The sequence below is a fragment of the Pseudomonas sp. 57B-090624 genome (assembly GCF_003234055.1).
Lineage (GTDB): Bacteria > Pseudomonadota > Gammaproteobacteria > Pseudomonadales > Pseudomonadaceae > Metapseudomonas > Metapseudomonas tohonis.
This window is the reverse complement of the sequence record NZ_QKRU01000027.1, coordinates 1-54,813: the sequence shown is the minus strand read 5'-3', so window position 1 is coordinate 54,813 and position 54,813 is coordinate 1. Positions and strand designations below refer to the sequence as shown.

The 54,813-nt window shown below is 66.5% G+C and carries 54 protein-coding genes and 1 tRNA gene (1 of these 55 only partly in view); 25 read left to right on the top strand and 30 right to left on the bottom strand.

What is annotated here, in order from left to right; all coding sequences use genetic code 11:
• A protein-coding gene (recX, locus tag DMX10_RS14630) for a recombination regulator RecX (protein ID WP_111261758.1) crosses the window boundary here: on the top strand, positions 1-127 show its 3' portion. It extends 341 nt beyond the left edge of the window; 127 of the gene's 468 nt are visible here — the last part of the coding sequence; its start codon lies beyond the left edge, outside the window; its stop codon occupies positions 125-127.
• 52 nt (positions 128-179) lie between these two features.
• Here recX and DMX10_RS14625 read toward each other — a convergent pair whose 3' ends face one another.
• Positions 180-1,259 carry a TIGR00730 family Rossman fold protein gene (locus DMX10_RS14625; protein WP_111261757.1) on the bottom strand — a complete coding sequence of 360 codons (1,080 nt, stop codon included), beginning with the start codon at positions 1,257-1,259 and terminating at the stop codon, positions 180-182.
• A 364-nt stretch (positions 1,260-1,623) separates the two neighbouring features.
• Between DMX10_RS14625 and DMX10_RS14620 the strand changes: the two genes are divergently transcribed.
• Positions 1,624-1,818 carry a hypothetical protein gene (locus DMX10_RS14620; RefSeq protein WP_111261756.1) on the top strand — a complete coding sequence of 65 codons (195 nt, stop codon included), beginning with the start codon at positions 1,624-1,626 and terminating at the stop codon, positions 1,816-1,818.
• 11 nt (positions 1,819-1,829) lie between these two features.
• Here the strand turns inward: DMX10_RS14620 and DMX10_RS14615 are convergent, their stop codons facing one another.
• On the bottom strand, positions 1,830-2,246 hold the full coding sequence (locus DMX10_RS14615; protein ID WP_111261755.1) for a quorum-sensing-regulated virulence factor family protein: 417 nt from the start codon (positions 2,244-2,246) through the stop codon (positions 1,830-1,832).
• A 712-nt stretch (positions 2,247-2,958) separates the two neighbouring features.
• Between DMX10_RS14615 and DMX10_RS14610 the strand changes: the two genes are divergently transcribed.
• The 3 genes from DMX10_RS14610 to DMX10_RS14600 all read left to right on the top strand — a co-directional run bounded on the left by DMX10_RS14610 (position 2,959) and on the right by DMX10_RS14600 (position 6,342).
• Positions 2,959-4,626, top strand: a complete 1,668-nt coding sequence (locus DMX10_RS14610; protein ID WP_111261754.1) for an OmpP1/FadL family transporter — start codon at positions 2,959-2,961, stop codon at positions 4,624-4,626.
• A gap of 94 nt (positions 4,627-4,720) precedes the next feature.
• Positions 4,721-5,632, top strand: coding sequence for a carbon-nitrogen hydrolase family protein (locus tag DMX10_RS14605; protein ID WP_158545605.1), 912 nt, complete (start codon positions 4,721-4,723; stop codon positions 5,630-5,632).
• A complete protein-coding gene (locus tag DMX10_RS14600) occupies positions 5,629-6,342 on the top strand; it encodes a tRNA-uridine aminocarboxypropyltransferase (protein WP_111261752.1) in 714 nt (237 codons plus the stop codon). Before DMX10_RS14605 ends, DMX10_RS14600 begins: the two co-directional genes overlap by 4 nt.
• On the opposite strand, the gene DMX10_RS14595 is transcribed toward DMX10_RS14600, so the two are convergent.
• Positions 6,333-7,319, bottom strand: coding sequence for a DMT family transporter (locus DMX10_RS14595; protein ID WP_371921695.1), 987 nt, complete (start codon positions 7,317-7,319; stop codon positions 6,333-6,335). The two genes, DMX10_RS14600 and DMX10_RS14595, sit on opposite strands and share 10 nt — an antisense overlap.
• A gap of 127 nt (positions 7,320-7,446) precedes the next feature.
• Here DMX10_RS14595 and erdR point away from each other — a divergent pair, with 127 nt between their 5' ends.
• Together erdR and DMX10_RS14585 are read left to right on the top strand one after the other, a co-directional pair.
• On the top strand, positions 7,447-8,097 hold the full coding sequence (erdR, locus tag DMX10_RS14590; protein ID WP_111261750.1) for a response regulator transcription factor ErdR: 651 nt from the start codon (positions 7,447-7,449) through the stop codon (positions 8,095-8,097).
• A 73-nt stretch (positions 8,098-8,170) separates the two neighbouring features.
• Positions 8,171-8,539: a diacylglycerol kinase gene (locus DMX10_RS14585; RefSeq protein WP_021222523.1), complete on the top strand. Its 369-nt coding sequence runs from the start codon at positions 8,171-8,173 to the stop codon at positions 8,537-8,539.
• Here DMX10_RS14585 and DMX10_RS14580 read toward each other — a convergent pair whose 3' ends face one another.
• A complete protein-coding gene (locus DMX10_RS14580; RefSeq protein WP_111261749.1) occupies positions 8,540-9,466 on the bottom strand; it encodes a LysR family transcriptional regulator in 927 nt (308 codons plus the stop codon).
• A 123-nt stretch (positions 9,467-9,589) separates the two neighbouring features.
• On the opposite strand from DMX10_RS14580, the gene fpr reads away from it, so the two are divergent.
• Complete coding sequence (fpr, locus tag DMX10_RS14575; RefSeq protein WP_111261748.1) at positions 9,590-10,369, top strand: ferredoxin-NADP reductase; 780 nt, start codon at positions 9,590-9,592, stop codon at positions 10,367-10,369.
• 105 nt (positions 10,370-10,474) lie between these two features.
• On the opposite strand, the gene DMX10_RS14570 is transcribed toward fpr, so the two are convergent.
• Entirely contained in the window at positions 10,475-10,888 is a 414-nt protein-coding gene (locus DMX10_RS14570) for a VOC family protein (RefSeq protein ID WP_111261747.1), read from the bottom strand.
• 59 nt (positions 10,889-10,947) lie between these two features.
• Between DMX10_RS14570 and DMX10_RS14565 the strand changes: the two genes are divergently transcribed.
• The gene (locus DMX10_RS14565) at positions 10,948-11,250 is read left to right on the top strand and encodes a putative quinol monooxygenase (RefSeq protein WP_111261746.1); all 303 of its coding nucleotides are present in this window, start codon (positions 10,948-10,950) and stop codon (positions 11,248-11,250) included.
• A gap of 7 nt (positions 11,251-11,257) precedes the next feature.
• Here the strand turns inward: DMX10_RS14565 and tsaA are convergent, their stop codons facing one another.
• From tsaA to rimO, 6 genes are all read right to left on the bottom strand, one after another.
• Positions 11,258-11,953 (bottom strand): tRNA (N6-threonylcarbamoyladenosine(37)-N6)-methyltransferase TrmO, encoded by a 696-nt coding sequence (gene tsaA / locus DMX10_RS14560; protein ID WP_111261745.1) that lies wholly within the window; start codon positions 11,951-11,953, stop codon positions 11,258-11,260.
• 10 nt (positions 11,954-11,963) lie between these two features.
• On the bottom strand, positions 11,964-12,170 hold the full coding sequence (locus tag DMX10_RS14555; RefSeq protein ID WP_111261744.1) for a hypothetical protein: 207 nt from the start codon (positions 12,168-12,170) through the stop codon (positions 11,964-11,966).
• Between the two features lie 92 nt (positions 12,171-12,262).
• Positions 12,263-13,033 carry an SDR family oxidoreductase gene (locus DMX10_RS14550; RefSeq protein WP_111261743.1) on the bottom strand — a complete coding sequence of 257 codons (771 nt, stop codon included), beginning with the start codon at positions 13,031-13,033 and terminating at the stop codon, positions 12,263-12,265.
• Positions 13,034-13,138: 105 nt separating this feature from the next.
• A complete protein-coding gene (locus DMX10_RS14545; protein ID WP_111261742.1) occupies positions 13,139-13,768 on the bottom strand; it encodes a glutathione S-transferase family protein in 630 nt (209 codons plus the stop codon).
• Positions 13,769-13,782: 14 nt separating this feature from the next.
• The gene (locus DMX10_RS14540) at positions 13,783-14,307 is read right to left on the bottom strand and encodes a hypothetical protein (protein ID WP_111261741.1); all 525 of its coding nucleotides are present in this window, start codon (positions 14,305-14,307) and stop codon (positions 13,783-13,785) included.
• A gap of 183 nt (positions 14,308-14,490) precedes the next feature.
• Entirely contained in the window at positions 14,491-15,813 is a 1,323-nt protein-coding gene (rimO, locus tag DMX10_RS14535) for a 30S ribosomal protein S12 methylthiotransferase RimO (RefSeq protein WP_111261740.1), read from the bottom strand.
• 245 nt (positions 15,814-16,058) lie between these two features.
• On the opposite strand from rimO, the gene DMX10_RS14530 reads away from it, so the two are divergent.
• On the top strand, positions 16,059-17,963 hold the full coding sequence (locus tag DMX10_RS14530) for a potassium transporter Kup (protein ID WP_111261739.1): 1,905 nt from the start codon (positions 16,059-16,061) through the stop codon (positions 17,961-17,963).
• A gap of 102 nt (positions 17,964-18,065) precedes the next feature.
• Here DMX10_RS14530 and DMX10_RS14525 read toward each other — a convergent pair whose 3' ends face one another.
• The 4 genes from DMX10_RS14525 to DMX10_RS14510 all read right to left on the bottom strand — a co-directional run bounded on the left by DMX10_RS14525 (position 18,066) and on the right by DMX10_RS14510 (position 22,903).
• The gene (locus tag DMX10_RS14525) at positions 18,066-18,608 is read right to left on the bottom strand and encodes a cytochrome b (protein WP_111261738.1); all 543 of its coding nucleotides are present in this window, start codon (positions 18,606-18,608) and stop codon (positions 18,066-18,068) included.
• Between the two features lie 128 nt (positions 18,609-18,736).
• Positions 18,737-19,999, bottom strand: a complete 1,263-nt coding sequence (locus DMX10_RS14520; protein ID WP_111261737.1) for a virulence factor family protein — start codon at positions 19,997-19,999, stop codon at positions 18,737-18,739.
• Between the two features lie 7 nt (positions 20,000-20,006).
• Positions 20,007-22,655 (bottom strand): bifunctional lysylphosphatidylglycerol flippase/synthetase MprF, encoded by a 2,649-nt coding sequence (mprF, locus tag DMX10_RS14515; RefSeq protein WP_111261736.1) that lies wholly within the window; start codon positions 22,653-22,655, stop codon positions 20,007-20,009.
• Positions 22,656-22,826: 171 nt separating this feature from the next.
• Positions 22,827-22,903: transfer RNA gene (locus tag DMX10_RS14510), tRNA-Met, on the bottom strand.
• Between the two features lie 430 nt (positions 22,904-23,333).
• On the opposite strand from DMX10_RS14510, the gene DMX10_RS14505 reads away from it, so the two are divergent.
• Entirely contained in the window at positions 23,334-23,822 is a 489-nt protein-coding gene (locus DMX10_RS14505; RefSeq protein ID WP_111261735.1) for a hypothetical protein, read from the top strand.
• Between the two features lie 112 nt (positions 23,823-23,934).
• Complete coding sequence (dinB, locus tag DMX10_RS14500; protein ID WP_111261734.1) at positions 23,935-24,990, top strand: DNA polymerase IV; 1,056 nt, start codon at positions 23,935-23,937, stop codon at positions 24,988-24,990.
• Between the two features lie 43 nt (positions 24,991-25,033).
• Here dinB and DMX10_RS14495 read toward each other — a convergent pair whose 3' ends face one another.
• The 4 genes from DMX10_RS14495 to DMX10_RS14480 all read right to left on the bottom strand — a co-directional run bounded on the left by DMX10_RS14495 (position 25,034) and on the right by DMX10_RS14480 (position 29,717).
• Positions 25,034-25,438 carry an META domain-containing protein gene (locus tag DMX10_RS14495; protein WP_111261733.1) on the bottom strand — a complete coding sequence of 135 codons (405 nt, stop codon included), beginning with the start codon at positions 25,436-25,438 and terminating at the stop codon, positions 25,034-25,036.
• Positions 25,435-25,872, bottom strand: coding sequence for a hypothetical protein (locus DMX10_RS14490; RefSeq protein ID WP_111261732.1), 438 nt, complete (start codon positions 25,870-25,872; stop codon positions 25,435-25,437). Before DMX10_RS14490 ends, DMX10_RS14495 begins: the two co-directional genes overlap by 4 nt.
• 35 nt (positions 25,873-25,907) lie before the next feature.
• Positions 25,908-26,891: a 2-hydroxyacid dehydrogenase gene (locus DMX10_RS14485; protein WP_111261731.1), complete on the bottom strand. Its 984-nt coding sequence runs from the start codon at positions 26,889-26,891 to the stop codon at positions 25,908-25,910.
• Positions 26,892-26,957: 66 nt separating this feature from the next.
• Entirely contained in the window at positions 26,958-29,717 is a 2,760-nt protein-coding gene (locus tag DMX10_RS14480; protein WP_111261730.1) for a response regulator, read from the bottom strand.
• A gap of 160 nt (positions 29,718-29,877) precedes the next feature.
• Here DMX10_RS14480 and DMX10_RS14475 point away from each other — a divergent pair, with 160 nt between their 5' ends.
• Both DMX10_RS14475 and DMX10_RS14470 read left to right on the top strand, forming a co-directional pair.
• Entirely contained in the window at positions 29,878-30,588 is a 711-nt protein-coding gene (locus tag DMX10_RS14475) for a response regulator transcription factor (protein WP_111261729.1), read from the top strand.
• Positions 30,588-31,934, top strand: coding sequence for a cell wall metabolism sensor histidine kinase WalK (locus tag DMX10_RS14470; protein WP_111261728.1), 1,347 nt, complete (start codon positions 30,588-30,590; stop codon positions 31,932-31,934). The genes DMX10_RS14475 and DMX10_RS14470 overlap by 1 nt, the downstream gene beginning before the upstream one ends.
• Before the next feature lie 18 nt (positions 31,935-31,952).
• Here DMX10_RS14470 and DMX10_RS14465 read toward each other — a convergent pair whose 3' ends face one another.
• From DMX10_RS14465 to DMX10_RS14455, 3 genes are all read right to left on the bottom strand, one after another.
• On the bottom strand, positions 31,953-34,160 hold the full coding sequence (locus DMX10_RS14465; RefSeq protein ID WP_111261727.1) for a TonB-dependent siderophore receptor: 2,208 nt from the start codon (positions 34,158-34,160) through the stop codon (positions 31,953-31,955).
• Positions 34,161-34,251: 91 nt separating this feature from the next.
• Complete coding sequence (locus tag DMX10_RS14460) at positions 34,252-35,079, bottom strand: tetratricopeptide repeat protein (protein WP_111261726.1); 828 nt, start codon at positions 35,077-35,079, stop codon at positions 34,252-34,254.
• Position 35,080: 1 nt separating this feature from the next.
• Positions 35,081-35,761: a Fe2+-dependent dioxygenase gene (locus DMX10_RS14455; protein ID WP_111261725.1), complete on the bottom strand. Its 681-nt coding sequence runs from the start codon at positions 35,759-35,761 to the stop codon at positions 35,081-35,083.
• 206 nt (positions 35,762-35,967) lie between these two features.
• Between DMX10_RS14455 and DMX10_RS14450 the strand changes: the two genes are divergently transcribed.
• The 6 genes from DMX10_RS14450 to DMX10_RS14425 all read left to right on the top strand — a co-directional run bounded on the left by DMX10_RS14450 (position 35,968) and on the right by DMX10_RS14425 (position 44,864).
• Entirely contained in the window at positions 35,968-38,313 is a 2,346-nt protein-coding gene (locus DMX10_RS14450; protein ID WP_111261724.1) for a TonB-dependent siderophore receptor, read from the top strand.
• A 239-nt stretch (positions 38,314-38,552) separates the two neighbouring features.
• Positions 38,553-39,455 carry a cysteine synthase CysM gene (gene cysM / locus DMX10_RS14445; RefSeq protein WP_111261723.1) on the top strand — a complete coding sequence of 301 codons (903 nt, stop codon included), beginning with the start codon at positions 38,553-38,555 and terminating at the stop codon, positions 39,453-39,455.
• A 183-nt stretch (positions 39,456-39,638) separates the two neighbouring features.
• Complete coding sequence (gene rlmD / locus DMX10_RS14440; RefSeq protein ID WP_111261722.1) at positions 39,639-40,994, top strand: 23S rRNA (uracil(1939)-C(5))-methyltransferase RlmD; 1,356 nt, start codon at positions 39,639-39,641, stop codon at positions 40,992-40,994.
• An 83-nt stretch (positions 40,995-41,077) separates the two neighbouring features.
• On the top strand, positions 41,078-43,327 hold the full coding sequence (relA, locus tag DMX10_RS14435) for a GTP diphosphokinase (protein ID WP_111261721.1): 2,250 nt from the start codon (positions 41,078-41,080) through the stop codon (positions 43,325-43,327).
• Positions 43,328-43,473: 146 nt separating this feature from the next.
• Positions 43,474-44,304 carry a nucleoside triphosphate pyrophosphohydrolase gene (gene mazG, locus DMX10_RS14430; RefSeq protein WP_111261720.1) on the top strand — a complete coding sequence of 277 codons (831 nt, stop codon included), beginning with the start codon at positions 43,474-43,476 and terminating at the stop codon, positions 44,302-44,304.
• A gap of 20 nt (positions 44,305-44,324) precedes the next feature.
• A complete protein-coding gene (locus tag DMX10_RS14425) occupies positions 44,325-44,864 on the top strand; it encodes a DUF2058 domain-containing protein (protein WP_111261719.1) in 540 nt (179 codons plus the stop codon).
• Between the two features lie 120 nt (positions 44,865-44,984).
• On the opposite strand, the gene DMX10_RS14420 is transcribed toward DMX10_RS14425, so the two are convergent.
• The 4 genes from DMX10_RS14420 to purM all read right to left on the bottom strand — a co-directional run bounded on the left by DMX10_RS14420 (position 44,985) and on the right by purM (position 47,826).
• Positions 44,985-45,257: a Rho-binding antiterminator gene (locus DMX10_RS14420; protein ID WP_111261718.1), complete on the bottom strand. Its 273-nt coding sequence runs from the start codon at positions 45,255-45,257 to the stop codon at positions 44,985-44,987.
• Positions 45,258-45,391: 134 nt separating this feature from the next.
• On the bottom strand, positions 45,392-46,105 hold the full coding sequence (locus DMX10_RS14415) for a DUF3108 domain-containing protein (protein WP_111261717.1): 714 nt from the start codon (positions 46,103-46,105) through the stop codon (positions 45,392-45,394).
• 12 nt (positions 46,106-46,117) lie between these two features.
• The gene (purN, locus tag DMX10_RS14410) at positions 46,118-46,768 is read right to left on the bottom strand and encodes a phosphoribosylglycinamide formyltransferase (RefSeq protein WP_111261716.1); all 651 of its coding nucleotides are present in this window, start codon (positions 46,766-46,768) and stop codon (positions 46,118-46,120) included.
• Positions 46,768-47,826 carry a phosphoribosylformylglycinamidine cyclo-ligase gene (purM, locus tag DMX10_RS14405; RefSeq protein WP_111261715.1) on the bottom strand — a complete coding sequence of 353 codons (1,059 nt, stop codon included), beginning with the start codon at positions 47,824-47,826 and terminating at the stop codon, positions 46,768-46,770. Before purM ends, purN begins: the two co-directional genes overlap by 1 nt.
• Positions 47,827-48,067: 241 nt before the next feature.
• Between purM and DMX10_RS14395 the strand changes: the two genes are divergently transcribed.
• From DMX10_RS14395 to hda, 3 genes are read left to right on the top strand one after another with little or no spacing between them, the layout of a single operon-like run.
• Positions 48,068-49,102 (top strand): DUF2066 domain-containing protein, encoded by a 1,035-nt coding sequence (locus tag DMX10_RS14395; protein WP_111261714.1) that lies wholly within the window; start codon positions 48,068-48,070, stop codon positions 49,100-49,102.
• 44 nt (positions 49,103-49,146) lie between these two features.
• Complete coding sequence (locus tag DMX10_RS14390) at positions 49,147-50,241, top strand: AI-2E family transporter (RefSeq protein ID WP_111261713.1); 1,095 nt, start codon at positions 49,147-49,149, stop codon at positions 50,239-50,241.
• On the top strand, positions 50,238-50,942 hold the full coding sequence (gene hda / locus DMX10_RS14385) for a DnaA regulatory inactivator Hda (protein ID WP_111261712.1): 705 nt from the start codon (positions 50,238-50,240) through the stop codon (positions 50,940-50,942). The genes DMX10_RS14390 and hda overlap by 4 nt, the downstream gene beginning before the upstream one ends.
• A 40-nt stretch (positions 50,943-50,982) precedes the next feature.
• Here the strand turns inward: hda and DMX10_RS14380 are convergent, their stop codons facing one another.
• From DMX10_RS14380 to arsC, 3 genes are read right to left on the bottom strand one after another with little or no spacing between them, the layout of a single operon-like run.
• Positions 50,983-51,393, bottom strand: a complete 411-nt coding sequence (locus DMX10_RS14380) for a DUF2069 domain-containing protein (RefSeq protein ID WP_111261711.1) — start codon at positions 51,391-51,393, stop codon at positions 50,983-50,985.
• Positions 51,386-51,991: an NAD(P)H:quinone oxidoreductase gene (gene wrbA / locus DMX10_RS14375; RefSeq protein WP_111261710.1), complete on the bottom strand. Its 606-nt coding sequence runs from the start codon at positions 51,989-51,991 to the stop codon at positions 51,386-51,388. The genes DMX10_RS14380 and wrbA overlap by 8 nt, the downstream gene beginning before the upstream one ends.
• The gene (gene arsC / locus DMX10_RS14370) at positions 51,988-52,341 is read right to left on the bottom strand and encodes an arsenate reductase (glutaredoxin) (protein ID WP_111261709.1); all 354 of its coding nucleotides are present in this window, start codon (positions 52,339-52,341) and stop codon (positions 51,988-51,990) included. The genes wrbA and arsC overlap by 4 nt, the downstream gene beginning before the upstream one ends.
• A gap of 116 nt (positions 52,342-52,457) precedes the next feature.
• Here arsC and DMX10_RS14365 point away from each other — a divergent pair, with 116 nt between their 5' ends.
• Together DMX10_RS14365 and DMX10_RS33615 are read left to right on the top strand one after the other, a co-directional pair.
• Positions 52,458-53,678: a YihY family inner membrane protein gene (locus DMX10_RS14365; protein ID WP_111261708.1), complete on the top strand. Its 1,221-nt coding sequence runs from the start codon at positions 52,458-52,460 to the stop codon at positions 53,676-53,678.
• 167 nt (positions 53,679-53,845) lie between these two features.
• Entirely contained in the window at positions 53,846-54,043 is a 198-nt protein-coding gene (locus DMX10_RS33615; protein WP_111261707.1) for a hypothetical protein, read from the top strand.
• A gap of 61 nt (positions 54,044-54,104) precedes the next feature.
• Here DMX10_RS33615 and DMX10_RS14355 read toward each other — a convergent pair whose 3' ends face one another.
• Positions 54,105-54,497, bottom strand: a complete 393-nt coding sequence (locus tag DMX10_RS14355) for a hypothetical protein (protein ID WP_111261706.1) — start codon at positions 54,495-54,497, stop codon at positions 54,105-54,107.
• Between the last annotated feature and the right edge of the window lie 316 nt (positions 54,498-54,813).

Below are 54,813 nucleotides of genomic sequence, written 5' to 3'. Positions count from 1 at the left end.
CAAGTTCGGCGGGGAACGACCTGCCGACGCTCGTGAGCGTGCCAAGCAGGGCCGCTATCTCGCCTACCGTGGCTATTCCATGGACATGATCGGCCGCCTGCTGCGCGGCGCTTCCCTCGACGACTGATTGCACGCCACTCGGGCCATGCGCGTTCGCGCATGGCCGTCTGGTGGGATACTCAGGCGTGGTTTGCCCAATGCTGCGGTTCGTTGATGAAGTCGATCAGTTCGCGCAGGCGCCCGTGGTCGCGTCCGTTGAAGGTGAACGCCAGGCGGATGAGGTCGCAGAACTCCGGTTCGTCCTTCTCTGACTCGCAATGGGGCCTTTGCTCGAAGCTGCCTTGCAGGCACAGGTCCGCGAAGGTTTCTCGGATTTCCGCCAGCGCAGGTTCGGTCAGGCCGTGATTCATGCGGATCAGGAAGCTGCCCTTTAGCCAGCGGCTGGAGTGGTAGTTGCCGTAGAAGCGCGCAATTTCATCGGCGGCCTCTTCGGCGCTGTGGACCAGCCGCATCAGCTTCATGTCGGTGGGCAGGATGTAGCGGTTCTGCTCCAGCTGGCGATGGAGGAAATCCAGCGCCTCCTTCCAGTAGCTGCCGTTCGGCTCATCGAGCAGCACGATCGGCACCAGCGGGCTCTTGCCGGTCTGAACCAGGGTCATCACTTCGAGGGCCTCGTCGAGGGTGCCGAAGCCGCCCGGGCAAAGCACCAGCGCATCCGCCTCCTTGACGAAGAACAGCTTGCGCACGAAGAAGAAGTGGAACGACAGCAGGTTATCCGTGCCGTCCACCGTCGCGTTGGCGTGCTGTTCGAAGGGGAGTGTGATGTTGAGTCCGAGGCTGTTCTCCAACCCCGCACCTTCGTGTGCGGCGGCCATGATGCCGCCGCCGGCACCTGTGATCACCATCAGGTCGAGCTTGGCCAGTTCCCTGCCCAGTTGGCGCGCAAGGTCGTAGATGGGATGTTCGACCGGTGTACGTGCCGAGCCGAACACGGTGACCTTGCGGCGCCGCTTGAACTGTTCGAGGACGCTGAAGGCGTGCTCCATCTCGCGGAGCGTCTGCAGCATGATCTTGGCGTCCCAGCGGTTGCGGTCGGCCTGGGCCATGCGCACCACGGTGATCACCATTTCCCGGTACAGCGCGAGGTTGCGGCTGTCACCCGGGACCGTGAGGTTGACCAGTTCGTCGACCTTCTGGTTGAGGTCGATCCCGCTGGTCTGGAAGTGTCTCGACAGGTAGTCGTCCGGTTCGTAAGGCATAGCGTTCTCCTTGCTCATCAACTGCATCGCGACCTGCGGGCCATCATTTCTGGCGGGCGAGTCGCGTCGAGCGTCATCGACGTTACAGGCGCATCCGCGCGCCTTGCGAGCGCTCGAATACAGCTTGCTTCAGCCCCCGGTTGTTTGCCAGCGGGTGTCCGTCGATACCAGAAGCATAGGAGCGCAATTGTTTCGCCGCGGCTATCGGTCGCGCTTGTCGGAATCTGTCGGCGCCGCCCTTTGCGGCAGTGGAGATGTGCCGTGCCTCGCCTAACCTGCAGGTATCGGCAAGCCGAGGACAAGGGAGGTTCGGGCCAGCGGGTCGGTCTGGGCCGTCTAGGGATGTACGGAGGGAGGGGCAGGCATGCCCAAGTTGAGTCTGGAGATCGACCTCGAGCTGTATCGCATGTTGCAACAGGCCGCCTACACCAATGGCCTCAGTCTGGAGGAGGAATGCCAGCGACGCCTGGACGGCGGCCTGCGTCGCTCGCGCTATATGGAAGCATTGCTGGCGGAGCTGCGCGCCGATGATGAGCAGCGACGCGCCGCCGAAGACTGAGCGGTCCCGCCCTACTTGGCCGGAGCAGTGCTCAGGCCGCAATCGGAGGCGGTGAAGCGCTCGTTGCTGATCGGGCGATTGGTCTTGTACTCGCTGAACTCGTAGCGCAGTGCCGCGCCGCGCGCCAGCAGTTGGCGATAGCCATTGTTGCGGCACACGCTGTTGGCCAGTTGTGCGCGCATGGAGTCCGGATTGGCGCGCATCTGCGCCGCATGGGCCTCACGCACGCTGAGATGGTTCACCAGTTCTGCCCCCGAGACGGTGTAACCCTGGTCCAGGATGTCCTCGTTGATCGCGCGCGGCGTCCCGACGCTGCTTTCCTCGGCCACTTTTTCCAGCATTTTGGTCAGCTCGAAGTCCTTCAGCGAAGCGGCCTGGACAGTCAAGGGCAGGGCGAGTACGAGGGCGATTGCGAGGGGGCGTGACATGAAAATCTCCAACGGTTGGCAGCCTTTGACCCGAGGTCGGCGCCGGTGTTCAGCGGCGACCTGAAATCGTCCGGCGTTATCGTCGGCGCATCCTGAACAAGCGCGGCTGGCAGATCAAGAGGTAATCGATCCGCTCCCGCAGACCCCGTCCCGCCTGGTTTCCTCCTTGGTAGCGGTGTGCATCCAACCCTTGGGGCGCCCGCTGCGAAATCTACCGCTTGAATCAATTGCCGCCTGGCCGGTCTGTCCCCTCAGGGGCGGATGGCGACTGGCCAGGCCAGCGCGTTCCTTCCCGACTCTTTGCGCCGTTGCGCGTAGCGGCGAAATGCTGGCCGCCGCATCTCCGCTACGAGGAGCGAGCCCCGGCCGGCGGGATGATCGGTAACACACCTGCCGGGGCTGGCTGCATCGCACAGCCGCTTTAGCTGGGTGGATCGCGTAACTCCTTGCCGGATAAGCGAAACGGCGATTTCGGCCGGCCATTGGAGACGCGCTCCCCGGGGTGTTACCGCACCGCGCGCCCCGTCGGGTCACCACGACTAAAGGTCGGGGATAGCGTGGAAAACACGGGCTGTCACAAAACAGCGGACGTCCCCGGCGTCCAGTGAGGTTGGCCTGCCGAACCCCGGAAACACTTGCGTGCCGGCCAAAGAGGAAAGCTGCTTCAACGGTGCCGAGAGGCTCCGTCAAAAAAAGTTGGGAGTCGAGAACAATGACAATAACTCGTCCTGCCGGCTGGCTCACCGCGTTCTGCGGCGGCAGTCTGGTGTTTGCATTCACCCCCCCGGTCCTGGCGTCCGGGTATCACTTCGGTTCGCAATCCGTCTCTGCCCAGGGCACTGCCCATGCCAATGGCGCGGAAGCCGCCGATCCCTCGGTGATCTTCTACAACCCTGCCGGGCTCGCCCGCCTCAAGGGCACCCAGATGACCAGCGGACTGAGCATCCTGCTCCCCAAGGGCGAATACGAGGACAAGGGATCGACCGACGTGTTCGGCAACCCCACCGGCACGGGTGATGGCGATGCCGGTTCCTACCTGCCGGACGCCGCCGTGGCGCCGAACTTCTACTTCTCCAAGCAGATCAACGACCAGGTCACGGTCGGGCTGGGGATCTTCGTGCCCTATGGCGCCAAGCTGGATTACGAAGAGGACTGGAGCGGCCGCTACGGCATCCAGTCAGCGAGCCTGGAAACGGTCAACTTCAACCCCAGCATCGCCTACCGCTTCAACGAGCATCACAGCATCGGCTTTGGCGTCTCGGCCCAGTACATCAAGTCCATCCAGCGTGGCGCGGCGGATGTGAAGGGCGCTTCGCGGCAACTGGCTGGGCAGTTCGTCGATGCCAACTACACGGAGACCTTCCTGGCTGCAGCGCTGGGCCAACTGGACCCGCAGGGCAATCTGATCCCGACCGAGATCAGCGATTGCAGCCCGACCCTGGCCCGTGATGCGTTCGTCGACTGCGTGGCGAACAACTTCGCCGATAACGTTCAGGGTGATGGCTACTTCCGCGCCAAGGGTGACGACTGGGGCTTCGGCTGGAACATCGGCTACATGTGGGAACCCACAGAGTTCACCCGCTTCGGCATCGCCTACCGCTCTCACATCAAGCACACCTTGGAGGGTGAGTCGAAATGGAGCTTTGCCGGTGTGCAGGGTGCGGTACCTGATCCTTCCACCGACCTCGGCCTGGGCAACTTCCCGGACGGCATCATTGCCGTGCTCGATCCCGATCAGTGGATCAACCCCGGTGACTTCGCCGCCACCCGCTTGCACCCCAACTCCAACGGCAGCACCTCGATCGACACCCCCGAGTCGCTGTCCATCAACGCCTTCCACCAGCTCAACGACAAGGTCGCGCTGATGGCCGACGTGACCTGGACCCGCCACTCGCGCCTGGGCACCATCGGCGTGGGGCTCGACCAGGTCGCCGGTTACCCCTACTTCAACGGCGTCACCGAGGGCGACCTCAGCGTCAAGCAGGACTGGAACGACACCTACAAGATCTCCCTGGGGATGAACTACCAGTACAGCGACGACCTGCTGCTGCGCACCGGTGTCGCCTACGACAAGAGCCCGGTCAGTGGCTCCACCACCCGCCACCCGGGCTTCCCCGACGCGGATCGCTACTGGCTGTCCTTCGGCGCCAACTACAAGCTGTTCAAGGACACCTCGGTGGACCTCGCCTACAGCTTCGTGCAGTTCGACACCGGCAAGATGGACTACACCGACACCTGCTCCCCGGCCGGCTGGGTGCCCGGCAGCGGCGGCCTGTATGTCGACAGCGGCGTGCGCTGCACCGGCAACGGCGGCAACTACAAGGGCGAGTACAAGACCCAGATCCATTTCATCGGCCTGGCGCTCAACCACACCTTCTGAGGATAGGGGGGACGGAAGGGCGGCTGCGGCCGCCCTTTTCCGTGGTGGCGCAGGTAAACTGCGCGGCATTCCCCCCGCCCTTCAGGAGCCCGCCATGCCAGGCCCGGAAACCACCCTGCCGCTCGCCCAGCAACGTCGCCCCGTGCGTGTCGCCACCGTGCAGTGGGCGCTCGGCCAGAGCAGCGAGTTGCCGGCCCTGCTGGAGGCCCTTGAACACACGGTGGCGACCCTCGCCGGCTATGGCGTCGAGCTGGCGGTGTTCCCCGAGTTCTTCCACGTCAACCTGCTCAAGGGCGCGCGCTTCGCCCAGGGCCCGGCGCAGATGCGCAAGCTCGCCGAGTACACCGAGCCGCTGCTGGCCGCGTTCTCGCGCCTGGCCCAGCGCTACCGGGTCAACCTCTGCCCGGGCAGCCTGCCGCTGGAGGAGGGTGGGCGCCTGCTCAACATGAGCTGGCTGTGCCACCGCGATGGCAGCCAGGACCGCCAGCCCAAACTGCACATCACCCCCAACGAGCGTGAGGCCTGGGGCCTCGAAGGTGGCAACAGCCTGCAGGTGTTCGACAGCGATGTGGGCCGCGTCGGCATCCTCGTCTGCTACGACGTGGAGTTCCCCGAGCTGCCCCGGCTGCTGCGCGAGCAGGGGCTGGAGATACTCCTCGTGCCGTTCTGGACCGACACCCGCCATGGCTACCTGCGTGTGCGCCTCTGTGCCCAGGCGCGGGCGGTGGAGAACGAGTGCTATGTCGCCATCGCCGGCGGCGTCGGCCTGTTGCGCGGGGTGGAGAACGTCGACACCCAGTACAGCCAGTCGGCGATCTTCAGCCCGGCCGACCTGCCATTCCCGCCCGATGCCGTGCTGGCCCAGGCGGATGCCAATATCGAATCCTTCGCGATCGCCGACCTGGATCTCGCCCGCCTCGCGCAATTGCGCGAGGCGGGCGCCGTGCGCAACGGCCGGGACCGGCGTCGCGATCTCTATCAGTTGTCCTGGACCGCTATCCGATGAGTCACGCCGTTTCCCGCCTGCGCGCCGAGCTGCTGGCGCGCAGTACCCGCCCCTTTGTCGCCCGTGGTGCCCGCTCGCCACGCTGCCCGGGATGCCGGGTGATCGCCCCCTACTGTTTCTGTTCCCTGCGCCCGCAGGTGGATGCCCGCTCCGGCATGTGCCTGTTCATGTACTACTCGGAGCCGATGAAACCCAGCAACACCGGCTGGCTGATCGCCGACACAGTGGCCGACACCAGTGCCTTCAGTTGGTCACGCACCGAAGTCGACCCGGCGATCATCGCTTTGCTCGACGACCCGCAATGGCAGCCGTACCTGGTATTCCCGGGGGAGTACGTCGAGCCGCAATCGCGGGTGGTCAGCGACGTGCAGGTGGAGGCGGGCAAGCGCCCGCTGTTCATCCTGCTCGACGCCACCTGGAACGAAGCCCGCAAGATGTTCCGCAAGAGTCCCTACCTGGATCGCTTCCCGGTGCTCAGCCTGCAGCCGGAGCAGATCTCCCGCTACCGCCTGCGCCGCTCCAACCGCGACGAGCACCTGTGCACGGCGGAAGTGGCCGCGCTGTGCCTGGAGCTGGCCGGCGACGAGCGCGCCGCCGGGGCGCTCAATGCCTACCTGGATGTGTTCACCGAGCACTACATCGGCGCCAAGCGCGCGTTGCCGCTGGACCTCGCCAGCCCCGCGCACCAGGCGCTCGTGCCCTATCTCTGAGCGGGCGCGGTCTCTGGGCGCTCGGCCGCGACCTTCGGTTGCGGCCAGAGCTGCGCCACCAGCATGCCGACGAACATCAGCCCGCAGCCCAGGTAGCCACGGGCATGCAGCGACTCGTCCAGCAGCAGGGCGCCGGCGATGGCGGCGAAAACCGCCTCCAGGGAGAGAATGATCGCCGCGTGGGAGGCGATCGCGTGTTTCTGCGCCACCACCTGCAGGGTGTAGCCGATGGCCACGGCGATGACGCCGCCGTAGAGGATCGCCGGGCCGGCGGTGAGGATGGCGTCGAGGCGGATCTCCTCCAGCAACAGCGCCAGCACCATGCTGATCACCGCGCAGGTGATGAACTGCAGGATGGCCAGGCGGATCGGGTCGTAGCGGCTGGCGAAGAAGCCCACCAGCAGCACGTGCACGCCCCAGACGAAGGCGCCGGCCAGTTGCAGCCAGTCGCCCGAGGCGACCTGGAAGTCGTCGCCGACGCTGAGCAGGAACATTCCGGCCACCGCCATCGCGGCGCCCAGCCAGGTACCCGTGCCGGTGCGGTGCCCCAGCAGCAGCCCGAGCAGCGGCACGATGATCACGTACAGCCCGGTGATGAAGCCCGAGTTGGTCACGCTGGTGAACAGCAGGCCGACCTGCTGCAGGTTGATGCCCAGCGACAGGGCCAGGCCCATCAGCACGCCGCCCAGCAGCATGCCCCGGTTCAGCGGCGCTTTCGGTGCCGGGCGTGGCAGCAACAACAGCAGTGGCAGCAGCACCAGGGCACCGAGGGTGAAGCGCAGGCCTGTATAGAGGAAGGGCCCGACGGCATCCATGCCCAGTCGCTGGGCGACGAATGCGGCACCCCAGATGGCGGCGGTGATCAGCATCAGGATATCGGCGCGCAGGGCATGGCTTCGCATGGTGATTCTCGGCGGGCAAAGGCGCAGACTTTGCCGTAAAGATGCCTGCTTGACCACCCCGTTGCGGGTCGGCATGCTGAGCGCCGCTTTACGGCCAACCCGTAAGCATTCAGGGCTTGGCAGAGGCGGCACCTCCCCCCGTGCCGGGTGTTTCCGACAGGATCGGCAGCATCTCTGGGCCCACAAGAAAAAGGACTCGCCCATGGCCGCATACGAAATCCTCATCGCCGATGATCACCCGTTGTTCCGCAGTGCCTTGCACCAGGCCCTGACCCTCGGCCTCGGCCCGGATGTGCGCCTGGTCGAGGTGGCCAGCATCGCCGAACTCGAATCGCGCCTCGCTGAAAAGGCCGACTGGGACCTGGTCCTGCTCGACCTGAACATGCCCGGCGCCTACGGTTTCTCCGGCCTGGTGCTGTTGCGAGGCCAGTATCCGCAGATTCCCGTGGTGATGATTTCCGCCCAGGAAGAAGCGGCGGTGGTGGTCCGCTCCCGCGAATTCGGCGCCAGCGGTTTCATCCCCAAGTCCAGCCCCCTGGAAGTGATCCAGAGCGCCGTGCGCGCGGTGCTCGATGGAGATGCCTGGTGGCCGCCGCAGGTGGAGGAAAGCGTTGCCGTTTCCGCCGAGGCCAAGGCGGCCAGCGCCGGTCTCGCCAGCCTGACCCCGCAGCAGTTCCGCGTATTGACCATGGTCTGCGAGGGCTTGCTGAACAAGCAGATCGCCTTCGAGCTCAGCGTGTCCGAGGCTACCGTCAAGGCCCACGTCACCGCGATCTTCCGCAAGCTCGGCGTGCGCACCCGCACCCAGGCCGCCTTGCTGTTGCAACAGATGGAATCGATTCCCTCGGCCTGAGCCGGCGGTTTTCACGCAAATTTGATTCGTCGCGGGTTAGCCTGCGGCCTCCTTACCAAGCAGTCCCCCCTCTATGTCATCGCCATTCAAGGGCCAGACCGGCCTCAAGCGTATCCTCAATGCCGCCGGCTATTCCCTGGACGGCATGCGCGCAGCCTTCACCGGCGAAGCCGCGTTCCGCCAGCTGGTGCTGCTCAACGTCGTGCTGATCCCCATCGCCTTCTTCCTCGACGTCAGCCGTGGCGAGCGTGCACTGATGATCGCCGCCTGCCTGCTGGCGCTGATCGTCGAGCTGCTCAATTCGGCGGTGGAGGCGGCCATCGACCGTATCTCCCTGGATCGCCACCCCCTGTCGAAGAACGCCAAGGACATGGGCAGCGCCGCCCAGTTCGTCGCCCTGAGCCTGATCACCGCCGTCTGGGCCACCATCCTGCTGGGTTGATCAGGCGATCGATGGCAGCACGATCTGGTCGCTGCGTTGCACACCCGCCGTCAGTTCGCGGCACTGGTCGAGGAATTCACGCATCGCCGCGGTCTGGTACTTCTGCCGGTGCCAGATGAAGTAGAACTGCCGGCGCAGGTCGATCCCCGGCGTCTCCAGCGGCACCAGGCTGCCCCGGCGGAAGGCGTCGCGCAGCGCCAGCCGCGAGATGCAGCTGATGCCCAGGCCCGACTCCACGGCACGCTTGATCGCTTCGGTGTGTTCCAGCTCCAGGCGGATGTTCAGCGGGGTGGGGTGGTGACGCATGGCCTGGTCGAAGGTCAGGCGCGTGCCCGAGCCCTGTTCGCGGAGGATCCAGGCCTCGCGGCTGAGTTCCTCCAGCGAGGCCTGGCCGCTTTCGGCCAGGCGATGGCTGGGGGCGCAGAACACCACGAGTTCGTCCTCCACCCAAGGCAGGACCTCGATATCCGGATGCTGGCAATCGCCTTCGATTAGACCCAGATCAAGTTCGTAGTGGGCGATCTGCTGGACGATATTCATCGTGTTCTGCACATGCAGCCTCACCTGGCACTCCGGGTGCCGCTGCATGAAGCTGCCGATCAGCAGCGTCGCCAGGTAATTACCCACCGTGAGCGTGGCGCCGACCGCGAGGGAGCCGAAGCCGCTCTTGCCGTTGAGCAGCGCCTCGATCTCCCGGGCCTGGTCCAGCAGCCCCACGGCCTGGGGCAGCAACTGGTGGCCCAGGGCGTTGAGGCTGAGGCGCTTGCCGACGCGATCGAACAGCTGGCAGCCGGATTGCCGCTCCAGTTCGGTCAGCGAGGTGCTCGCCGCGGACTGCGACAGCGACAGCGATTCGGCGGCACGGGAGACGCTGCCCTGCTGGGCGACGCTGACGAATACCTGGAGTTGACGGAGTGTGAATCGCATATCGATATAACCGATAACCTATATCTTGATAATCCAGTTAACAGATATTGTGGCTATCAATACAATGTCGCGCAATTGCGCCCCGAGGCGCTGGCGACATTCCAATTTTCGGAGCCCCCGTAAATGAGCAACATGAACTCCGAGCGCGTCCTCAGCGTTCACCACTGGAACGATACGCTGTTCAGCTTCAAGTGCACCCGCGACCCGGGCCTGCGCTTCGAGAACGGCCAGTTCGTCATGATCGGCCTGCAGCAGCCCAACGGCCGCCCGCTCATGCGTGCGTATTCCATCGCCAGCCCCAACTGGGAAGAGCACCTGGAGTTCTTCAGCATCAAGGTGCCGGATGGTCCGCTGACCTCCCAGCTGCAGCACCTGAAGGAAGGCGACGAGATCATCATCAGCAAGAAGCCCACCGGCACGCTGGTGCTCGACGACCTCAACCCCGGCAAGCACCTGTACCTGCTGAGCACCGGCACCGGCCTCGCGCCCTTCATGAGCGTAATCCAGGACCCGGAAACCTACGAGCGCTTCGAGAAGGTGATCCTGGTCCACGGCGTGCGCTACGTGAACGAAGTCGCCTACCGCGAGTTCATCACCGAGCACCTGCCGCAGAACGAGTTCTTCGGCGAGGCGCTGCGTGACAAGCTGATCTACTACCCCACCGTCACCCGCGAGCCCTTCGAGAACCAGGGCCGCCTGACCGACCTGATGCGCAGCGGCAAGCTGTTCACCGACATCGGCCTGCCGCCGATCAACCCGCAGGACGACCGCGCGATGATCTGCGGCAGCCCCAGCATGCTCGACGAGACCAGCCAGGTCCTCGACAGCTTCGGCCTGAAGATCTCCCCGCGCATGCGCGAGCCCGGCGACTACCTGATCGAGCGTGCATTCGTCGAGAAGTAACCGCTGCAAGCGTCATGAGAAAGCCCGCCGATCGGCGGGCTTTTTCGTTTCCGTGATCCTGGTCCGGCCTTCATCCCCGCGAACGCGGGGACCCTCTGAATGCGTTCAGAGCGGCGAGCCGAAGCGTTGGCCGGAGATTGCCGGGTGGTAGATCGGCTGGATCTTGTTCCCCGCCGGGTCCAGTACGTGGAAGCTGTGGGCGCCGTCGCCATGGGCGAAGGGACGGTCGAGCAGGGTCACGCCGCAGGCCTTGAGGTAGTCGTACCAAGCGTGTAGCTCGTCCAGGCTATCCACCACGAAGCCATAGTGATCCACCGCCTGCATGCCGCTGCTGGGCACGTCGGAGCGGCCCAGGGAAAGGTTGTCGTTACCGCAGGTGAGGTAGACCAGGTCCTCGTGGGCGCGGTTGAGCACCTGCATGCCGAGGATGTCCACGTAGAAACGTTCGCACTCCTCGAGGTTGGGTACCACGATCGCCAGGTGGCGGAGGCCATTGAGGCGGCTCGGACGGACAGGCATGAGCGGGATTCCTTTTTTGTATACAATTTCCAGTAAATATAAAACAAAAGGAGTCAAACGTGTATTGCCTTCTGCTCAAGACCCAGCTCAAGCCCGGCAGCCTCGATGCCTTCATGGATGCCATGCGCGTCAACGCCGCCGCCTCCGTGCGCGATGAACCCGGCTGCCTGGTGTTCGACGTATTGCGTGATCGCAGCGACCCGGACCTGGTGTGGCTTTACGAGGTCTATACCGACGAGGCGGCCTTCGAGGCGCATATGGAGACACCGCACTTTCTCGCCAGCCGCCCGCTGGTGAACCCGCTGATCGTCCAGCAGGATGTCATCGAGGCGGATGTGCTGGCGCTCAACGCGGCCCGTTAGGGAGCGTTCAGGCCGAAGGGCTGATTTCCAGCACGCGGATCAGCCCCGGGCGCGGGTAGTGCCAGCGCACGTCCAGGTCCCAGAGGCGCGCGCCATAGCGGCGCTCCGGCTCCGGCTGCTGGTAGGCCGGACGCGGGTCCTGGCCCAGGCACTGCTCGACCAGCTCCACCAGCGGTTCGCCCAGGCGCAGGGCGTGCTCGCGGGCCTGGACCAGCGCCGCGTCGTCCCACTCCACCGGAATCGGCTCCGGCGCCGTCTCGGCGATGCGGTTGGTGGCGCCGTCCTGGCGGTCGACGTAGGGGACATAGGGCTTGATGTCCAGGACCGGGGTGCCGTCCAGCAGGTCGATGCCCGAGAGCCAGAGCCGCCCGGCTTCGACCTTGTCCAGCTTCACCACCGACTGGCCGATGCCGTTGGGCCTGTGGGTCGAGCGTGTGGCGAACACCCCCAGGGAACGGTTGCCGCCCAACCTGGGCGGGCGCACTTTCAGGCGCGGTTTGTCTTCCAGCGCCTGGTGGAAGAGGAACAGCAGCCAGACGTGGCTGACCTCCTCCAGCCCCTGCACCGCATCGCCGCTGTCGAAGGGCGGCAGCAGTTCCAGTATGCCGCGCGCGGCGGGCGCCAGGTGCGGCTGGCGGGGGATGGCGAATTTTTCCTTGAAGCAGGAGCGAACGATGCCCACGGGCGAGACGGAATGCGACATGACGATGGGCTCAGCGGCTGCGGATCGGAGCGTCGAGGGGAACCCGGCAACCCGCGTCGCGGTAGGGGCCGCTGTGGCGCAGCCAGCCTTCGCCAGGTTGCACCTGGGCGCAGCTGTAGCGGCCATCCTGCTTGCTCTGCCAGAGGTAGAACGGCGCCGGCGCGGCGAAGGCCGGGGCGGCGAGGGCGAGTGAAAGGAGCAGGGTGAACAGGCGCATGGTGCGGGTATCCGGGGCGGTGGCGGGGCTACCCTAGCGCCCCGGTGGCGCCTTGCGCAAGCCGCCGTCGCCCGGCGGCCTGCGCAGTGCCATCAGAGGTGGAAGCCGCCGTCGATGGGGATGATGTTGCCGGTCATGTAGGCGCCGGCGGTGCTGGCCAGGCTCAGGGCCAGGGCGGACATCTCCTCCTCGCGGCCCCAGCGTTTCATGGGGATGTGCGCGACATCGGCGGCCAGGGCCTCGCTGTCGTTGGCGATGAACTGGGTCATCTTGCTGGGGAAGCGGCCGGGCGCGATCACGTTGACGTTGATATGGTCGGCCACCAGCTCCTTGGCCAGCATGCGCGATAGCTGGTGCAGGGCCGCCTTGCTCGGGCCATAGGCGTAGGCCTGTTCGCCCAGGGAGCTGATACCGGCCACCGAGCCGATGTTGATCACCCGCGCCGGGTTCTGCGCGCTGCCGGCCTTGCGCAGCAACGGCAGCAGTTGCTGGATGCAGCTGAACACCGAGGTGACGTTGAGCTGCATGACCTTTTCCCAGCCCTTGACCGGGTAGCTTTCCAGGGGCGCACCCCAGGTGGTGCCGGCGTTGTTGACCAGAATGTCGAGGTGCTCGATGCGCCCGGCCAGCTCGCTGGCCAGGGCCTTGGCGCCTTCCTCGCTGGAGAGGTCGGCGGCCAGGCCGATGCACTCGCCGTAGACGGAAAGCTCGGCCGCGGTCTCGGCACAGGCCTCGGCGTTGCGGGCACAGATGAACACGCGGGCGCCGGCTTCGAGGAAGCCCTGGGCGATCATCCTGCCGATGCCGCGGGTGCCGCCGGTCACCAGGGCGGTGCGGCCCTGGAGGCTGAAGTAGTGATGCATGGAAACCTCGTCGCTGATCGGGTGAGGTCGATACCCTAGCCTGGCGCTGCCTCACGCGGCGGCATTATCGAGGGGCGGAATGCGCCGGCATTCCGCCGTTTCGCCTCATTCCGCCTTCTGGCTCTCGGCGAGCTCGACGTCCCTGGCCCTCGCCCGTTGCACTGCGGGGCGTGCGAGGAAGCGCTCGACGTAGGCGCGGAACACCGGCCGCTCGGGGATCAGGCCGAAGGCCATGGTCCAGTTCAGCGCGGTGCCCCAGAGCACGTCGGCGACGCTGTAGCTGTCCCCCAGCATCCAGGTCCGCTCCTGCAGGTGGTTGGCCAGGGTATCGAGCACGGTGGCGAAGTCGCCATAGGGCGAGCGGGAGGGTTCCACGGGCGCGCGTTGCAGCGCGTGATCCACCACCGCCGGTTCGAAGCAGGTGCCGGAGAACACCATCCAGCGCAGGAAAGCGCCGCGCTGCGGGCTGTCCAGCGACGGCGTGAGCCCGGCGTCGGCATACAGGTCGGCGAGATACAGGTAGACCGCGACCTGCTCGGTGATGATGGTTTCCCCATGGCGGAGGGCCGGCACCTTGCCCATCGGGTTGATCGCCAGGTAGGCGGGCTGTCGCTGCTCGCCCTTGTGCATGTTCATCAGGTGCAGCTCGTAATCGGCGCCCAGTTCCTCCAGCAGCGTGAGGACGCCGGACGAGCGGGTGTGCGGGCAGTGAAAGAGGGTGACGTGGCGGTTCATGGCATTTCTCGCGATCAATAGAGGTGGGCGTAGCCGTATTGCGGGCCGATCCCCAGGCTGGGTTTCATGCCCAGTTCGATGATGTGCACCTGCACGTCGGTGAAGGTCTGCTTGAAGGCGTTGATGCTGTGGGGCACGCAGGTGCCGCAGCAGTCGATCTCGCTGACCAGGGTCACGTCGGTGAGATGGCCGATGAAGCCCGGGCGCCCATGGATGTAGTTGATCAGCCGGGGCTCGGTGTGGAACTGGCCCATGCCGCCGCAGGCGAAGGTGCGGATATGGGTCGCCACGTCCGGTACGAATTCCACGCCCCACTCGTGCACCAGCTTGTTCAGCGCCGTCTTGCTGAAGGAGCTCATGGCCGAGAAGGAAAACAGGTTCAGCGGCGGGGCGTTGTTGAAGGTGCAGTGAGCGATGCACAGGTTGTGGGCATCGGGGTCGAAGTTCGAGAGCTTCTGGTTCTTCTCGAAGGATTCGTTGACGGTGTAGCGCAGGGTGGCGATCAGCTCGTGGGCGTCCTGGTGGTTCATCTTCGGCATGTGGGTCTTCCTTGGTCGAGAGCTTCCTGTATAGGCCAGCCTCGCTGGGGTGCAAGGTCGAGCCGACAACGGGCGCCAGCCAATGCCAACCCCATCCCACCGCAGCCCGGACTTCAGCCCGGTTTTCCGCCACCCATGAAAAAGCCCCGCATCGGCGGGGCTTTTTCATGGCTCAGCGCAGGTTCAGACGCGCTCGGCCCAGAGGTCGTACTCGTCGGCATCGACCACGCGGACCATCACCTTGTCGCCCGGCTTCAGGTCGGTGCTGTCGATGAACACGCTGCCGTCGATCTCCGGGGCATCGGCGAAGGAGCGGCCGACCGCGCCTTGCTCGTCCACTTCGTCGATCAGGACCTCGATCTCCTTGCCGATCTTCAGTTGCAGGCGCTCGGCGGAGATCGCCTGCTGGTGCGCCATGAAGCGCTCCCAGCGCTCCTGCTTGATGTCGTCGGGCACCGGCTCCAGGCCCAGGTCATTGGCCGGGGCGCCTTCGACCGGGGAGTACTGGAAGCAGCCGACGCGATCCAGCTGGGCTTCGCTCAGCCAGTCGAGCAGGTACTGGAAGTCTTCCTCGGTCTCGCCGGGGAAGCCGACGATGAAGGTGGAGCGGATGGTCAGCTCGGGGCAGATCTCGCGCCACTTCTTGATGCGCGCCAGGGTCTTGTCTTCGAAGGCGGGGCGCTTCATGGCCTTGAGCACCTTCGGGCTGGCGTGCTGGAAAGGGATGTCCAGGTAGGGCAGCAGCTTGCCGGCGGCCATCAGCGGGATCACGTCGTCGACGTTCGGGTACGGGTAGACGTAGTGCAGGCGCACCCACACGCCCATGCTCGACAGCGCCTGGCACAGCTCCAGCATGCGGGTCTTCACCGGCTGGCCGTTCCAGAAGTCGGTCTTGTACTTGACGTCGACGCCGTAGGCGCTGGTGTCCTGGGAGATCACCAGCAGCTCCTTCACGCCAGCCTTGACCAGGCGCTCGGCTTCGCTCAGCACGTCGCCCACCGGGCGGCTGACCAGCTTGCCGCGCATGGACGGGATGATGCAGAAGCTGCAGGTGTGGTTGCAGCCCTCGGAAATCTTCAGGTACGCGTAATGGCGGGGAGTCAGCTTGATGCCTTGCGGCGGCACCAGGTCGATCAGCGGGTTGTGCTCGGCTTTCGGCGGGATCACCTCGTGCACCGCGTTGACCACCTGCTCGTATTGCTGCGGGCCGGTGACGGCGAGCACGCTGGGGTGCACGTTGCGGATGCTGTCCTCGGCCACGCCCATGCAGCCGGTGACGATGACCTTGCCGTTCTCGGCGATGGCTTCACCGATCACGTCCAGGGACTCGGCCTTGGCGCTGTCGATGAAGCCGCAGGTGTTGACCACCACGACGTCGGCATCCTGGTAGGTCGGGACGATCTCGTACCCTTCCATGCGCAGCTGGGTGAGGATGCGTTCGGAGTCGACCGTGGCTTTTGGGCAACCAAGGGATACGAAACCGACTTTGGGCGTTGCGGTGGACATTGGCGGCTAACCTCGAAGGGCACCTCGCTGGGTGCCTCTGATCAAAAAGTGCGCAATTCTAGCGGCAGCCCGCGCACTTGACCAGCTTCTTTGGGACAAGCTGTCGCAGGCCGGTCAAGGCTCGCGATACCCGGTAATTGTAGGGGGCAGGCTCTATAGTCAGTCAGGACCACACCGCCCGACTCTTGCAACGACGAATGGGTCGGAGCAGGATGCGCGGAATTTTTCTTGAGGAATCTTGTTACATGTCCGATGCAAGCGCCGGCGCCGTTGAACATGAACAGCCCCATTCCAGCTCCGCGATCGGCCTGATGGTCGGCGCCGTGGGCGTCTGCTACGGCGATATCGGCACCAGCCCGCTGTACACCCTGAAGGAAGTCTTCATCGGTGGTTATGGCGTGCAGGCCAACCACGATGGCGTGCTCGGCGTGCTTTCGCTGATCTTCTGGTCGCTGATCTGGGTGGTGTCGATCAAGTACGTCATCTTCGTGCTGCGCGCCGACAACGAGGGTGAGGGCGGGGTGATGGCCCTGTCGGCGCTGGCCCGCCGTGCCGCTGCCGGGCGTCAGCGCTTGCAGGCGATGGTGGTGATCGCCGGCCTGATCGGCGCCGCGCTGTTCTACGGTGACAGCATGATCACCCCGGCGATCTCGGTGCTCTCCGCCATCGAGGGCCTGGAGATCGCCTTCGACGGGCTGGAGCACTGGGTGGTGCCCCTGTCGCTGATCGTGCTCGTCGGCCTGTTCCTGATCCAGAAGCACGGCACCACGCGCATCGGCATCCTCTTCGGGCCGGTGATGGTGGCCTGGTTCCTCGCCCTCGCGGCCCTGGGCATCTACGGCGTGTCGCAGGAGCCGGAAGTGCTCAAGGCGATGAGCCCGACCTGGGCGATCAATTTCTTCGTCTCCCACCCCGGCATAGGTGTGGCCATCCTCGGCGCCACGGTGCTGGCGCTGACCGGTGCCGAGGCGTTGTACGCCGACATGGGCCACTTCGGCCGCAAGCCCATCGCCCGCGCCTGGTTCGCCCTGGTGCTGCCGGCGCTGGTGCTGAACTACTTCGGCCAGGGCGCGACCATCCTGGTCAACCCGGAGGCTGCGCGTAACCCCTTCTACCTGACGGCCCCCGGCTGGGCCCTGCTGCCGATGGTGGCGCTGTCCACGGCGGCGACCGTCATCGCCTCCCAGGCGGTGATTTCGGGCGCTTTCTCGCTGACCCGCCAGGCGATCCAGCTCGGCTACGTGCCGCGCATGTTCATCCAGCACACCTCCAGCCAGGAGCAGGGACAGATCTACATCCCGGCGGTGAACTGGGCGCTGATGGTCGGCGTGGTACTGCTGGTGCTGGGCTTCGAGTCCTCGGCGGCGCTGGCCTCGGCCTATGGCGTGGCGGTGACCGGCACCATGCTGATCACCACCCTGCTGATGGGCGTGGTGATCTGGTTGCTGTGGAAGTGGTCGCTGTGGCTGGCCGTGCCGTTCTTCCTGCTGCTGTTGCTGGTGGATGCGCTGTTCTTCGCCGCCAACCTGCCCAAGGTCATCCAGGGCGGTGCCTTCCCGGTGATCGCCGGTCTCGCCCTGTTCATCCTCATGACCACCTGGAAGCGGGGGCGCCAGCTGCTGGTGGAGCGTCTCGACGAGGGTTCGCTGCCCCTGCCGCTGTTCATCGCCAGCATTCGCTCGCAGCCACCGCACCGCGTGCAGGGCACCGCCGTATTCCTCACCGCGCGCTCCGATGCCGTGCCTCACGCGTTGTTGCACAACCTGCTGCACAACCAGGTGCTGCACGAGCAGGTGATCCTGCTTACCGTGGTCAACGAAGACAGCCCGAGGGTTCTGCCGGAGCGACGCTTCGAGGTGGATGCCTATGGCGAGGGCTTCTTCCGCGTGGTGCTGCACTTCGGTTTCATCGAGGACCCGGACATCCCCCAGGCCCTGAAGCTGTGTCACCTCAACGAGCTGGATTTCAGCCCCATGCGCACCACCTACTTCCTCAGCCGCGAGACGGTGATCCCGTCCAAGCTGATCGGCATGGCGCGCTGGCGCGAGGCCCTGTTCGCCTTCCTGCTGAAGAACGCCAACGGCAACCTGCGCTACTTCAACCTGCCGCTCAACCGCGTGATCGAGCTCGGCACCCAGGTGGAGATCTAGCCGGCGACGGTGTTCGCCGCGACGAAAAAAGCCCGGGCATGCCCGGGCTTTTTCATGGATGGGACCAGCCAGCGGCCCGGGCACGGGCCCGGACGGCAGGACTCAATCCCGCCCCGGCAGCATGCGCCGCACGGTGTCGTCCTTGCTGATGAAGTGGTGGAACAAGGCCGCCGCCGCGTGCAGGCCGATCAGCCAGTAGCCGAGCACGGCCACGGTCTCGTGCACTTCCTTGATCTGCCCGGCGAGGTCGGGGTTCTTGTCGATCAACGGCGGCAGCTCGAAACCGAAGAAGGGGATCGGCTTGCCGGCCGCGCTGAGGATCAGCCAGCCCGCCAGCGGCAGGCCCAGCATCAGGCCGTACAGCGCCAGGTGCGCGAGCTTGGCCAGGGCGTTCTGCCAGGCCGGCGGGTTCGGTGTGATCGGCGGGGTGGGCGAGAGGAAGCGCGCGGCGATGCGCACCACTACCAGGGCGAACACCGAGAGGCCCAGCATGAAGTGCCATTGCTTGAGCAGTTCGCGGGTTTCGCTGCCCTTGGGAAAGTTGCCCTTCAGCTCGATGGTGGCGTAGACGGCGGCAATCAGCAGCAGCATCAGCCAGTGCAGCGCGATTGAGAGTGTCCCGTAGCGGGACGTTTGGGTGGTCATCACGGCTCCTTGTTGTCCCGCATCGTAGCGGCGGGCTTGTTCCCAGTTTAGCGGCCGTGGCTTAAGTGAAAATGAAGCAGATCAAGGGTCGCGCTGCCCGCTACCTGGCGGGTAGCGGGCAGGTGGCGTCATGGGGCGGGCTGGCGCTTGGCGATGGCGGCGACCAGGCGTTCCGCCAGGGCGGGGTAGTTTTCGTCGTAGTGGTGGCCGCCGGGCAGCGCCAGCACTTCGCCTGGGGCGCCGGGCTGGGTGCAGCCGCTCTCGCCGGCCTCTTCCTTGCCATAGACGCAAAGCACCTTCTCGGCCGGCAGCTTGATCAGCTCCGGGCCTGTGGGCGCTTCCTGGCCGGCCTTGCCGAGCCAGCCCTGTACCTCGATCTCGAAGCTGCCACTGCGCGCCAGCGCCAGCAGGAGGACGGCGTCCACTTGCTGCTGGTCGGCCTTGGGCAGGCGGTTATAGAAGGCCGGCAGCACGTCGGCGCCGAAGGAGTAGCCCGCCAGCACGAAGCGTTGGGCTCCCCACTTTTCGCGGTACTGCTTCATCAGGCGGCTGAGGTCGGCAGCGCCCTGCTCGGGGCTCTTGTGCTGCCAGAAATAGCGCAGCGCATCGATGCCGACCACCGAGTGGCCGCGCTTGGCCATTTCCTCGGCCACGGCGCGGTCCAGGTCACGCCAGCCGCCGTCACCCGAATAGAACAGGGTGACGGTGGAGGAGGGCTTGGCGGCGGGTACCTCGACCACCGGCATCGGCGTGCCTTCGCCTTGCAGCAGGGCGTGCAACTGCTCATCGAGCAGCTGGGGCAGGGTGGTGTCGTAGTCGCTGATGCTGGTGTCGGCGTTGGCCTGGCCCCGGGCGAAGGCGGCACTGGGGTCGTCCGGGTTGTCGTTCCAGGCGATGGTCCAGTGGCCATGGGGGGCGGCCTTGGGCAGCGGGGTCGGGCAGTCGGCGTGTTCCAGGCTGAAGTCGATGGACAGGGCGCGTGCCTCGTCCTTGTCCTGGCCGGCCAGCCAGCGCCAGGCGAAGGCGGCTCCCGGGCCTATGCCCGCCACCAGGGTGGGTTCGCCCTGGAGCAGGTCCCGCGCGTTCTGCAGCAGGTGCTGCTGGGCATCGCAATCATTGGCCGGCAGGGCGAGCTGGACGATGCGCGCCGCACCGTCGTGGGCCAGGGCCAGCAGTTCGGCTTCCTTCAGCTGCTGGTCGCTGTCCACCAGGACCAGTACCCGTGCCTTGGTTTCCGCCGGCGGGCTCGCCAGTGTCGCGGAGCTGCCATCCGCCAGGCGCTTCTGCTCGACCCTGGCCTGGGGCGCGGGGCGGCTCCAGAGCAGCAGGCCGACGCCGATGCCGAGGAGGAGGGCGACGACCAGGATGCGCTTCCAGTTGCGTTTGAGCATGGTTCCCTCAGCGTTTGACCAGTCCGGTGAAGCCGCCGGCGATGAGCGCGGCGGTATCGGCCAGCGCCACCAGCGGGTCGAGGCCTGCGGGCACCGCCATGTAGCGTGGCTCCCACTCGGGCTGGAACTTGTCCTTGAAGCGGCGCAGGCCCTGGAAGTTGTAGAACTGCTCGCCACGGCGGAACACCAGGGCCCCCAGGCGCTGGGTCAGCGGCGCGCCACGGCGCGGCTGCAGGCCGGCCAGGGGCACCATGCCGAGGCTGAAGCGCTCATGCCCGCGCTCCTTGAAGTGCAGCAGCAGGTTGAGCATGAGGAACTCCATGGTCAGCTTGGGCGCCTCGGGGTGCACGCGCATCAGGTCCAGGCTGGCCAGCTCGCTGCTGCTGGTCTCCAGCAGGTTGGCGAAGGCCATGGGTTGGCCTTCGAAGGAGACCACGGCGATGCGGAAGTGCTTGAGGTAGTCGGGGTCGAAACGGCCCAGGGAGAAACCCTTCTCGCGCACCTGCTTGCCCTGCATCCAGGCTTCGGAGATGGCCTGCAGCGCATCCAGCGGCGCCTGTCCGGCGTCGAATATCTCCATCGACAGGCCGTCGCGCTGGCCCCGGCTGAGGGTGTAGCGCAGATCTTTCATGGCCTTGTTCTTGGCTTCCAGGTCGAAGCGGCGCAGGTCGACCCGCGCCTCTTCGCCGAGCTTCAGGGCGCTGAGGCCGATATCCATGTAGTAAGGCAGGTTCTCCGCACGCACCTGGTAGAACACCGGGCGCGCGTGGTGCACGTCGCAGAGGTCGCGGAACTGCCAGATCAGCTCGGCGCGGTGGTTGGCCTTGCCGATGGGGTCGAACAGCGCCACCAGGCTGCGCCCGCGACGGGCGAACATCAGGAAGGCGTCCTCCTCGGGGTGGAACAGCAGCGCCTTGTCGCCGGTGAGCACCAGGCCACCGTCGGGCTGGCCCGATGCCTTGACGATATCGGCGGCCTTGAGCAGTTCTTCCTCGGTGGGCTCGTGGATCACCAGGGGGATCGGCCGCAGCAGCCAGATCAGCGCCAGGCCCGCCAGCAACAGGCCGCTGCCCAGGGTCGCACGCAGGGTGCGCGGGGCGTCGGCGTCCACGGCGAACTGCCAGAACAGTTCATGGCTGTAGGGCACGTCCTGGTAGGCGAAGAACATCAGCCACAGCGACGCGGCCAGCACGCAGGCGCTGGCGCCCAGGTTGACCGGCGAGAAAGGCATCTCCAGCAGGCGGCTGGGGCGATAGAAGGCATTGCGGAACATCGCCAGGAGGGTCGCGGTGAGCACCAGCAGGCTGGCCTCTTCCCAGTCGAAGCCCTTGAGCATCGACAGCCCGGCACCGGCCAGTAGCAGCACCACCGTCAGCGCCCAGGCTGCCGACAGGCGCCGGCGCAGGCCGTGGGCGAGCAGCAGGCAGAGCACGCCCACCAGGCTGGCGGCCAGGTGCGAGGCGTCGATCAGGCGATGGGGGATGAGGAAGCTCAGGTGCTCCAGGCGGGTGTCGATGGCCGGGGTGGCACCGGAGAACAGCAGCACCACGCCAGAGAGGAACACCATCAGCGACAGCACCGGCGCAGCCAGGCCGGAGGCGGCGCGCACCGCCTGGCGCCCGGCGGGCAGGAAGCGTTGCGCCTCGTTCGCCAGCAGCAGCAGGCAGGCGAGGATCAGCGGCAGGCCCACATAGATGAGGCGATAGAGCAGCAGGGCGGCGGCCAGGGGAGCGGCACCGAGTTGCCCGGCGAAGGCCGCCAGCAGCACGGCTTCGAACACGCCTACACCGCCCGGCACATGGCTGAGCACGCCGGCCGCCAGGGCCAGCAGGTAGACCAGCAGGAAAGCGCCCAGAGGCGGCGCTTCCGGCAGCAGTACATAGAGCACGGCAGCGGCGGCGCAGACATCGACCAGGGTGATCACCAGTTGCAGTGCGGACAATTGCAGGCCCGGCAGGCGCAGGGTGCGATGGCCGAGGCGGATGTTCACGCAACCCGGTGTCGGCGCCACCGGCTCGCGCAGGCGCGACAGCCAGATCACGGCGATGACGGTGGCGGCGAGCACGGCGCTGGCGATGATCGCCACCAGGTCGGTGGACAGGCGCAGCGCCTGGGCGGCGGCAGGCAGGTCACTCAGCGCGGCCACGGCGGCCAGGGGGGGCAGGGCGCTGCCCAGGGCCAGGCTGGCGAACAGCGTGATGCGGGCGATATCGCCGGTGCCGACGTTGTCGCGGCTATAGAGGCGGTAGCGCACCGAGCCCCCGGTGATCACCGACAGGCCGATGGCGTTGCCGATGCCCGTGGCGCAGAAACTGCCCAGCGCCATGCGCGGGAAGGGCAGCTTGACCCCAGCGAAGCGGCAACCGGACCACTCGTAGCCCATCAGCGCGACGAAGCCGATCGCCGTGGCGCCGATCGCAAGCAGCAGGCTGGTGCCGGGTACATCACGCACGGCCGTGCGCAGCGCATCGGGGTCGAGCTCGCGCAGCAAGTGCCAGCAGGCGACCAGGCCGATGGTGAACAGAAGAAGGGTGAAGGCCAGCCCGATGGGCTGTCGGTAGGCGCTTATGCGGTCGAGCCAGCGCAGTTGCGCAGGTTCGTCCTGCAACGTGGAATCGTCGGAGAGCGGATTTTCAACGGTGGGGTTGGCGCGCATCGAGCACCTCATGCAATGTGCGCCACAGGATGTGGGCAGCGCGGGCAAGTTCCAAGCCCTGTCATGCAATATTTTCCTTGGCGCATGGCCTGACTGAGAGAGGGGCGGCTCCAGCCTAAGAAAAGACGCCCAAACGAAAAAGGCCACTCTTTCGAGTGGCCTTTCCGTATTTGGTTGCGGGAGCTGGATTTGAACCAACGACCTTCGGGTTATGAGCCCGACGAGCTACCAGACTGCTCCATCCCGCGTCTGTGGGTCGGCATTCTAGCGATTTAATTCACCCTGTCAACGCCTGATTGAGAAAAAAGTGTTTTTTCTTCAGATGCTTAGCGTGATCCGAGTGGTCAGATAGTCCTCCAGCCCGTGCCGGGCGGGGTTCTTCAGACTTTTCGGGGGCGAGGTGCGCAGGTGCGGGAATGGACCGGATGAACCTCGGGCCCGGAACGGGGAACCGGGCCCGAGGGCGGCAGGAGGTCCATTTCCTGGCCGCTGGACGAGCGTAACGGGGAGGCGCTGTAGGAGAGTTCCAGACACCGGTAGGCTCGGGCTGATTCCGCCCCGCGTCCGTTGTAGCGATTTGGGCTCCGGCGATACTGCTCCGCTTCAACGGGGTGCCGGTGGTGCCCCATCCGCGTTGGTCGCGCCCCGTTCCACGGGGCGTTTCGTTCCGGAGTTCCCATGACGCTCGATTCCCTCAGCCGCCTCGTCATCGAGCCGGCCCTGGCCCTGCTGCCCAATGAGATGAACAGTCCCGAGGCGCAATTGATGCTGCTCGCCATCGGCCTGCAGGAAAGCGGGCTGGAGAAGCGCCCACTGGTCAAGGGCGGGCCTCACAGCTATTGGCAGTCGGAGTCGCCCGATGAAATGGTCCACTTCGTCCTGCGCTGCCCGGTGACCCGGGATGTCGCCGTCGAGGTATGCGATGCCCGCCAGGTGCCGCCGGTGGATGAGCGGGTCCGCGTTGCACTGGGGCATGACGATACGCTGGCGGCCGCTTTCGCGCGGCTGTTGCTGTGGAGCGACCCGGCGCGCCTGCCTGCGCTCGATGAGGTGGAGGCGTCCTGGGACCTCTATATAAGGACCTGGCGCACCCCCGACCCACGGCCCGAACGCTGGCCGCTGCATCACGCCCGGGCCGCCCAGGTCGTGCGCACATCCGGCCGCTGAAACCCGCCTGGCAAATCGGCTAGACTTGCCCGCCTCCCGTCCGTGGAGGCTCCCCCGGCGGCATCCGCCCGCCCGAGCGTGCTTCCTTCGCTCCACCGGTAACCAGGCGTCCATGAGTCAAAGGAAGATCATCCACATCGATTGCGACTGCTTCTATGCAGCCATCGAGATGCGCGACGACCCCTCGCTGGCCGGTCGCCCCCTGGCGGTCGGCGGCTCGGCGGAGCGGCGCGGGGTGATCGCCACCTGCAACTACGAGGCACGTGCCTATGGCGTGCGTTCGGCCATGTCGTCGCGCCATGCGCTGAAACTGTGCCCGGACCTGTTGATCGTGCGCCCGCGCTTCGATGCCTACCGCGAGGCCTCGCGGGAGATCCATGCCATCCTTCGCGACTTCACCGAGATCATCGAGCCGCTGTCCCTGGACGAGGCCTATCTCGATGTATCCGCGAGCCAGCACTTCAGTGGCAGCGCCACGCGCATCGCCCAGGAGATCCGCCGGCGGGTGTGGCAGGAGCTGCGCATCACCGTTTCCGCCGGAGTGGCGCCGAACAAGTTCCTGGCCAAGATCGCCAGCGACTGGCGCAAGCCCGACGGCCTCTTCGTGATCACGCCCGACCAGGTGGACGACTTCGTCGCCGAGCTGCCGGTGAGCAAGCTGCACGGCGTGGGCAAGGTGACGGCGGACAAGCTCGGCCGCCTGGGCGTGATCAGCTGCGCGGACCTGCGCGAATGGAGCCGCCTGGCCCTGGCTCGCGAGTTCGGCAGCTTCGGCGAGCGTCTCTACGGCCTGGCGCGCGGCATCGATGAGCGTGCGGTGCAGGTGGACAGCCGCCGCCAGTCCTTGAGCGTGGAGAACACCTACGACCAGGATCTGCCTGACCTCGGCGCCTGCCTGGCGCGCCTGCCGGAACTGTTCGAGGAGTTGCAGCGGCGCCTGCAGCGGCTCGACTCCAGCTATAAGCCGGACAAGCCCTTCGTGAAGCTGAAGTTCCACGACTTCTCCCAGACAACCCTGGAACAGGCCGGTGCCGGGCGTGACCTGGACAGCTACAAGCTGCTGCTGGGCGCGGCCTTCGCGCGGGGCGACAAGCCGGTGCGCCTGATCGGGGTGGGGGTGCGCCTGCAGGACCTGCAAGGCGTTGCCGAGCAGCTCAAGCTCTTCTGAGCGCGCCCCGCGTACTGCATGCGGGGCCTGGCATACGTCGGACTCAGCGTTCCGGCCACAGGCGCAGCGGCTTGCCTTCGGCGGGCCACAGGCGCAGTTGCTCGATCGCCGAGAAGTCCCAGCGCTGCACGCTCGGCAGGGCGTCGAGGAAGCGCTGCTCCTGCTCCATCAGCGCTGGTGCGCACATCTTGCGGGTGCTGCCGACCGGGCCGAAGCTGATCCTGTCGTCCTTCAGCTCGTAGGAAGCGAACCAGTGGTTGCAGCCGCCGTTGCCATAGGCACGGCCGTCGCGGCCCAGGGTGATGGTCAGGTGGCTGTTGTCGATCAGCGGGCGCTCGCCGATCCACTCCACCTGGTAGGTACGTTCGGTCTCGATGCTCGGGCCTTCGCTGGCGCAGCCCACCAGGGCCAGGGCGCCGACGGCGGCACTGATTGCGTTGCGGTTCATGGGGTCTCCTGACGGCATGTCGGGCAGAGGTGCTTGCCTTCCCTGTTCAACCAGCCCAGCTCGGCGATGCGGGCTTCCGCGGCCGGTGCCTGCGCGGGCTTGCCGAGGCTGGAATCGACGGCGAACTCGAAGTCCAGGCGCTTGGCGCAGGCGTCGCAGTCCACGTGCCAGTTGAGGATGGACAGCTCCTTGAAGACCGGGCCCTTGGCCACGGCCAGCCATTGGCCGGGCGGGTTGATCAGGTGGCGGACCTTCTCCACTTCCAGGCGCATGGCCAGGTCGCGGCTGCCCTTGAGGGTGACGACCAGGGTGTCGCCGTTCTGGATCGAGCCACCGGTGCCGGTGACCTGATAGCGGCCCGGCACGAGCGCACGGCACTCGCTTAGGGTGTGGGCGGGGTTGAGCAGGTTGTAACGGAAATCGTGTTCGGCCATAGGTCCTCCAGAAACGCCGCGCATCCTATCACGGCCTAGGCGTCGACCTGGTTGCACGGCCGCCCGGCGGCCCAGGCGGCGATGTTGTCCAGCGTGGTGCGGGCGATGGCCGCCAGCGCCTCGCGGGTGAGGAAGGCCTGGTGCGCCGTGACGATGACGTTGGGGAAGGTCAGCAGCCGGGCCAGAACGTCGTCCTGCAACGGCAGGTCGGAGCGGTCTTCGAAGAACAGGTTGGCTTCCTCTTCATAGACGTCCAGGCCCAGGTAGCCGAGCTGGCCGCTCTTCAGTGCCTCGATCAGCGCCGGGGTTTCCACCAGGGCGCCGCGTCCGGTGTTGATGAGCATCGCGCCGGGCTTCATGTGCTGCAGGCTGTCGGCGTTGATCAGGTAGCGGGTGGCGTCGTTGAGGGGGCAGTGCAGGCTGATGATGTCGCTCTCGGCGAGCAACTGGCCCAGGGGCAGGTAGCGTGCCCCCATGGCTTCCACGGCCGGGCTGGGGAAGGGGTCGTAGGCCAGCAGCTGGCAGCCGAAGCCGGCCATGATGCGGGCGAAGGTTTCGCCGATCTGCCCGGTGCCGACCACGCCCACCCGCTTGCCCACCAGGTCGAAGCCGGTCAGGCCGTGCAGGCTGAAGTCGCCTTCGCGGGTACGGTTGTAGGCGCGGTGCAGGCGCCGGTTGAGGGCGAGGATCAATGCCACCGCATGTTCGGCGACCGCGTGGGGCGAGTAGGCCGGCACCCGCACGACGGTGAGGCCGAGCGCGCGGGCTGCCGTGAGGTCGACGTGGTTGTAGCCGGCCGAGCGCAGGGCGATCAGGCGCGTGCCGCCCGCCACCAGGTGCTCCAGCACCGGCGCGGACAGGTCGTCGTTGATGAAGGCGCAGACCACGTCGAAGCCATTGGCCAGCGCCGTGGTGTCGAGGGTCAGCCGTGCCGGCTGGAAATGCAGCTCGATGCCTGCCGCGGCGCCGAGGAAGCTGTCGCGGTCATGGTTCTGGCTGCTGAAAAGAATGGTGCGCATGGGCTCTCCTTTTATCCCCCGGCCATTCTAGACCGCCGGGCAATAGGCGCCCTGCATCAGATCAGTTCACGCGTTCACCCGCGTTTCCCCGGCGAGGCGGACGATGGCCACGTCGAGTTCGTCCAGCGCCTGGCGATAGGCCGGGTCGTTCTTCTTGAGCAGGGTTTCGCTGCGCTGGCAGGCCGCGCGCAACTGCGGCACGCCGCAATAGCGGGTGGCGCCGTGCAGGCGGTGGACGCGTTCCAGCAGGGTCGCGTGATCGTCGCTGTCCAGCGCCTGGCGGATAGCCTGGCGGTCTGCTGCGAGGGAGGCCAGCAGCATCGCCAGCATGTCGGCGGCGAGATCGGTCTTGCCGGCGGCCAGGCGCAGGCCTTCCTCCGGGTCCAGCACGCTCGGCTCATCCTCGCTGGCCGGGTGCTCGGCGCCGCGCTCGGGGGCCGGGCTGTGCAGGACCAGGCCGGTCCACTTGAGCACCACCTGGGCCAGTTGGCGCTCGCCGATGGGCTTGGTCAGGTAGTCGTCCATGCCGCCTTGCAACAGGGCGCGTTTTTCGTTGGCCAGGGCATGGGCGGTGAGGGCGACGATGGGCACCGGACTCAAGTCGCTGCCGGCTTCCAGGCGGCGGATTTCCTCGGTGGCCTGGCGCCCGTCCATGCCCGGCATCTGCACGTCCATGAGGATCAGGTCGAAGTTGTGTTGCTGCGCGGCCTCGACGGCGGCATAGCCACTGTCGACTGCGGTCACCTGGGCGCCCATGTCGCCGAGCAGGGTCTCGACCAGCAGCAGGTTGGCCGGGTTGTCGTCGACGCAGAGGATCTTCGGCGCACGCGTGCTCTGTGGCTGCGGTGCCTCCAGGCGCGGCTGCTGGCGCGGGCTGACCAGGCCGGTGAGGGCACGGTGCAGCTTGCGCGTGCACGCCGGCTTGGCCTGCAACTGGTTGTGAGAGTCGGGCAGCACCTGGTGATACAGCGCCTGCTCGGTGGTGGGGCAGAGCACCAGGCTCTTGCAGCCCAGCTGGTCCAGTTCCCAGATGTACTGGCTGAGGCGATCCGGTGGCAGGTCGCGGGCGGTCACGCCCATGACCGCGAAGCCGATGGCGCGGGTGCCGTTGCGCTGGGTCTCGACCGCCTCCAGCAAGGCTTCCAGGCTCGGGTAGTCCTGCACCTCCAGGCCGCAGTCCTCGAGCTGGTGGTGCAGCGCCTGGCGGGCCAGTTCCTGGGGCTCGAACACCGCAGCGTAGCGCCCGGCGAGCAGGGCCTTGGGCAGGTCGTCGGCGTCGTCGCGGGCCTTGGGCAGGCTGACGCTGATCCAGAACTCCGAGCCTTCGCCCGGGGTGCTGGCCACGCCGATCTCGCCGCCCATCTGCTCGATCAGGCGCTTGGAGATGACCAGCCCCAGGCCGGTGCCGCCCGCCTGGCGCGACAACGAGTTGTCGGCCTGGCTGAAGGCCTGGAACAGGGCGCGCAGGTCCTCGTCGGAAAGGCCGATGCCGGTGTCCTGCACGCTGATGCGCAGTTGCACCAGGTCGGCATCGCTGTCGTCCTCGAGCATGGCGCGCACGGCGATGGTGCCCTCGCGGGTGAACTTGATGGCGTTGCTCACCAGGTTGGTCAGCACCTGCTTGAGGCGCAGGGGGTCGCCCACCAGCTGCAGCGGAGTGTCGCGGTAGACCAGGCTGACCAGCTCCAGGCGCTTTTCGTGGGCAGCGGGGGCGAGGATGGTCAGGGTGTCCTGGATCAGGTCGCGCAGGTTGAAGGGGATGTTCTCCAGCACCAGCTTGCCGGCCTCGATCTTCGAGAAGTCGAGGATCTCGTTGATGATCCCCAGCAGGTTGTCGGCTGACTTCTCGATGGTCGACAGGTAGTCCTGCTGGCGCGGCGACAGCTCGCTCTTCTGCAGCAGGTTGGTGAAACCGAGGATGCCGTTGAGCGGGGTGCGGATCTCGTGGCTCATGTTGGCGAGGAACTCGGACTTGATCCGGCTCGCTTCCAGGGCCTCCTTGCGCGCCAGGTCCAGCTCGATGTTCTGGATCTCGATGGTCTCCAGGTTCTGGCGGACGTCCTCGGTGGCCTGATCGATGTTGTGCTGCAGTTCTTCCTGGGCGCTCTGCAACGCCTCGGCCATGCGGTTGATGCCCCCGGCCAGCTCGTCCATCTCGTGGTTGCCGAGCTGCGGCAGGCGGGTTTCCAGGCGGCCTTCCTTGAGCAGCGCGACGCCCTGCTTGATGCGCCGCAGCGGCTCGTTGATCTGGTGGCTCATGCGCAGGGCGAGCAGCGCGGTGACGGCGAGGCCGGCGGTGATCAGCAGCAGGCTGGCGAACAGGCTGCGATAGCCCTTGAGCAGCGTGCCGTGGTGCGACATCTCCAGCTCGACCCAGCCCAGCAACTGGTCGTCGCCGAGCTTGGCAGTGTCGCCGGAGAGCACGCGATGGCGCTCGAACACCGGCTGCATGAAGCGCGTGGCATCGGTGTTGCTGGTCAGGCTGAGGTGGCTGCCGTCGCTGTCGGGCGTGCCGTTGAGCATGCTCGGCCCGGCATGGGCGAGGCGTGCGCGCTCCAGGCTGAGGAAACTCACCGCGCGCACGTCGGGCTGGTCCAGTGCGTGGTCGGCGATGCGCTCCAGCAGCACCGCATCGCCACGGACCAGGGCCGGCGCCGCCAGGGGTGCCAGTTGCTCGGCGATCATCTGGCCGCGTTGCAGCAGCTGCGCCTGCATGTCGGAAAGCTGCGCCCAGATGAAGTAGCCGCCCAGCACCAGGGCCAGCAGGCTGGTGGGCAGCAGGGTGAGCAGCAGAACGCGGCCCTTGATGCCTAGATCCTTGTACACGCTCGTTCCTTCGGTCAGTGAATGCCGGAAGTGTAGCGATTCGGCCGGGCGGAATCCTCCCGCTTATAGGCGGGAATCCAGGCGGTGATATGGGAATCCAGGCGGCGATTTGCCAGAATGCGATTCTATTAACGAATAATTCGCATTTGCTGGTGATTCCATGAACGTCAGTATCCCCCCGAGCGCTCGCATCCTCGCCATCGAGGACGACCCCGTCCTGGCCTCCCATCTCTGCGATCACCTCGGTCGCCGGGGGTTCGAGGTGACCCTGCGGCGGGACGGCGAAGAAGCGCTGGGCCTGGCCTGCGCCGAGGATTTCGACCTGATCCTCATGGACATCCTGCTGCCCGGGCGCAGCGGCCTGGAGGTGCTCGCCGAGCTGCGCCGACGCCGCCGCGTGCCGGTGATCCTGATGTCCGCGCTGGGCGCCGAGCAGGACCGCATCGCCGGCTTCAGCCAGGGGGCGGACGACTACCTGCCCAAGCCCTTCAGCATGGCGGAGATGCAGGTGCGGGTGGATGCCGTGCTGCGTCGCGTGGCCTACGAACGGCGTGAGCCGGAACCGCCCAGCGAGGCACTGGAGCTGAAGTTCGACGAGGGGCGCGCGGACATCAGCTATCGCGGGCGCTGGGCCGAACTCACGCCCACCGAATACCGCCTGCTGGTGACCTTCTCGCGGCACATGGAGGAGGCGCTGAGCAAGGCCTTCCTCTATCAGCATGTGCTGCATCGCGCCTACTCGCAGCACGACCGCAGCCTAGACATGCACGTCAGCCACATCCGTCGCAAACTGGCGCGCCTCGACTATGCCGAGTGGCGGCTGGAGACCGTCTGGGGCAAGGGCTATGTGCTCACCAGCGGGAAAGGCTGATGCCCGGTCGCCATTCGCTGTTCTGGAAGCTGGCGATCATCCTCGTCTGCTTCTGCCTGGTGATGATCGCCCTGACGCTGTCGTTCGGGCAGATGATCGGCCAGCGCACCTCCTACCTGTCCGACGCGGCGCGTTCGACCTTGCGCGGGTACGCCCGTGAGGCCGAGCAGGCCTGGCGTGAGGGGGGGCGGGCCGGCGTCGATGCCTTCCAGGCCGACCTGGAGCGCCGCGAGGGCAGCTGGGTGCTGGTGCTCGATGCGCATCTGTTCCCCCTGGGCAGCCGCCCGGTCAGCGAGGAGCAGCGCCGTCGCCTGAGCTTCATGCGGCAACTGGATTGGCCGATGGGGCGGCAGACGCCGGACCCCCGCACGCTGAGCATTCCCTTCGAGGGCCAGGACGGGCAGCTGGTGATGCTCCTGCCGCAACGCTTCAGCCCCTGGGGCCCCCGGCCGCTGTTGTTCTTCATCGCCCAGAAAGTGGTGCCCGGGTTGCTCGCCCTGCTGCTGTGCATGCTGCTCTACCGGCTGTTCATCGCCCCGCTGACGCGCCTGCGCGAACAGGCCAATTCGCTGAAGGCGGACGACCTCGCCGCGCGTCTCGGCGAACCCTTCGTTTCCCGGCGGGACGAGCTCGGTGAGCTCGGCCGGGCCTTCGATCACATGGCCGATCGCCTGCAAGGCACCGTGCTCTACCAGCGCCGGCTGCTCAGCGACCTCTCTCACGAACTGCGGACCCCGCTCAGCCGCCTGCGTGCGGCCAGCGAGCGCGAGGACGACCTGCCGGCGCTGCGCCAGCGCCTGGAGCGGGAGATCGGCGTGATGCAGCAACTGGTGGAAAACACCCTGGAGCTGGCCTGGATGGATTCCGAGCGCCCGCATTTCCCCCAGGAGGCTGTGCCGTTGCGGCCGCTCTGGGACGTGCTCACGGAAGACGCCTGTTTCGAGACGGGATGGCCACGGGAGCAACTGCGTTTCGAGCTGGACGAGCGGTGCGTGGTCAAGGCCCACCTCAACAGCCTGGCCCAGGCCCTGGAGAACATGTTGCGCAATGCCATCCGCCATTCACCGGCGGGCGGGCTGGTCACGCTGTCCGGCCGCCAGGAGGGCGAGCACTGGCTGCTGTGTCTCCGCGACCAGGGGCCGGGGGTGGCGGAAGAACACCTGGAGCTGATCTTCGAACCCTTCTCCCGGCTCGACGAGGCGCGCCCCGGTGATGGCGGTTTCGGCCTGGGGCTGAGCATCGCCCGCAGCGCCATCGATCTTCAGGGCGGCCGACTGTGGGCACGCAACCTGAATCCGGGGCTGGGCTTGCACATGCGCCTGCAAGCCTGGCCGGGCGGCGCCTGACGCCGCCCGACCGCAGGTTCAGAACCTGAAGTTGGCCGTCAGCTCGGCCGAGCGGCCGGGTGCCACGTTGGCGAAGATGCCGACGTGGGAGGCATCGTAGAGGGTCTCGTCCGCCAGGTTCAGTACGTTCAGCTGCAGGTCCAGGTTGCTGTTCACCTGGTAGCCGAGCATCGCGTCGTAGCGCCAATAGGACTCGAGCTTGCGGGTGTTGGCGTCATCCAGGTAGCGCTCGTCCATGTAGGTGGCGCCGCCGCCGACCGTCCATTTCCCGGTGAGCGCATAGGTGCTCCAGAGGCTGAAGCTTTCCGGTGCGATGAACTTCATCTGGTTGCCCGAGAAGTCGGTATTGCCGCTGCGGTACTTGCGGGTTTCCGGGTCGAGGTAGGTGTAGCCCGCCCAGACCTGCCAGGCCTCGGTGAGGTGCCCGGTGGCGCCCAGTTCGAAGCCGTCCACGCGGCTGTCGCCGGAGAGGGTGACCTCTCCCGTGGTCGGGTCCTGGGAGCGGCCGTTGGTCTTCTCGGTGCGGAATAGCGCGGCGGTCAGCGACAGGCGCTCGTCGAGCACATCCCACTTGGTGCCCAGTTCCAGGCTGCGGTTCTTCTCCGGGTCGAGGTCGTTCACCGCCGCTCCCCCTGCCGCGCCGTCAGCGCCGCCGGCCTGGCCGACGGTCTCGCCCGCCGGGTTGGAGGAGGTGGCGTAGGTCAGGTAGATGCTGCCGTTGGGGAGGGGCTTGAAGACCACGCCAAGCTGGTAGTTCAGCATCTCGCTGGAGTTGGAGGCGCTGCCGTTCTCCACGTGGTAGTCGTCGTAGCGCAGGCCGAGGTTCAGGTCCCATTGCTCATGCAGCTTGAGGGTGTCGAACACGTAGAGAGCCCGCACGCTCTGCTTGGTTTCACTGGTGGCGCCGCTGCCACGGGTGACGGCAGGGAAGGGGTCGTGGGGGTTCGGGTCCTGGAGGTTGGCGTTGCTGCCCACCGGGGTGACATAGCGCGCCTTCTGGTCGATGGTCTCGCGGCTGAATTCCAGGCCGGCGGAATAGTTGTGCTGCAGCGTCCCGGTGAAGAACTCGCCGAACAGATCGGTCTGGTTGACCAGTGTCTGGGTCACGCTGTTGCGCGAGCGGCCGTCGCGTACCACCTGGCCGTTGAGCTCGCGGTTGATGGCCGCTGTGAGTTGGGCCGGTGTGTTGGTGCTGCCAAAGCTGGGGCGGGTCATCACGTAGTCGAGCAGGGTGCGGCCGCCGCGGGTGGTATTGCGCACGGACAGCGTTTCGCTGAAGTCATGGTCCAGCACGATGCTCGCGATGTCGGCGGAGGTCGTGCTGAAGTCGCGATCGACTAGGCCATAGAAGTTGTCACGGTCGACCTTCACCGGTTTGCCGGTGATGTTGGAGATCGGGTGGCCGAGGTCCGACAGGTCGTCGGTTTCCATGTGGTAGTAGCTGAAGGTGGCGCGGGTCGGGGTGTTCAGGCCGAAGGTCACGGTCGGGGCCAGGCCCCAGCGCTTGACGTCGACCTCGTCGCGGCCGGGGGTGTCGGCTTCGTGCTTCATGGCGTTGAGGCGCAAGGCCATGTTCTGTTCGGGCAGGTACTGGTTGACATCCAGCGTGGTGCGCCAGAGCTGGTCGGTGCCCAGGGTCAGGCTGCCGGCGACGAAGTCGGCCATCTGCGCCGTCTTGCTCACCAGGTTGATGCTGCCGCCTGTGGCTCCGCGGCCGGTGTAGGCGGACCCCGGGCCCTTGATGATCTCCACGCGCTCCAGGTTGAAGGCTTCGTGGGCATTGCGGCCGACATCGCGGACGCCGTCGATCATGATGTCGGTGCTGGCTTCGTAGCCTCGGATGAAGGGCCTGTCGCCGACCGGTGTGCCGCCTTCGCCCGCGCCCAGGGTGATGCCCGGGGTGGTGCGCAGTACGTCCTTCAGCGAGCTGGCGCCGCGTTCCTTGATCAGCTCCTCGGTGATCACCGTGACCGACTTCGGCGTGTCGCGCAGCGGAGCGGTGAATTTCGGCGAGGAGGCCTGGTCGACCTTGTAGCCATCGACGGCGTGGGAGCGGATGTCGGTGGCATCCAGTTCGAGGGGGCTGGCGGCGATGGCGCTTTCTTCGTCCTTCTTCGCTTCAGCGGCGAATCCCAGGCCGGCGAACGAGGCGAAGGCCAGGCCCACGGCAGAGCTGGAGAGGTTGGCCTGGGCGAGGTTAAGGCCCCGAGGCTTCTTGGCGGTCATCGGAATTTCTCCCTGAAAAAGATGAGCGGCCAAGCTAGTTGAGAATATTTATCAAATGAAACTTTTTTACATCTGCTTTACGGGTGTGCTGTTAGCAAATATTTCCCTTCCGCTCCACGCCGCTGCTGCCCTGGGCCAGGAAGCGGTGCTGGGCCTGGCGGTCGCTGTCGTCGCCGAGTTCGCTCGCGCGCTGGTGGAAGTCGCCGGCCAGGGCCCGTATGTGCGGATCACTGGCCTGGGCCAGGCTGCCACGGCTGGTGCGGAGGAAGTTGAGATTGCCGGCGGCCAGCGAGCGTCGCAGCCAGCCCAGGGCCTCGTCGATCCGCCCCTGGGCCGCCAGGACCGCGGCATAGCTGAACTGGCCACGAAAGTCGCCGGCCTCTGCCGAGCGCCGGTACCACTCCAGGGCGACTCCGGCATCGCGTGCCACGGCGATGCCCTCTTCGAAATAGCGCCCCACCAGGTTCATCGACTTGGCGTGCCCTGCCTGGGCCGCCTGCAGGTAGAGGGCGAAGGCGGCCGCCTGGTCGCGCTCGACGCCGCGTCCGGTGGCCAGAAGGCCCGCGTAGTTGTACAGGGCCCAGTCGAGCCCACTGGCGATGGCCTGCCGGTACTGGTTGGCGGCCTCCGCCAGGTCGACGTCACCGCCCCAGCCGTGCTCCAGGCAGCGGCCGAGCATGTTGCGCGCCATGGCGTCACCGTTGCTGGCGGCGATGCGGAACCAGGCGCGGGCCAGGGCCGGGTCTTTCTCGATGCCCCTGCCGTCGAGGAGGATCTGCCCCAGCAGCGTCTGCGCATCGGTCAGGCCGTCGCGGGCGGCACCGAGGATGATCCGTGCCGCCTGGCGCGGGTCGTTGGCCAGTCGCTCGCGCAGTTCTTCACCGCTGAGGGTTTCGGTGCGCCTGAGGGTGACGTTCATTTCAGGTGTCTGCCCAGCGCCGCAGCAGGTTGTGGTAGGTGCCGGTCAGTTGGATCAGCGCGGGGTGCTCGGGCACGTCGCGGGTCAGGCTCTGGATGGCCTGGTCCATCTCGTAGAGCAGGGTGCGCTGGCCGTCGTCGCGGACCATGCTCTGGGTCCAGAAGAACGAGGCGATGCGCGCGCCCCGGGTCACGGGCTCCACCTTGTGCAGGCTGGTGGAGGGGTAGATGACCAGGTCACCGGCGGCGAACTTCACGCGTTGGGTGCCGTAGGTGTCCTGGATCACCAGTTCGCCGCCGTCGTAGCTGTCCGGTTCGCTGAAGAACAGCGTGGCGGAGACGTCGGTGCGGACCTGCTCGGGGCTGCCCTGGATGCGGCGGATGGCGTTGTCGATGTGGTAGTCGAAGGTGCCACCGCCCGTATAGCGGTTGAACAGTGGCGGGAACACCTTCAGCGGCAGCACGGCGGAGACGAACAGCGGGTGGGTCCAGAGGCGCTGCAGCATCGCCGTGCTGATTTCCTTCGCCAGGGGATGGCCTTCCACCAGTTGCTCGTTGTGCTTGGCTTTCGCCGACTGGTGCCCGGCGGTGACACGGCCATCCGCCCAGTCGGCCTGTTCCAGCGCTTCGCGGATGCGGGCGGCCTCGTCGGGCGTGAATACACCGGGTATGCGCAGGAGCATGGTCTGGGGCCTCCGGATGGAAAAAGGCGCAAATGATAGTGATTTACATTTGTTGCTTGCAAGGGGATTTGCCGGGCCCGCCGACGGCTTGCGCTGACGAATGTAAAGTTTGTAAAAAAGATGCAAATGAGAATATATGGCAATTGATAGTGTAAATGTTTTGAAATAAATTCCGCGACCTCTGAGATCCCTGGGGAGGGAAAACGATGTCGCGTCAGTCACTCGAATCCACCGCTTCTGCCCAGCGCCTGCTGGCATCCGCCATCGGCGTCGCCCTGTCGGCCGCTTCCCTGGCGCCGGTTGCCCATGCCGCGCAAGCGGAGAAGAAGGACAGCGAACAGGACGGCGTGATCTCGCTCGATGCCACCTCGGTGGTCGGTGAGCAGATCGGGAGCGAGGACTACCAGGTCCAGCGCTCCGCTTCGCAGAAGTACACCGCGCCGCTGGTGGACACGCCGCGCTCCGTGACCGTAATTCCGCAGCAGGTGATCAAGGACACCGGCGCGCTGAGCCTGCAGGACGCGCTGCGTACCGTGCCGGGTATCACCATGGGGGCGGGCGAGGGTGGCAACCCTCAGGGCGATCGCCCCTTCATCCGGGGCTTCGACGCCCAGACAGACACCTACCTGGACGGCGTGCGCGACACCGGCGCGCAAACCCGCGAGATCTTCGCCATCGAGTCGGTGGAAGTGAGCAAGGGCCCGAACTCCTCCTTCGGCGGCCGTGGCTCGGCTGGTGGCAGCCTCAACCTGGTGACCAAGAAGGCGCACCTCGGCGACTCCATCGACGGCGGCTTCACCTGGGGCTCCGACCAGACCCAGCGCTACACCGCCGACATCAACCAGCAGTTCCTCGACACCGCCGCGTTCCGCCTCAATCTGATGAGCCACGAGAGCAACGTCGCCGGCCGCGACAAGGTCAACTACGACCGCTGGGGCGTCGCGCCCTCGCTGGCCTTCGGCCTGGGCACCGACACCCGGCTGAACCTCGACTTCTATCACATGGAAAGCAACGACCTGCCGGACTCGGGCATCCCCTACGGTTACTCGGTGGGCACCACCCACACCGCCGCCAGCCCGGACAAGCCGGTCGATGGCGGTGACAGCAGCAACTTCTATGGCCTGACCAATCGCGACTTCCGCAAGACCCGTGCGGACGTCGCGACCATCGCCATCGAGCACGACCTGAACGACTCGCTGACCCTCAAGAACACCCTGCGCCACGGCAACAGCATGCAGGACTACATCCTGACCCAGCCGGACGACAGCCAGGGCAACGTGCGCCAGGGCAACGTCTGGCGCCGCGTCAACAGCCGCGTGGGCAACACCGCCACCACCACCAACCAGACCGACCTGTTCGGCGACTTCCAGCTGGCCGGGTTCAAGAACAGTTTCTCCACCGGCATCGAGCTCTCCCGTGAGAAGTCGGACCGCAGCAGCTACACCGTCAACACCGACACCACGCCGGCAACTCCCGGCAACAGCAGTACCAACTGCACCACCGGCATGATCGGTTCCGGCAGTGGCTACAACTGCACCTCGCTGGGCAATCCCAACCCGGACGATCCCTGGGCCGGCAGCGTCGCGCGCAACTACGCGGGCACCGTGACCACGGGCGACACCCGCGCGATCTATGCCTTCGACAGCATCGAGCTTGACCCGCAGTGGATCCTCAACCTGGGCTTGCGCTACGACAGCTTCGAGACCGACGCCAAGACCAAGGCGGCCTCGGGGGCCACCACCTTCAAAGCGTCCGACACGTCCGAGTTCGTCAACTATCAGGTGGGCCTGGTGTGGAAACCGGCCAGCAACGGCAGCATCTACGCCTCCTACGCCACCTCCGCGACCCCGCCGGGCGCCATGCTCGGCGAAGGTACCGAAGGCAACGCCCTGCCGACGTCCGTGGGCACGCCGACCAGTATCGTCAGCGACCTGGAGCCTGAAGAGACCGTCAACTACGAGCTGGGCACCAAGTGGGACCTGCTCGATGAGCGCCTGTCGCTGACTGCCGCGATCTTCCGCACCGAGAAGGAAAACACCCGCATCCTGGTGAGCAACTACACCTACGAAAACGCCGGCAAGACCCGTGTCGACGGCTTCGAGCTGAGCGCCAGCGGCAAGCTGACCGACAAGTGGCAGGTGTTCGCCGGCTACAGCTACCTGGACAGCGAGCTGGTCGACCCGGGCGCGGTGGGCAACCGTACCGGTGTGGTCACCAGCACCACCAACGCGGCCAAGGGCAACGAGATGCCCAACACGCCGAAGAACAGCTTCAGCCTGTGGACCACCTACCAGGTCCTGCCGCAGCTGACCGTCGGTGGTGGCGCCTTCTACGTGGACGACGTGTTCGGCGACAACAACAATTCCGTGTATGTGCCGTCCTACTGGCGCTACGACGCGATGGTCGCCTACAAGCTGACCAAGAACGTCGACCTGCAGCTGAACGTGCAGAACCTCACCGACGAGACCTACTACGACAAGGCCTATTCCACCCACTTCGCCAACCAGGCAGCGGGCCGTACGGCGCTGCTGAGCACCAACTTCCACTTCTGACCGGCGCGGCCCTGCCGCCTTGCCAGACACCAAGCCCCGGCCGCGAGCGCTGCCGGGGCTTCGTCGTTTCCGCCCACCGGTAGAAGAGGGAGGCACGCCGCCAAGCGAATCGGCCCTGCAATAGCCGCCGGTTCCATGCATATAGCCTCATGGCATAACGCGACACCTTCCGGCGATATGGCCATCGCCGGTTTGCCGGTATCATGTGCACCCCCTGCGTCTGGATTGCGAACCCCGCCATGACCCTGCAGTACCCAACCATCGCCGACTGCATCGGCAACACTCCGCTGGTGCGCCTGCAGCGCCTGGGCGGAGCCACCAGCAACACCCTCCTGGTCAAGCTCGAAGGCAACAACCCCGCCGGTTCCGTGAAGGACCGCCCGGCCCTGTCGATGATCACCCGCGCCGAACTGCGCGGCGCCATCCAGCCCGGTGACACCCTGATCGAGGCGACCTCGGGCAACACCGGCATCGCACTGGCCATGGCGGCGGCCATCAAGGGCTACAAGATGGTCCTGATCATGCCGGACAACATGAGTGCCGAGCGCAAGGCGGCGATGACCGCCTACGGCGCCGAGCTGATCATCGTCAGCAAGGAAGAGGGCATGGAAGGCGCCCGCGACCTGGCCGAGCGCATGCAGGCCGAAGGCCGTGGCAAGGTGCTGGACCAGTTCGCCAACGGCGACAACCCCGAGGCCCACTACGTCGGCACCGGCCCCGAGATCTGGCGCCAGACCCAGGGCACCATCACCCACTTCATCAGCTCCATGGGCACCACCGGCACCATCATGGGCACCTCGCGCTACCTCAAGGAGCAGAACCCCGCGATCCAGATCGTCGGCCTGCAGCCCCAGGAAGGCTCGGCCATCCCCGGCATCCGTCGCTGGCCCGAGGAATACCTGCCGAAGATCTACCAGGCCGACCGCGTCGATCGCGTCGTCGACATGGCCCAGGTCGAGGCGGAGCAGACCATGCGCCGACTGGCCCGCGAGGAAGGCATCTTCTGCGGCGTCTCCTCCGGCGGCTCGGTGGCGGCCATGCTGCGCCTGTCCCGCGAGGTGGAGAACGCGGTGATGGTGGCGATCATCTGCGATCGCGGCGACCGCTACCTGTCCACCGGCGTGTACGACCCGATCCCGTGAGACTCGTCATTCCCCGTCCCGATGGCTGTGCAGGCCGCTACTCGCTGCGCGCCTATCGCATTCACCTGCACCCCGTGAGCGGCAATGGCCGGGGCATCGTCCTGGGCGCCGCTCCGGCCGTTTCCCGTTATGCGCCGTCGGTTTTGCTGCAGCGCCCCTGGTTCCTGCCCAAGAGTGTGAAAAATGGCCAAGCGTAGTGGCGGCCTGCGGTTCCAGCCCAGTGGCGGTTCGCGCCCGGCGCAGCAGGTGCCGACCGGCAAGAAGCAGCGCCTGTCCATCGAGCGCCTGGCCAATGACGGCCGTGGCATCGCCTTCGTCGACGGGCGTACCTGGTTCGTTTCCGGTGCGCTGGCGGACGAGCAGGTCGAGGCCCGGGTGCTCGGCGCCCGCGCCCAGATCGTCGAGGCCCGCGCGGAGAAGGTGCTGGTGGCCAGCCCGCTGCGGCGTGTCGAGCCCTGTGCCCATGCCGGCCATTGCGGCGGCTGCACCCTGCAGCACCTGCCCCATGCCGAGCAGCTCGCCCTGAAACAGCGCACGCTGGCCGAGCAGTTGTCGCGCGTCGCCGGGCTCGAGCCCGAGGCCTGGGCCGCACCGCTGGTGGGGCCGGAGTTCGCCTACCGTCGCCGTGCTCGCATCGCCGTGCGCTGGGACGCCAAGGCCGCGCGCCTGGACGTCGGCTTCCGCGCCGCTGCCAGCCAGACCATCATCGGCATCGATGACTGCCTCGTGCTGGTACAGCCCTTGCAGTCGATCGTCCGTGCGTTACCGCAACTGCTGCGCAGCCTGGAAAGGCCGCAAGCCCTCGGTCATGTCGAGCTCTTTCACGGCAATGCCTCGTCGCTGCTGCTGCGCCACATCCAGCCATTGGGTGAGGCGGACCTGCAGCGCCTGCGGCATTTCTGCGCCGAACACCAGGCCCAGCTGTGGTTGCACGGTGCGGGCGAACCGCACGCGGACGACCCGGCCATGCGCCTGGGTTACCGTTTGGAACAGTGGGGCCTGGAGCTGGAGTACCGCCCGGGGGATTTCGTCCAGGTCAACGCATCGGTCAACGAGGCGATGGTCGCCCAGGCGCTAGACTGGTTGGCACCGCAGGCGTCCGAGCGGGTGCTGGACCTGTTCTGCGGGCTCGGCAATTTCGCCCTGCCGCTGGCGCGCCTGGTGCGCGAGGTGGTGGCGGTGGAAGGCGTGGATGCCATGGTCGAACGCGCCCGTGGCAATGCTGTAATCAATGGCCTGGAGAATGCGCACTTTTTCCAGGCCGACTTGTCGAAGCCGCTGGCCGAGGCCCGGTGGGCCCGGCAGGGGTTCGATGCAGTGCTGCTGGACCCGCCGCGCGACGGCGCTTTCGAGGTCGCCCGCCACCTGGGCGGGCTCGGCGCGAAACGCGTGGTGTATGTGTCCTGCAACCCGGCGACGCTGGCACGCGACAGTGCCGAGCTGGTCCGGCAGGGTTATCGGCTCAGGAGAGCCGGCATCCTCGACATGTTTCCGCAGACGGCCCATGTCGAGGCCATGGCGTTATTCGAGGCGGGCTAGGATGCTCGCGTAATCCGACTGGCCCAGAGAGGCTGGCGAACATTCGGCGTGACGGGCGTACGTCGTAGGGAAGGTAAGGCAAGATGGTACAGGTCAGAGCGCAACAGCCGGTCAACACCGACGGCAGTATCAACCTCGAGGCGTGGCTGGACCATGTCCTCAGTCTCGATCCGGTGCTGGACCGCGAGGTGCTGAAACAGGCCTGCGAATTCGCCCGGGACTCCGAGCAGCAGGCCAACGCCGCGCAGAACCTCTGGGCCGAGGGCACCTCCAGTTTCCAGACCGGCCTGGAGATCGCCGAGATCCTCGCCGACCTCAAGCTGGACCAGGAGTCCCTGGTGGCGGCGGTCATCTACCGCGGCGTGCGCGAGGGCAAGATCCAGCTCGCCGACGTCAACCAGCGCTTCGGCCCGGTGGTGGCCAAGCTGATCGAGGGCGTGCTGCGCATGGCCGCGATCAGCGCCAGCCTCAACCCCCGCCATTCCCTGGTGCTGGGCACCCAGGCCCAGGTGGAGAACCTGCGCAAGATGCTGGTGGCCATGGTCGACGACGTGCGTGTCGCGCTGATCAAGCTGGCCGAACGGACCTGCGCCATCCGCGAGGTGAAGAACGCCGACGACGAGAAGCGCCACCGCGTCGCCCGCGAGGTCTTCGACATCTACGCGCCCCTGGCCCATCGCCTGGGCATCGGCCATATCAAGTGGGAGCTGGAGGACCTGTCCTTCCGCTACCTGGAGCCTGACCAGTACAAGCAGATCGCCAAGCTGCTGCATGAGCGCCGCCTGGATCGCGAGCAGTACATCGCCGATGTGATGAACCAGCTGCGCGAGGAACTGGCCGCCACGGGCATCAAGTCCGACATCAGCGGTCGTGCCAAGCACATCTATTCCATCTGGCGGAAGATGCAGCGCAAGGGCCTGCAGTTCAGCCAGATCTACGACGTGCGCGCCGTGCGCGTGCTGGTACCGGAGGTGCGCGACTGCTACACCGCGCTCGGTATCGTGCACACCCTGTGGCGCCACATCCCCAAGGAATTCGACGACTACATCGCCAACCCCAAGGAGAACGGCTACCGCTCCCTGCACACGGCGGTGATCGGCCCGGACGGCAAGGTGCTGGAGGTGCAGATCCGCACCCACGCCATGCACGAGGAGGCCGAGCTCGGCGTCTGCGCCCACTGGCGCTACAAGGGCACCGACGTCAAATCCAGCTCCAACCACTACGAAGAGAAGATCTCCTGGCTGCGCCAGGTGCTGGAGTGGCACGAGGAGCTGGGCGACATCGGCGGGCTGGCCGAGCAGCTGCGGGTGGATATCGAGCCCGACCGCGTCTACGTCTTCACCCCCGATGGCCACGCTATCGACCTGCCCAAGGGCGCGACGCCGCTGGACTTCGCCTACCGCGTGCACACCGAGATCGGCCACAACTGCCGGGGCGCCAAGATCAACGGGCGCATCGTGCCGCTGAACTACAGCCTGCAGACCGGCGAGCAGGTGGAGATCATCACCGGCAAGCAGGGGTCGCCCAGCCGTGACTGGCTCAACCCCAACCTGGGCTACATCACTACCTCACGGGCGCGGGCGAAGATCGTCCACTGGTTCAAGCTGCAGGCGCGCGACCAGAACGTCGCCGCCGGCAAGGCCATGCTCGAGCGCGAGCTGGCCCGCCTGGCGCTGCCGCCGGTGGATTTCGAGAAACTCGCCGAGAAGTGCAATCTGCGTACCGCCGAGGACATGCATGCCGCCCTGGGCGCCGGAGACCTGCGCCTGGCCCATGTGGTCAATTGCGCGCAGCAACTGGTGGAGCCGGAGCGTGGCAGCAGCGAACAGCTGGAGCTGATCCCCCGTCGCGTCGCCGGCCAGCACAAGCCGGGCAAGCGTGGCGACGTGCAGATCCAGGGCGTCGGCAACCTGCTCACGCAGATGGCCGGCTGCTGCCAGCCGCTGCCGGGCGACCCGATCGTCGGCTACATCACCCTCGGTCGCGGCGTCAGCATCCACCGCCAGGATTGCGCCTCGGCGCTGCAGCTGGCCGGTCGCGAGCCGGAGCGGATGATCCAGGTCAGTTGGGGCCCGGTGCCGGTGCAGACCTACCCGGTGGATATCGTCATCAAGGCGTACGACCGTTCCGGCCTGCTGCGCGACGTCTCCCAGGTGCTGCTCAACGAGCGCATCAACGTGCTGGCGGTGAACACCCGCTCGAACAAGGAGGACAACACCGCCTCCATGCTGCTGACCATCGAGATTCCCGGGCTGGATGCGCTGGGGCGCCTGCTGGCGCGAATCTCGCAGCTGCCCAATATCATCGAAGCCCGCCGCAATCGCGCTGCCTGAACTACTGCGCTCGGCCTGGCGTTGTTGGAACGGGGTCGGAAAATGCTCATTGGCAATAGCCAACTCCGCTTTTCTGGCCCCATTCCGCCTAGCCAGTCCTTCGCTCGTCACGCTCAGAACACCGTGGGCATTCACAGGATTTCGCCATGTACCGACTCGACGACCTGCTGCACCTGATGGCCCGGCTGCGTGACCCGCAGTACGGTTGCCCCTGGGACCTGAAGCAGGACTACGCGACCATCGTTCCGCACACCCTCGAGGAAGCCTACGAGGTGGCCGACGCCATCGAGCGTGGCGATTTCGAGCAGTTGCCGGGCGAGCTGGGCGACCTGCTGTTCCAGGTCGTCTACTACAGCCAGCTGGCGCGGGAGGAGGGCCGCTTCGAGTTCGCCACCGTGGTCGATGCCATCACCCGCAAGCTGGTGCGCCGCCACCCTCACGTGTTCCCCGATGGCGACCTGTACGGCGCGCCGGACATGGCGCGCCTGGAAGAGGCCGCCATCAAGCAGCGCTGGGAGGAGATCAAGGCCGAGGAGCGCGCGGAGAAGGCCGCAGCGCCCGAGCAGTTGTCCCTGCTGGATGACGTGCCTGCCGTGCTGCCTGCCCTGAGCCGTGCCGCCAAGCTGCAGAAGCGTGCCGCCCAGGTCGGTTTCGACTGGCCCGAGGCGCTGCCGGTGGTGGACAAGGTGCGCGAGGAACTGGACGAGGTGCTGGAAGCGATGGCCGACAACGACCCTGCTGCCGTGGCCGAGGAGATCGGCGACCTGCTGTTCGTGGTGGTCAACCTGGCGCGCCACCTGAAGGTGGACCCGGAAACCGCCCTGCGCTCGGCCAACGGCAAATTCGAGCGGCGCTTCCGATTCATCGAACAGGCATTGCGCGAAGCGGGTCGTCCCATTGAAGATTGCACCCTGGACGAACTGGATGCCCTGTGGGGCGAAGCCAAGAAACAGGAAAAAGCCGCCCTTGGCTGCTAAGCAGAGAGACTGAATTACCCATGAGCCTTTCCCTCCGTGACCAACTGCTGAAAGCCGGGCTGGTCAATGAAAAGCAGGTCAAGCAGGCCGGCAAGCAACAGCAGAAGCAGCAGCGCCTGGAGAAGAAGAACCAGGTCGAGAAGGACGATTCCCAGCGCCAGGCCGCTCTCAAGGCCCAGGCCGAGAAGGTCGCCCGGGACCAGGAGCTGAACCGCCAGCAGCAGGAGAAGGCCGAGCAGAAGGCCCGGTCGGCGCAGATCAAGCAGCTCATCGAGAGTTCGCGCCTGCCCAAGCTGACCACCGAGGACTACTACAACTTCGTCGACGACAAGAAGGTCAAGCGCATCGCCGTCAACGACATGGTCCGCGACAAGCTCAGCCGTGGCTCCCTGGCCATCGTCCAGCACGGCGGCGGCTACGAGATCATCCCGCGTGACGCGGCGCTGCGTATCCAGGAGCGCGATCCGCGCCGCATCCTGCTGCTCAACACCCCCACCGAGGAAGCGGATGCGGACGATCCCTACGCTGCCTACAAGGTGCCGGACGACCTGATGTGGTGAGTGCGGGACGGGTATGAAGGAAGCCGGGCGATGCCCGGCTTTTTCATGGGCGTCAGGTGAGGTGGGGGCGGGAATGAGTCCGCTTTCCGTAGCCCGGGCTTCAGCCCGGGAGGCGGCCTATCAGCAGATCTGGTTGCCCAGCAGTACCCGACCGAAGCTCGCGCCTTCGGTCAGCGGGGTGATGGCGGCGATGTGGTCCAGGCGCAGGCGCTCGCGACCGCCTTCGCCCTGGACGATGAAGAACTCTTCCTTCGTCGGCGTGGTCTCGGTACTCACCGCACGGGCTTCGAGGCTGGCGCCGTCGTCCAGCTCGATCAGCAACTGGTAGCGGTGCATGCAGGCGATCTCGATGAAGTCGTAGAGCTCGCAGGACAGGGGCAGGTAGTGGCTCATCTCGGTCTCCTCGGGCGGGAGTCTCGATCCAGGGTTCCGATCATCCTATACCCCCGCCAGCACGCTGCCAGTCCACCTTTTTAAGGGCATGAAAAAGCCGGGCATCGGCCCGGCTTCCCGGTGTCGCTTGCGCCTTACTGGGCGCCTTCGACCTTGCGACCATCGACCGTGCCGTCCTTGAGCATGATCTGGTATTCCTTGCCGTCCTTCTCCACCTGGTTCAGGCGCACCAGCAGGTAACCCCAGTCCTTGGCGAACCAGAGCATGGTCTTGCGGTTGCTCTGGGTGGGATCGCGCACGCGCTCGACCTTGATGGCATCGACCGTGCCGGCCTTGGTTTCCACCTTCTCCTCGCCGAGCACGCGGAAGTCGTAGGTCTCGACCTCGTCGCCGTCGATCACCTGGTAGCTCATGCTCTTCTTGCCGGCGGCGACGTCGTGCTGGAGCACCAACTGGTAGGTGGACTTGTCCACCAGGCCACGGTTGAGCGGTACGCGTACCTGATTGCCGCGATCGGTGCCGATCACCTGCTTCTCGCCCCAGTCGAAATCCAGCTCGATCTGCTTGCTCTTGCCCAGTCCGCTGCGGTTGAAGCGGTAGGTCTGGGGCAGGAAGGCATTGTTCTCCAGGCGGAACACGCTCGTTTCGGTGAGGCTGGCCACCAGCATGGAGGCCTCGAAATCCAGCTGCCAGCGGCCATCGTCCAGTTTCTTCAGGCTGCGCCCGGCGGTGCCGCTGATGGGCATCGTCTTCCAGTCGGCGGTGTAGCTGGCCTCGAAGGGCTTCAGCTCGGCCGCCGTGACCGGCAGGGTGAACAGGGCGAGGAGCAACAACAGGGCACGACGCATCGGCAAAATCTCCTAGTTACGCAGTTGCTGCCCGCAGGGGGGCAGCGCTTGGCCATCCAGTAGCGCGCCTTGCTCGCCCAGGCTCAGGCGACCTTCGGCGAACCAGCGCATGGCCAGCGGGTAGATACGGTGTTCCTCGGCATGCACCCGTCTGGCCAGGCTTTCCGGCGTATCGCCAGACTCTACCGGGATTACCGCCTGTACGACCAGAGGGCCTCCGTCGAGTTCCTCGGTGACGAAATGCACGCTGCAGCCGTGCTCCGCATCGCCGGCTTCCAGCGCACGCTGGTGGGTGTGCAGGCCCTTGTGCAGGGGCAGCAGGGACGGGTGGATATTGAGCAGGCGCCCCTGGTAGTGGCGCACGAAGCCGGGGGTGAGGATGCGCATGAAGCCCGCCAGCAGCACCAGGCGTGGCGCATGGGCGTCGATGGCCTCGATTAGCGCCGCATCGAAGGCTTCGCGGCCTGCGTACTGGGTGTGGTCGAGCACCTGGGTGGCGATCCCCGCCTGGCGGGCGCGTTCCAGCCCGTAGGCATCGGCGCGGTTGGATATCACCGCGCGGATGCGTGCCGGGCTGTCGGCGTTGGAGCTGCTGTCGATCAGGGCCTGGAGGTTGCTGCCGGAACCGGAGATCAGCACCACCACATCACAGCGGTCGGACATCAGTGGCTTTTCAGGTTGTTCAGGACGACGCGTTCGCTGCCTTCGGCGCCTGCGGCGATCTGGCCGATGACCCAGGGCTGCTCGCCGGCGGCGCGCAGGGTTTCCAGGGCCACGTCGACCTGCTCGGGGGCGATGCAGATGACCATGCCGACGCCGCAGTTGAGTACGCGGTGCATCTCGCGCTCGTCGACGTTGCCTTTCTCCTGCAGCCAGTCGAACACGGTCGGGCGGGTCCAGCTGGCGACGTCGATCACCGCCTGGGCGCCTTCGGGCAGGACGCGCGGGATGTTCTCGGTCAGGCCGCCGCCGGTGATGTGGGCCATGGCCTTAACCGCGCCGGTGTCCTTGATCAGCTTGAGCAGCGGTTTCACGTAGATGCGGGTCGGCGCCATCAGCAGGTCGGCCAGGGGCTTGCCGTCGAGCTGCACGTTCTCGATGTCGGCACCGCTGACTTCGATGATCTTGCGGATCAGCGAGTAGCCGTTGGAGTGCGGGCCGGAGGAGGGCAGGGCGATCAGGGTGTCACCGGTGGCGACCTTGGAGCCGTCGATGATCTCGGCCTTTTCCACGACGCCGACGCAGAAGCCGGCCAGGTCGTAGTCTTCGCCTTCGTACATGCCGGGCATCTCGGCGGTCTCGCCGCCCACCAGCGAGCAGCCGGCCAGTTCGCAGCCGGCACCGATGCCGGTGACCACGGTGGCGGCCACGTCGACGTTGAGCTTGCCGGTGGCGTAGTAGTCGAGGAAGAACAGCGGCTCGGCGCCACAGACGACCAGGTCGTTCACGCACATGGCGACCAGGTCCTGGCCGATGCTGTCGTGCCTGTTCAGGTTCAGCGCCAGGCGCAGCTTGGTGCCGACGCCGTCGGTGCCGGAGACCAGCACGGGCTGCTTGTAGCCGGCCGGGATTTCGCAGAGGGCGCCGAAGCCACCCAGGCCGCCCATCACTTCAGGGCGCGCGGTGCGCTTGGCCACGCCTTTGATGCGTTCGACCAGGGCTTCGCCCGCGTCGATGTCCACACCAGCGTCCTTGTAGCTCAGGGAGGGTTGCTTGCTCATAAATCCAGGCCTATAGGGGAAATTCGAGGATCGACCGGCACGTCTGGCTGCCGGTTTGCGAAGGCGCGCGATTTTATCAGGCTTGACCCACAGCGGCCATCGGCAGCGGTCGGTGTTGGCGAAAAGCGTTCAAATAAGTGCTCGCCCGGTATCCGGCCCGTTGCCGGTGAGGTTGGGCCTGTTTAAGGTATAGCCCTTCACTCGCGGCCAGCCGCCGTCCAACAGAATGTCGAGAGTCCCAATGCGCCTGATCGCCCGCCTGCTCATGGTCTGCCTGCCGTTGTCCAGCCTGCCGGCCTTCGCCGAAACGGTCGGTGGCCTCTACCAGGTGCGCGAACCCGTCGCCTCGCAGCAGCCGGCCGAGCGTGACCAGGCCCTGAACCGCGCGCTGGAGACCCTGGTCATCCGTCTCGCGGGCGATGCCAAGGCGCTGGATAACCCGGCCCTGGCCGAGGCGCGCAAGAATCCCCAGCAATTGATCAGCCAGTTCGGCTACGAGGGCCAGTCCCTGCTGGTGGACTTCGACCCGGTGACCACCGAGCGCACCCTGCGCCAGGCCGGCGTTCCGCTGTGGGGCGCCAATCGCCCGGCGATCCTCGCCTGGTGGCTGAACCAGGGCAGCGACGGCGCGAGCCTGGTGGGGGATGCCCAGGAGGCGGCCAAGCCGCTGCGTGACGCCGCCCAGCACCGCGGCCTGCCCCTGCGCTTGCCGCTGGCGGATCTCAGCGAACAACTGGTGGCCACGCCCGAGACCCTGGTGGCGACCGACCCCGAGGCGCTGCGCCCGGCCTCCGAGCGTTATTCCGCCGACGCCCTGCTCGCCGTGCTGGCCAGCGAGGCCGATGGCAAGTGGAAGGCCCAGTGGCACCTGTGGCTGGGCGACAACCGCGACCAGGGCAGCGTCGAGGGTGCCGACCAGGCCGCCGTCGCCGATGCCGTGCTGCTCGCCGTGAGCCAGCGCCTGGCGCCGCGCTTCGTCGTGGCGGCGGGTGTCGGCCAGAGCCAGGTCCTGGAAGTGAAGGGCGCCGATCTCGCGCGCTACGCCGAACTGTCCCGCGCGCTGGAGCCTTTCGGCGCCCGCCTGGTGCAGGTCGAGGGCGACCTGCTGCGCTACCAGATCAACGCCAGCAGCGAGCAGCTGCGTGCCCAGCTGGCCCTGAGCGGCCTGCAGGAGTCCGCTCCCGAAGCCGCTCCGGTGGATGCCGGCCAGGCTCCGGCCACCCCGGGGGCGCCGCAGGTGCAGCCGCGCGACCCGGTATTGCGATTCCATTGGTGAGGGCCCGGACGGCCGCTCCCGCAACTCAAGGCTGAGGTTTCTCCATGACCGATTCGCGTCGCTGGCTCTGGCTGGGGGGCGTCCTGCTCCTGTGCTGGCTGCTGTACCTGCTGCACCCGATCCTGTCCCCCTTCCTGATCGGCATGCTCCTGGCGTACCTGGGCGATCCGCTGGTGGATCGCCTCGAGCGCCTGGGCCTGTCGCGCACCTGGGGCGTGGTGGCGGTGTTCACCCTGTTCAGCCTGATCCTCCTCGCCCTGCTGCTGGTGCTGGTGCCCATGCTCGGCCGTCAGCTGGTGCGCCTCTACGAGCTGGCGCCGCAGATGCTCGACTGGTTGCAGAACAGCGCGCTGCCCTGGGTGCAGGCCAAGCTGGGCCTGCCGCAGGGCTTCTGGCGCTTCGACAAGCTCAAGGAAGTGATCAGCGGCCACCTGGGCCAGACCACCGACGTGGTGGGCGTGCTGCTGGCCAGCGCCACCGCCTCGGGCCTGGCGCTGGTGGGTTGGGTCGGCAACCTGCTGTTGATCCCGGTGGTCGGCTTCTACCTGCTGCGCGACTGGGACCTGATGGTCGCCAAGCTCCGCGGGCTGCTGCCGCGTGCCCGCGAGGGGTTGGTGGTGAAGCTCGCCGGTGAGTGCCACGAGGTGCTCGGCGCCTTCATCCGTGGCCAGTTGCTGGTGATGCTGGCGCTGGGGACCATCTATGCCGTAGGCCTGATGTCCATCGGGCTCGATCTCGGGCTGCTGATCGGCCTGCTCGCCGGGCTCGCCAGCATCGTCCCCTACATGGGCTTCGTGGTCGGCTTCGGCGCCGCCGTGGCAGCCGCGCTGTTCCAGTACAGCGGCTTCGACCTGTACCCGCTGATCGGCGTCGCGGTGGTCTTCGGCGTCGGCCAGTTGCTCGAGGGCATGCTGCTGACCCCGTTGCTGGTGGGCGATCGCATCGGCCTGCACCCGGTGGCGGTGATCTTCGCCATCCTCGCCGGCGGCCAGCTGTTCGGTTTCACCGGCGTGTTGCTGGCACTGCCGGTTGCCGCCGTGATCATGGTTTTGCTGCGCCATGCGCATGATTTCTATAAACTTTCCCAACTTTACGGAGAGACCGGCAGCGGTTCCGACGAACCCAGCGACTCGGCATGAAACCCATTCAGCTTCCCCTCGGCATCCGCCTGCGTGACGACGCGACCTTTGCCAACTACTACCCCGGCGCCAACGCCGCGGCACTCGGCTATGTCGAGCGCCTCTGCGAGGCCGATGCCGGTTGGACCGAAAGCCTGATCTACCTCTGGGGTGGGGAGGGTGTCGGTCGCAGCCACCTGCAGCAGGCGGCCTGCCTGCGCTTCGAACAGCGGGGCGAGCAGGCGGTCTACCTGCCGCTGGCGGAACTGGCGCAATACGGGACGGCGATCCTCGACAACCTGGAGCAGTGCGAACTGGTCTGCCTCGATGACCTGGATGCGGTAGCCGGACGCGCGGACTGGGAGGAGGCGCTGTTCCACCTCTTCAACCGCCTGCGTGATTCGGGGCGCAAGCTGCTGCTGGCGGCCAACACCGCACCGCGCGGCTTGCCGGTGAAGCTGCCGGATTTGAAATCACGCCTGACCCTGGCGCTGATCTTCCAGTTGCAGTCACTGTCCGACGAGGACAAGCTGCGCGCCCTGCAACTGCGTGCTTCGCGCCGTGGCCTGCACCTGACCGACGAGGTCGGGCGTTTCATCCTCACCCGCGGGTCGCGCAGCATGAGTGCCCTGTTCGAGTTGCTCGAACGTCTCGATCAGGCCTCCCTGCAGGCCCAGCGCAAGCTCACCATCCCCTTCCTCAAGGAAACCCTGGGCTGGTGAGCCCGGCGCGGCCCTTGGCCGCGCCGTTTCGCATTTCCCTTCAGCTTTCCCCGGCCAGCTTGCGGTTGTACTGGAAGCGCCAGCGCGTGTAGAGCAGCGCGGCGCAGAACAGCAGCAGGCTCAGCCCGCCCATCAGCCAGCCGAACAGCGCGCGGTTGGGGTCGGTGGCCGCCAGCACGCCCTGGATGAAGTACAGGTTGATCACGAAGCAGGCCCAGGCATGCGCACGTGCGTTGCCGAGGACCATGCCCGGCGCCAGCAGCGCCAGCGGCAGCAGCTCGATGCTCAGTACCACCCAGGGACGGGCGCCGTTGAGTTCGGCGTACACCAGGGTCCAGACCACCAGCAGCAAGGCCAGGCCGAAGAAGGCGATGAGGCTGAGGGCCCGGCTGATGGCCAGGCGCGGGGCGAGCCACGCCAGTTCGGGGAGCACTTTGGGTTTTTTAGCCACGGGGCTTCTCCAGGCGGATCGCCGTCGTGGCCAGGCGTTGGCCCAGGGCGCGGCAAAGGGTGGTTTCGTGTTCGTCGAGGGCGCGCTTGCCGTCGGCACCGGCGTAGTGGCTGGGGCCGTAGGGGGTGCCGCCGCCGCTGGTGGATAGAAGGGCCGGTTCACTGTAGGGCAGGCCGGTGACCAGCATGCCGTGGTGCAGCAGCGGCAGGAGCATGGACAGCAGGGTGGTCTCCTGCCCGCCATGCAGGCTGGCGGTGGAGGTGAAGACGCCGGCCGGCTTGCCGACCAGTTCGCCACTGAGCCAGAGGCTGCTGGTGCCGTCGAGGAAATACTTCATCGGCGCGGCCATGTTGCCGAAGCGCGTCGGGCTGCCGAGCGCGAGGCCGGCGCAGTTCTTCAGGTCGTCGAGGCTGGCGTAGAGCGGGCCGTCGGCGGGGATGTCGCTGGCCACCGCCTCGCATTCGCTGGAGACGGCGGGCACGGTGCGCAGGCGCGCCTCCATACCGCCCAGCTCCACGCCACGGGCGATCTGCCGGGCCATCTGTTCGGTGGCGCCATGGCGGCTGTAGTAGAGAACCAGGATGTAGGGCGTGCTCAAGGCAGGATCTCCAGGACCTTCTCCGGTGGGCGACCGATCACGGCCTTCTCGCCGACCACCAGGATCGGGCGCTCGATCAGCTTGGGGTGGGCGTGCATGGCGGCGACCAGTGCAGCGTCATCGAGGCCGGCGTCGTCCAGGCCGAGGTTCTTGTATTCGTCCTCGCCAGTGCGCAGCAATTGGCGTGCGCCGATGCCGAGGCGGCGCAGCAGGGTCTCGATCTCGGTGACGCCGGGCGGGGTTTCCAGGTAGCGCACGATATGCGGCGAGTGGCCTCGCGCCTCGAGCAGTTCCAGGGCGCTGCGGGATTTCGAGCAGCGGGGATTGTGATACAGCGTCATTTCGGTCATGGCGGGGGTCGCAAGGCCTTGTGGGAGGCGGCTATTCTAACCGCGTCCGGGCGCAGGCCTGAACCTTGCGTGTCGAGTCGGCCGGCGGACAGGGCACCCAGCATTAAGGAGATGGAATGCGCCAACGCATCAAAGACCTGGAAGAGTTCTGGCGCTTCCTGTTGCATCGCTTCATCAGCGACCACGGTTTCAACAGCGCTGCAGCGCTGACCTATACCAGTCTGTTCGCCGTGGTGCCGATCATGACGGTGACCTTCACCATGCTCTCGGCGATCCCGGCCTTCCAGGGCATGGGCGAGCAGATCCAGCGTTTCATCTTCCACAACTTCGTACCATCGACCGGCGAGGCGGTGCAGGAGTACCTGCAGGGCTTCACCCTGCAGGCGCGGCACCTGACCTGGGTGGGCGTGGCGCTGCTGGCGGTGACGGCCTTCACCATGCTGGTGACCATCGAGAAGGCCTTCAACACCATCTGGCGGGTGCGCCAGCCGCGGCGCGGGGTTTCCAGCTTCCTCCTGTACTGGGCCATTCTCAGCCTGGGGCCGCTGCTCTTGGGGACGGGGTTCGCGGTGAGCACCTACATCACCTCGCTGTCGATGCTTTCCAGCCTCAACGAGATCGCCGGCACCCGCATCCTCCTCGGCTTCACGCCGCTGCTGTTCAACGTCGCGGCCTTCACGTTGCTCTACGCGGCGGTGCCCAATGCCCGCGTACCGCTGCGCCATGCGTTGACCGGCGGTGCTTTCACCGCGCTGCTGTTCGAGTCGGCGAAGGCGCTGTTCGGTCTCTACGTGAGCTTCTTCCCGGGCTACCAGCTGATCTATGGTGCCTTCGCCACGGTGCCGCTGTTCCTGCTGTGGATCTATGTGTCCTGGCTCATCGTGCTGTTCGGCGCTGAGCTGGTATGCAACCTCACCAGTTCGCGCCATTGGCGGCGCCAGGCGATGCCGCGCCTGCTGGTGCTGATGGGCGTGCTGCGGGTCATGCACGACCGCCAGCAGCGGGGCCTGCCCACGCGGCATCTGGATGCACAACGTGCCGGCTGGCTGCTGCCGGAAGATGAGTGGCTGGAGCTGATGGAGCTGCTCGAAAGCCAGCACCTGGCGTGCCGTGTGGGAGGTGGCTCCTGGGTGCTGTCGCGGGACCTGAACAACTACAGCCTGCACCAGTTGCTCAGCCATTGCCCCTGGCCGTTGCCGCGCTCATCGCAACTGCCGGCGCATCTGGACGAGGCCTGGTACCCACCGCTGAAGGCCGCGCTGGAGGCGTTGCACCAGGAGCAGCAGGCCCTGTTCGACGGCAGCCTGGCCGGCTGGCTGCGCCCTGCGGTCGAGTGACAAAAAAAGGCAGTTTGCGGCACATTGCCAGCGGCTCCCCGCCAACTGGGCCGCTGCCAGGGCCCGATGGCGCTGCTAGCAGAATGTGGCACGTTTCTGGCAATCTCAGGCAAAGTCTGCTGTCACTCTGCTATCAGACAGGGATTAGCCAAGGAAGTAAGTGTTCTATGAGCAAGGCCAAGGGCAAAGTCGTCCATCTTCATGAGCGTGATCCTCAGGAGGCGCTCGAGCGTCTGAACCGGATCACCGGCCTGCAGTTCTCGCAATGGCCCGAATCCCTGGTGCCGCCCACCCCCGTGCCCGAAGCTCGTCGGGACGAGGACCAGGAGCCGCCCACTCCGAGCAACGGCGCCGCGCGCGCCTGAGCCGAACGCCAATGAAAAACCCCGCGACTGGCGCGGGGTTTTTCGTTGCAGCCTGGCGTTCTCAGGCGAGGGCTTGGCGGCTGTCCGCTCCGGCCTGCTCGACGGCCTGCACGAAAAGCTCTTCCACCAGCAGGCCCTGGACGGGCACCGCCGATCTCAGGCGGACCTGCATGTCTTCGATCTTGTGCTTGACCGTCATGCGGGCGATGCCCGAGAGCAGGATCTTGCCGTGGGCGTTGACCTTGCCGTGGTCCACCGAGACTTCGCGGCGGATTTCGCCGTCGCGGTAGTTGATCAGCAGCGACACCGGCAGGTTGGCCAAGCCTGGCAGTTGCAGCCAGGAGGCGACGTTGAACTCGGCGACCCGCCCTTCATAGGGGGTGACGATCAGGCGAGCCGCCTCGACGATGCGGGAAGGCACGGGGCCGATCAGCTTGTCTTGGTTCTGGGACATTGGGCGATATTTCCAGGCTGATAGCGGTACGTTCGTACGGTTAGTGCGGGGAATTATAAGGAGGACGCGCGGACGAAACTGTGCGCTTGGCCGATGGGCGGCGTGACCCGTCTCGCACTTTCGCCGATCAGGCCATTTTCAGCGGGTAGCGCGTGACCATCGAGGTGCCGAGGTTGGGCTCGGGGAGCGGCAGGATGGCCTGGTTGTGCACGCTGGCGAGTTGCAGCCAGAGGTGTTCGCCGCTGACGAACTGGTCCTTCGGCAGTCACAGGCCGTGGTGCGAGCCGTTGCCGGGGGCGGGGGTGCTCTGCAGTAC

Bases quoted from the DNA above. Each gene is read 5' to 3' on its own strand.
- DMX10_RS14625 (WP_111261757.1), bottom strand. From the start codon at position 1,259: ATGCCTTACGAACCGGACGACTACCTGTCGAGACACTTCCAGACCAGC.
- DMX10_RS14620 (WP_111261756.1), top strand. From the start codon at position 1,624: ATGCCCAAGTTGAGTCTGGAGATCGACCTCGAGCTGTATCGCATGTTG.
- DMX10_RS14615 (WP_111261755.1), bottom strand. From the start codon at position 2,246: ATGTCACGCCCCCTCGCAATCGCCCTCGTACTCGCCCTGCCCTTGACT.
- DMX10_RS14610 (WP_111261754.1), top strand. From the start codon at position 2,959: ATGACAATAACTCGTCCTGCCGGCTGGCTCACCGCGTTCTGCGGCGGC.
- DMX10_RS14605 (WP_158545605.1), top strand. From the start codon at position 4,721: ATGCCAGGCCCGGAAACCACCCTGCCGCTCGCCCAGCAACGTCGCCCC.
- DMX10_RS14600 (WP_111261752.1), top strand. From the start codon at position 5,629: ATGAGTCACGCCGTTTCCCGCCTGCGCGCCGAGCTGCTGGCGCGCAGT.
- DMX10_RS14595 (WP_371921695.1), bottom strand. From the start codon at position 7,319: ATGCCGACCCGCAACGGGGTGGTCAAGCAGGCATCTTTACGGCAAAGT.
- erdR (WP_111261750.1), top strand. From the start codon at position 7,447: ATGGCCGCATACGAAATCCTCATCGCCGATGATCACCCGTTGTTCCGC.
- DMX10_RS14585 (WP_021222523.1), top strand. From the start codon at position 8,171: ATGTCATCGCCATTCAAGGGCCAGACCGGCCTCAAGCGTATCCTCAAT.
- DMX10_RS14580 (WP_111261749.1), bottom strand. From the start codon at position 9,466: ATGCGATTCACACTCCGTCAACTCCAGGTATTCGTCAGCGTCGCCCAG.
- fpr (WP_111261748.1), top strand. From the start codon at position 9,590: ATGAGCAACATGAACTCCGAGCGCGTCCTCAGCGTTCACCACTGGAAC.
- DMX10_RS14570 (WP_111261747.1), bottom strand. From the start codon at position 10,888: ATGCCTGTCCGTCCGAGCCGCCTCAATGGCCTCCGCCACCTGGCGATC.
- tsaA (WP_111261745.1), bottom strand. From the start codon at position 11,953: ATGTCGCATTCCGTCTCGCCCGTGGGCATCGTTCGCTCCTGCTTCAAG.
- DMX10_RS14555 (WP_111261744.1), bottom strand. From the start codon at position 12,170: ATGCGCCTGTTCACCCTGCTCCTTTCACTCGCCCTCGCCGCCCCGGCC.
- DMX10_RS14550 (WP_111261743.1), bottom strand. From the start codon at position 13,033: ATGCATCACTACTTCAGCCTCCAGGGCCGCACCGCCCTGGTGACCGGC.
- DMX10_RS14545 (WP_111261742.1), bottom strand. From the start codon at position 13,768: ATGAACCGCCACGTCACCCTCTTTCACTGCCCGCACACCCGCTCGTCC.
- DMX10_RS14540 (WP_111261741.1), bottom strand. From the start codon at position 14,307: ATGCCGAAGATGAACCACCAGGACGCCCACGAGCTGATCGCCACCCTG.
- rimO (WP_111261740.1), bottom strand. From the start codon at position 15,813: ATGTCCACCGCAACGCCCAAAGTCGGTTTCGTATCCCTTGGTTGCCCA.
- DMX10_RS14530 (WP_111261739.1), top strand. From the start codon at position 16,059: ATGTCCGATGCAAGCGCCGGCGCCGTTGAACATGAACAGCCCCATTCC.
- DMX10_RS14525 (WP_111261738.1), bottom strand. From the start codon at position 18,608: ATGACCACCCAAACGTCCCGCTACGGGACACTCTCAATCGCGCTGCAC.
- DMX10_RS14520 (WP_111261737.1), bottom strand. From the start codon at position 19,999: ATGCTCAAACGCAACTGGAAGCGCATCCTGGTCGTCGCCCTCCTCCTC.
- mprF (WP_111261736.1), bottom strand. From the start codon at position 22,655: ATGCGCGCCAACCCCACCGTTGAAAATCCGCTCTCCGACGATTCCACG.
- DMX10_RS14505 (WP_111261735.1), top strand. From the start codon at position 23,334: ATGACGCTCGATTCCCTCAGCCGCCTCGTCATCGAGCCGGCCCTGGCC.
- dinB (WP_111261734.1), top strand. From the start codon at position 23,935: ATGAGTCAAAGGAAGATCATCCACATCGATTGCGACTGCTTCTATGCA.
- DMX10_RS14495 (WP_111261733.1), bottom strand. From the start codon at position 25,438: ATGAACCGCAACGCAATCAGTGCCGCCGTCGGCGCCCTGGCCCTGGTG.
- DMX10_RS14490 (WP_111261732.1), bottom strand. From the start codon at position 25,872: ATGGCCGAACACGATTTCCGTTACAACCTGCTCAACCCCGCCCACACC.
- DMX10_RS14485 (WP_111261731.1), bottom strand. From the start codon at position 26,891: ATGCGCACCATTCTTTTCAGCAGCCAGAACCATGACCGCGACAGCTTC.
- DMX10_RS14475 (WP_111261729.1), top strand. From the start codon at position 29,878: ATGAACGTCAGTATCCCCCCGAGCGCTCGCATCCTCGCCATCGAGGAC.
- DMX10_RS14470 (WP_111261728.1), top strand. From the start codon at position 30,588: ATGCCCGGTCGCCATTCGCTGTTCTGGAAGCTGGCGATCATCCTCGTC.
- DMX10_RS14465 (WP_111261727.1), bottom strand. From the start codon at position 34,160: ATGACCGCCAAGAAGCCTCGGGGCCTTAACCTCGCCCAGGCCAACCTC.
- DMX10_RS14460 (WP_111261726.1), bottom strand. From the start codon at position 35,079: ATGAACGTCACCCTCAGGCGCACCGAAACCCTCAGCGGTGAAGAACTG.
- DMX10_RS14455 (WP_111261725.1), bottom strand. From the start codon at position 35,761: ATGCTCCTGCGCATACCCGGTGTATTCACGCCCGACGAGGCCGCCCGC.
- DMX10_RS14450 (WP_111261724.1), top strand. From the start codon at position 35,968: ATGTCGCGTCAGTCACTCGAATCCACCGCTTCTGCCCAGCGCCTGCTG.
- cysM (WP_111261723.1), top strand. From the start codon at position 38,553: ATGACCCTGCAGTACCCAACCATCGCCGACTGCATCGGCAACACTCCG.
- rlmD (WP_111261722.1), top strand. From the start codon at position 39,639: ATGGCCAAGCGTAGTGGCGGCCTGCGGTTCCAGCCCAGTGGCGGTTCG.
- relA (WP_111261721.1), top strand. From the start codon at position 41,078: ATGGTACAGGTCAGAGCGCAACAGCCGGTCAACACCGACGGCAGTATC.
- mazG (WP_111261720.1), top strand. From the start codon at position 43,474: ATGTACCGACTCGACGACCTGCTGCACCTGATGGCCCGGCTGCGTGAC.
- DMX10_RS14425 (WP_111261719.1), top strand. From the start codon at position 44,325: ATGAGCCTTTCCCTCCGTGACCAACTGCTGAAAGCCGGGCTGGTCAAT.
- DMX10_RS14420 (WP_111261718.1), bottom strand. From the start codon at position 45,257: ATGAGCCACTACCTGCCCCTGTCCTGCGAGCTCTACGACTTCATCGAG.
- DMX10_RS14415 (WP_111261717.1), bottom strand. From the start codon at position 46,105: ATGCGTCGTGCCCTGTTGTTGCTCCTCGCCCTGTTCACCCTGCCGGTC.
- purN (WP_111261716.1), bottom strand. From the start codon at position 46,768: ATGTCCGACCGCTGTGATGTGGTGGTGCTGATCTCCGGTTCCGGCAGC.
- purM (WP_111261715.1), bottom strand. From the start codon at position 47,826: ATGAGCAAGCAACCCTCCCTGAGCTACAAGGACGCTGGTGTGGACATC.
- DMX10_RS14395 (WP_111261714.1), top strand. From the start codon at position 48,068: ATGCGCCTGATCGCCCGCCTGCTCATGGTCTGCCTGCCGTTGTCCAGC.
- DMX10_RS14390 (WP_111261713.1), top strand. From the start codon at position 49,147: ATGACCGATTCGCGTCGCTGGCTCTGGCTGGGGGGCGTCCTGCTCCTG.
- hda (WP_111261712.1), top strand. From the start codon at position 50,238: ATGAAACCCATTCAGCTTCCCCTCGGCATCCGCCTGCGTGACGACGCG.
- arsC (WP_111261709.1), bottom strand. From the start codon at position 52,341: ATGACCGAAATGACGCTGTATCACAATCCCCGCTGCTCGAAATCCCGC.
- DMX10_RS14365 (WP_111261708.1), top strand. From the start codon at position 52,458: ATGCGCCAACGCATCAAAGACCTGGAAGAGTTCTGGCGCTTCCTGTTG.
- DMX10_RS33615 (WP_111261707.1), top strand. From the start codon at position 53,846: ATGAGCAAGGCCAAGGGCAAAGTCGTCCATCTTCATGAGCGTGATCCT.
- DMX10_RS14355 (WP_111261706.1), bottom strand. From the start codon at position 54,497: ATGTCCCAGAACCAAGACAAGCTGATCGGCCCCGTGCCTTCCCGCATC.